Source organism: Micromonospora sp. NPDC049107 (genome assembly GCF_040648595.1).
Taxonomy (GTDB): Bacteria; Actinomycetota; Actinomycetes; order Mycobacteriales; family Micromonosporaceae; genus Micromonospora.
In genome coordinates, this window is sequence record NZ_JBEZEC010000019.1 from 542 (window position 1) to 58,212 (window position 57,671).

Sequence of the window (57,671 nt, forward strand, 5' to 3'; positions counted from 1 at the left end):
CGGGAGGGCCGGGGACCGGGAGGGCCGGGGACCGGGAGGGCCGGGGACCGGGAGGGCCGGGGACCGGGAGGGCCGGGGACCGGGAGGGCCGGGGACCGGGAGGGCCGGGGACGGTTGAGGGGCTGGGAGGATGTGGATACGGGAACGCCCGTCGGCGTGGGCCGACGGGCGTTGGGTGGAGAAGCTCCCCCGATTGGACTCGAACCAATAACCTGCCGGTTAACAGCCGGCTGCTCTGCCAATTGAGCTACAGGGGATCGTGCACCGCTTGGTGACCGGATCTCGCCGGCACCGTGCGACGGGGACAAGAGTACAGGACATCCCCGGGTGGTGGTCCAGTGGGTTCCACCCGCAGCACACCCACAGCACACCCGCAGCCCGCCCGTAACCCACCATGATCCAGATTCGCAGGTCAGGGCTGGGAGGGCGTTCACAATCAGGGCAAATCGCCATCCGGGCACAAGCAGGCTTGAGCGGAGAGCAGGATGGGTAGTTAGCTGCGGACAGAGGACGCAGGCGCGAATTGGTCGCGTCCGGCGGGGCGACCCGACGGGGCGACGGCGCGTCAGGTACGGAAGGAGCCGCCATGCGCGGAAAGATCATGTTTCTTGGCGGGCTGGCTGCGGGATTCGTCCTGGGCGCCCGTGCCGGCCGGGAGAAGTACGAAGAGCTCGTGGTCCGGGGCCGCAAGGTGCTCGACCACCCGACCGTCCAGGAGGCGGCCGGGGTCGCGCAGGCCCAGGCCAACCGGCTCTACAGCGAGGGCAAGGACAAGCTCGGCCAGACCAAGCTGGGCGAGAAGCTGGGCAACGGCAGCACCGGCAAGCAGGAGCTGACCGCCGCCGACGACGCGTTCGCTGGCACGCCCGCCACCGTGGGCGCCAAGGCGGGCAGCAGCCCGGTCGGCACGACCTCCGGGTCGCCGTCGGCCACCACCCCCCGCACCAAGCCGTCCGGCTCGGGCACCAACGCAAGCACGCTCTGACCCACCCGTACGTCGACGGGCCGGCCGCCGCGAGGCGACCGGCCCGTGGTCTGTCCAGACCGTGCTCCGGCCGACCAGCCACCGGGCGACTGAGCCATCCGGCCGCCGGACCACCTAGCCACCCGCTAACCGAGCCACCTAGCTGCCCCGCCACCAGACCACCTAGCCGCCGGCACCGGGGCACCGGGGCACCGGGCCACCAGGCCACCAGGCCACCAGGCCACCAGGCCACCAGGCCACCAGGCCAGACGAACCCGGCCCGGCCCGGCGGTGGTCGTCGGGCCGGGCGGTGGCTCGTCAGTCCTTGCTGCTGAACGCGGCGTCGAAGGCGGCGCTCGGCGCGTCGAAGGCGAGCCGGCGGACGAACTGCAGCGCCTCGGGGGCACCGACCAGGCGGTCCATGCCGGCGTCCTCCCACTCGACCGAGATCGGGCCGTCGTAGCCGATCGCGTTCAACGCCCGGAAGCAGTCCTCCCAGGGCACGTCGCCGTGGCCGGTGGAGACGAAGTCCCAGCCGCGGCGCAGGTCGGCCCAGGGCAGGTGCGAGGCGAGCCGGCCGCGACGGCCGTCGCCGGTACGCACCTTCGCGTCCTTGCAGTCGACGTGGTAGATGCGGTCGGCGAAGTCGAAGATGAAGTTCACCGGGTCCAGCTCCTGCCAGACGAAGTGCGACGGGTCCCAGTTGAGCCCGAACGCGGGCCGGTTGCCGATCGCCTCAAGCGTCCGCTTCGTCGTCCAGTAGTCGTACGCGATCTCGCTGGGGTGCACCTCGTGCGCGAACCGCACGCCCACCTCGTCGAAGACGTCGAGGATCGGGTTCCACCGGTCGGCGAAGTCCTGGTAGCCGCGCTCGATCATCGCCGGCGGCACCGGCGGGAACATCGCGAGGGTGTGCCAGATGGACGAGCCGGTGAAGCCGACGACGGTGTTCACACCGAGCTTCGCCGCCGCCCGCGCGGTGTCCTTGATCTCCTCGGCGGCCCGCTGGCGTACGCCCTCGGGCTCCCCGTCACCCCAGATGCGGCCGGGCAGGATGTCCTGGTGCCGCTCGTCGATCGGGTGGTCGCAGACCGCCTGACCGACCAGGTGGTTGGAGATCGTGAAGACCTGGAGGTTGTGCTTGGCCAGGGTCTCCTTCTTGCGCTCGATGTACGAGTCGTCGGCGAGCGCCTTGTCGACCTCGAAGTGGTCGCCCCAGCAGGCGATCTCCAGACCGTCGTAGCCCCACTCGGAGGCGAGCCGGCAGACCTCTTCGAACGGCAGGTCGGCCCACTGGCCGGTGAAGAGCGTGATGGGTCGCGCCATTGTCCTTCTCCCCTGATGTGATGGGGATTCCGTTGTGCGGACCGGGGCGAGGGTGACCGGTCAGATCGGTACGTGGCATCGGGGCGGAACGCCGGTGGGTGCCGAGCGCACCTGAACCCGGCGGGTTGCGCCTCCCACCGGGCCACCGGCAACCGTCACGGTCGCCGCCCCCACCCTATTTCCGCCGGGCGCATCGCGAAAGCCCCGGATCGTCACCCGGCCATTTCTTCGGGGGCCGGCAGGACCGCCCGGACGGTGAAGCCACCGCCCGGGTTCGGGCCGGCGCTCAGGGTGCCGCCGACCCGCTCGACCCGGCGGCGTACCGCGACCAGGCCGCCACCGACCCGCGCCGGGCTGCGCACCGCTGGCGCGCCGTCGTCGCGTACCTCGATGGTGATGCCCTCGTCGTCGTAGCGCAGGCGGACCGCGACGGCCGCGCCCGGCGCGTGCCGGCACGCGTTGGTCAGGGCCTCTTCGATGACCCGGTACGCCGCCACGTCCACCGGCTCGGGCAGTGGCCGGGGCGCCCCGGCCAGGCTCCAGCGCACGGGCTGGCCTGCGGCGAAGCCCTCCACCAGGGCATCGAGGCGGTTCAGGCTGGGCGCCGGCCCGGTCAGCGGGTCGGGCTCGTCGGCCGGGCGCAGCGCGTTGTGCAGCCGGCGTCCCTGCGCCTGGACCATCCGGCGCCATCGCGCGTAACGCCCCATGCCGGTCAAGGTACGGCAGCCGACTGGCAGTCGATCCGCGGCATCGGTCCGACGCGCGGGACGCCGTCGGCGCGGCGGCGGTGAGGTACCGCCGCGCCGGCGGCGTCATCGGGTGGTACGCCGGGGCCGCCGGTCATGTCCGACGGCCCCAGCGGGCTCGGTGGGTCAGGGCAGGGTCCACTTCTGGTTGGCCGCGCCGTTGCAGGTCCAGAGGTGGACGACGGTGCTGTCGGCGGAGTTGTTGCCGGACACGTCGAGGCACTTGCTCGAGGACGTGTTGCGCAGGCTGCCGTCGGACTGGGCCGCCCAGTTCTGCGCGCCGCTGCCGTTGCAGGTCCAGAGCTGGATCTTGGTGCCGTCGGCGGTGCCACCGCCGGAGACGTCGAGGCACTTGCCGAGCGCCTTGATGGTCGAGTTCGGCGTCACGGTCCAGGTCTGCGCCGTACTGCCGTTGCAGGTGTAGATCTGGATCTGGGTACCGTCGGCGGTGGCGCCGCTGCGGACGTCCAGGCACTTGCCGGCGAGCCCCTTGACCGGCCCGACGCCGGAACCGCCGCCGGTGCCCTTGACGAGGGTGAAGTCGTCCACGTCGAAGAGGCCGGTGCCGCTGCCGTTGAACGTGAGGTACAGGTTCTGGGCGCCGGACGGGACGTTCGACAGCGTCGTGGTGACGTTGGCGTACGTGCTCCAGCTACCGGTGTTCGGCACCGTGACCGTGCCCAGCAGCGGCCCGGTGGCCGAGCCGGTACGGACTCCGATGGTGCCGCCCGTGCCACCCGAGACGACCCGGGAGGTGAACGAGGTGACGCCGGTCAGGTCCACGCCGTTGTACGCGGCCCAGTCGCCCGGTTCGATGTAGCCGAGCGTCTGCCCGCCGTTGGCGCCGGCCTTGGTGAACGCGCTGACGCCGTTGGCCGAGCTGAACGCCTCCGCCTGGACCGTGGTGTTGCCGGTCGGCGGGTTGCTGCCGCCCAGCTCCTTGATCCGGATGTTGCGGAAGTAGGCGTCGTCGCCCGTACCGTGGTTCTGGATGCCGATGTGGCCGGCCAGCGACCGTACCGGATCGGTGTTGGTGAAGTCGTTGATCTTCACTCCGTTGAGGAAGACCTGCAACCGCTCCCCCTCGACCAGCAGCTCGTAGGTGTTCCACTCCCCCGGCGCGTTCAGCGCCGCGTCCCGGGCGGCGATGTCGGCGGCCTTGTACGTGTAGACCGCGCCGGTGGTGCGGTCGACCGCGTCGGTGGCGTCGATCTGGACCTCGTAGCCGTTGTCGATCGCCGACTGCGGGCTACTCGACGGCGGGAAGCCGATGAAGATGCCGGAGTTGTCGTCGCCGGCCAGCTTCCAGTCCAGCTTCAGCGAGTAGTTGGTGAACTGCTTCGCGCTGTACCAGTACAGGCCCATGCCGCCGACCGAGGTGAGGGTGGCGTCGGAGTTGGTGAAGTTGCCCGGCCCGGCCTGCGACCAGCCGGTGGTGGAGCCGTTGTAGAGCGGGGTGTAGCCGGTCTCGGGCCGGCAGTCGGCCTTGCTCCGGCCGGCCGCGTACCGGATGCCGCCGAGCAGGTGGTTGCGGAACGCCGGCTCGGCGTACGACGCCTGGGTGTGCCCGCTTCCGGTGTAGAAGGAGCGGCCCCCGCTGTAGCTCTTGCACCAGGAGTGCGGGTGATCGGCGCCCATCCCGCCGCCGGAGTACGACGACTCGTCCAGCGTGGCGAGCACGTGCGCGGTGGACCGGGCGTTGGTGCGGTAGTTGTACCACTCGTCGGTGCGGGTCCAGGTCTGCGGCAGGTGCCCGGTCGCGGCGTGCCCCCGGTCCTCCACCTTGACGTTGGCCTGTTGGATGGCCGGGTGCGAGGCGAACCACGCGCCGACCAGGTTGCCGTAGAACGGCCAGTCGTACTCGGTGTCGGCGGCGGCGTGCACACCCACGTACCCGCGGCCCGAGCCGATGTACGACTCGAAGGCGGTCTGCTGGGTGGCGTTGAGCACGTCGCCGGTGGTGTTGAGAAAGACGACCGCCTCGTACTGGGCGAGGTTGCTGGTGGTGAACGCGGCGGCGTCCTCGGTGGCGGTGACCGTGAAGTTGTTGGCCGCGCCCAGGTCACGGATGGTCTGGATGCCGACCGGGATCGCGTCGTGCCGGAAGCCGGCGGTCTTGGAGAAGACCAGCACGTCGTACGGGGCGTCGGCGGCGCTGGCCGGGGTGGCCGGGGTGGTGCAGGCGATGACGGCGAGGACGGCGGCGCTCAGGCCGACCGCGGATCGCAGGAGTCTGCGCATGTCGCTCTCCTAAAACCTGTTAGGAGGGGCCCCTTGTACAACACTAGGCGGTAACAAGGGGCCCTTCCTTTCAACTCAGGGCAGGGTCCACTTTTGGTTCGCGGCGGCGGTGCAGGTCCAGAGGTTCACCACGGTGCTGTCCGCGGAGCTGCTTCCGGAGACGTTCAGGCACTTGCCGGACGCCACGTTGCGCAGCGTGCCGTCGGCCTGCGCGGCCCAGTTCTGCGCCCCGGTGCCGTTGCAGGTGTAGAGCTGGATCTTGGTGCCGTCGGCGGTTCCGGCACCGGAGACGTCGAGACACTTGCCCAACGACTTGATGGTGGAGTTCGGCGTGACCGCCCAGGTCTGGGCCGCGCTGCCGTTGCAGGTGTAGATCTGGATCTGCGTGCCGTCGGCGGTGGCGGCGCTGCGTACGTCCAGGCACTTGCCGCCCAGGCCCGTGATCGGGCCGGTCCCACCGGTCGGGGCCGAGCCGGTGACGAAGGTGAACGCGTCCAGGTCGTAGAGCGCGCCGGTGCCCGTACCCGCGAAGGTCAGGTAGAGCGTGGTGGTGCCGGTCGGCGGGTTGGTGATCGCCCCCGTGACGGTGGTGAACGTCTCCCAGCCGCCGGTCACCGGTACGGTCGCGGAGCCGAGGACCGTGCCGGTGGCCGAGCCGGCCCGCACCTGGAGGGTGCCGCCGCTGCCCGCCGAGGAGACCCGGGCGGTGAACGAGGTGACGTTGCCGAGCCGGTACGGCTGGAACGCGATCCAGTCGCCGTTGTTGATGTCACCGACGGTCTTGCCGCCCTCGGCCGGGGTCTTGCTGAACACGTTGATCCCGGAGGAGCTGCCGAAGAACTCGGCCTGGCGGTGCCGCGGCGGCAGGGTGTGCTGGGTGTGCGTGGTCAGGCCACCGGCGTCGGTGTACTCGGCGTCGAAGATGGCGAAGATGTTCGCCGCGTCGTCGTGCTCGCCGTCGACCGGGATGGTGATCGAGCCGGAGCAGCCGTTCTTCGAGGTGATCTGGTGCCCGTGCTGGTCGTGACCGAGCACATAGGTCATCTTGACCTTGGTGCAGTCGATCGTGCCGTCCTCGGGGTCGGTCACCGTGATGCTGTACGGCACGGTGTCACCGAAGCTGAAAAGCTGCCCGTTGCCGGGGTTGTTGATGGTCACCGTGGGCGCGGTGTTGCCGACGTTGATCTGCACGCTGGCGCTGCCGGTGGCGCCCTGCGGGTCCCGTACGGTCAGCGTCGCCGTGTACGTGCCGTTGGTGCTGTAGGTCTTCGTCGGGTTCGCCGCCGTGGAGGTGGTGCCGTCGCCGAAGCTCCACGAGTAGGTGAGCGTCCCGCCCTCGGGGTCGGACGAGCCGGCCGAGGAGAACGTCACGGCCAGCGGGGCAGCGCCGGACGTCTTGTTGGCGCTCGCCGCGGCGCTGGGCGCGCGGTTGCCACCGGCGACGTAGTCGAAGCGGTACAGCGCCGAGTTGGCGTCACCGTTGAAGTAGCCGGTGCCGTAGTCGAGCACGTAGTACGAGCCATCCGGGCCGAAGGCCGAGTCCATCACCTGCTTGCCGACCCACGGGAACGTGTCGATGGTGCCCCGGGAGCCGTCGGAGTTGACGTGGATGGGCTTGATCCAGCCGCGGCCGAACTCGGTGGCGAAGAACTGCCCGTCGAAGGACTGCGGGAACTTCGTGGTGGAGGTCGACGAGGCGTTGTACCGGTAGACCGGGCCGCCCATCGGCGACTCGGAGCCGCCGCCGAACTCGGTCGGGGTGCCGGCGTCACCGGCGTACCGGATCCAGGCCGGCTGGGCCGGCGGCAGGGTGGTCAGGCCGGTGTTGCGGAACGAGTTGTTGGTCGGCCCGCCGGTGCAGTTGTACTTCGCGCCGCTGGCGTTGGTGGCGAAGTCCCACTCGTTGTACGTCTCGGTGCTGGTGTTGGTGCCGGTGCAGTACGGCCAGCCGTAGTTGCCCGGAGCCGCGACCCGGTTGAACTCCACCTGGCCGGACGGGCCACGGGTGGAGCTGGTGGAGCCCGCGTCCGGCCCGTAGTCGCCGACGTAGACGACCCCGGTTCCCTTGTCGACGCTGATCCGGAACGGGTTGCGGAACCCCATCGCGTAGATCTCCGGCCGCGTCTTGGCGGTGCCGGGCGCGAACAGGTTGCCCGACGGGATGGAGTAGGTCCCGTTGGTGTTCACCTTGATCCGCAGGATCTTGCCCCGCAGGTCGTTGGTGTTGCCGGCGCTGCGCTGCGCGTCGTACGCCGGGTTGCGGTTGGTCCGCTCGTCCAGCGGCGAGTAGCCGGCGGACTCGAACGGGTTGGTGTCGTCGCCGGTGGACAGGTAGAGGTTGCCGGCGGCGTCGAAGTCGATGTCACCACCGACGTGGCAGCACAGGCCGCGATCGGCCGGTACGTCGAGGACGTCGACCTTGCTGGCCTGGTTGACGGTGAAGTCGCTGTTGAGGGTGAACCGGGAGAGGCGGTTCACTCCCTGCCAGGCCGAGAAGTCGGTGCCGGTCGCCGGGGCGTCGCCGGCGGGGGTGGACAGCGGCGGCGCGTAGTAGAGGAAGATCTGCCGGTTGCTGGCGAAGTTCGGGTCGACGCCGACGCCCTGTAGGCCCTCCTCGTCGTGGTTGTAGACCGACAGGGTGCCGATCACCGAGGTGGTGCCGTTCGCGTCGGTGCGGCGCAGGGTGCCGTTGCGGGCGGTGTGCAGGACCGAACGGTCCGGCAGGACGGCCAGCGACATCGGCTCGCCCATGTCGGTTACGCCGCGGGCGAGTTCGACCTGCTGGAAGTCGCTGGCGTTGATGGTGTGCGCCTGGGCCGGTGTCGCGCTGGCCGTGAGGGTGACCGTGCCGGCCGCGGCCACGAGGAGCAGGGCCGATCCGGCGGAGAACCATCGTCGGGACCGTTGGTTGGGTCTGTCCTTCATGGACATCTGTGCTGTCCCTTCCTGACGAGAGGCCAGGGCGGGGCGCGCGCCGTCGCGCCGGATGCCGTAGCGGGTGGTGGGGTCGATGGGTTACCGCGCCGCCGGTTCACCTCGACGAAACATTGTCGTGTTGGCCCCGACACTAAGTCGCAAGTGTCGATGTGTCCATACCTTCCGGTGAACCGGCATGAACTTTCGTCGATTTGATCGAAAGTCGGCCGGTCAGGCGCGGCGGTCGATGGCCTGCGCGGCCAACGCGACAAGCGCGGCCCGGGCCTCCTCGTTCACCGCCGCGCTCCGCAACGCGGTCAGCGCGGCCTCGGTGCGGACGCGGATCATCTGCTCGATCCGGTCCCGCGCGCCGGTGGCCTGGATGATCTCGCGCAGCTCCGCCGCGCCGTCGGCGTCCAGCGTGGGGTTGCCGAACAGCTCCTTCAGCCGCGCGGTCTGCGACCGGTCCGCAGAGCTGCGGGCCAGCGCCATCATCACCGTCGGCTTGCCCTCGCGCAGGTCGTCCAGGATCGACTTGCCGGTGACCGCCGGATCACCGAAGACGCCCAACACGTCGTCGCGGAGCTGGAACGCGTCCCCCAACGGGTCGCCGAACTCGCCGAGAGCGGCGATCAGCTCCGGTCCCCCACCGGCGAGCGCCGCGCCGATCTGCAACGGCCGGGTGACCGTGTACCGGGCCGCCTTCATCCGTATCACGGTGAGCGCGCTGGCGACCGAGCCGTCGCCCACGCCGGACACCAGGTCCAGGTACTCCCCCGCGATCACCTCGGTACGCATCAGCGCGAACACCGCGTACCCCCGGTGCACCTGCTCGGTCCCGAGCCCACACTCGTGGAACATCTGATCCGACCAGGCCGCGCAGAGGTCGCCGCAGAGCAGGGCGGTGTTGCGCCCGTACGCCTCCGGGTCGCCGCGCCACGACGACCGGGCGTGCAGGTCGGCGAAGAGCCGGTGCACCGACGGCTCACCCCGGCGGCGGTCGCTGCCGTCCAGGATGTCGTCGTGGATCAGCGCGAACGCGTGGAACAGCTCCAACGCCGCCGCGGCCACCACGATCGGGGTGGCGTCGGCCGCCCCGGCGCCGCGCCAGCCCCAGTAGCAGAACAGGGGGCGCAGCCGCTTCCCCCCGGCCAGCACGAACCGTTGCAGCGCGGTGAACACCCCCCGGGGCGCGCCGTCGGGCCAGTCCGGCCCCTGCCGGTCGAGGAAGGCGGCCAGCTCCGCGTCGAAGCGCGCCCGCAGACCGCTGGTGTCGGTGGGCGCGACGGTGACGGTCACGTCCGATCTCCCGGACCCTGCGCACCAGCGGCGCTTAACCCGGCCAGCTCCAGTAACAAGCCCTTGACCTCGGTGGCGGCGATCCGGTCCCGGGCCGCGGACGCGTCGGAGCAGAGCAGCACCGGGGCGTCCGCCGGGTCGGTGGGAAGCCGCCCGTGCGAGCCGCGGATCGCCCGCGCGCCGGCGTCCAGGCCGACGGCGCTCATCAGGTAGCGCATGCCGAGCTTCTTGCGGGCCAGCGCCACGCCGGCGCGGGCCTTGGCGGCACCGGGATTGGCCGGGTCGAAGAACAGCTCGGCGGGGTCGTACCCGGGCTTGCGGTGGATCTCGACCAGCCGGGCGAAATCGGGCGCGTTGGCGTCGTCGAGCCAGTAGTAGTAGGTGAACCAGGAGTCCGGCTCGGCCACCAGCACCAGTTCCCCGGCGCGCGGGTGGTCCAGCCCGTGCGCGGCCTTGCCGTCGGCGTCGAGCACCTCGGCCACCCCGGGCAGTCCGGCGCAGAGCTTCGCCACCGCCGGCACGTCGGCCGGGTCCTTGACGTAGACGTGCGCGATCTGGTGGTCGGCGACGGCGAACGCCTTCGACGTCCAGGGGTCGAGGTACTCCATACCGGCCTGGGTGTGCACCCGCAGCAAACCCTCACTGCGCAGCAGCCGGTTGACGTCGACCGGCCGGGACACGTCGGTGATGCCGTACTCCGACAGCACCACGACGGTGGCGTCCCGGGCGCGGGCGGCGTCCAGCAGCGGCCCGAGAACGGCGTCCAGCTCGGCCGCCGCCGTGGCGGCCTGCGGCGACGAGGGGCCGTACCGTTGCAGGTCGTAGTCCAGGTGGGGCACGTAGACCAGGGTCAGATCGGGTGACACGTCGGCCAGGATCTGCTCGGCCGCCTGGCAGATCCACTTCGACGACGGCAGCGCGGCCGTCGGCCCCCAGTAGGTGAACAGCGGGAAGGTGCCGAGCCGCCCGGTCAGCGCGTCGTGCAGCTCCGGCGGGTCGGTGTAGCAGTCCGGCTCCTTGCGGCCGTCGGCGTAGTAGACCGGGCGGGGCGTGACGGTCCAGTTCACGTCGGCGCCCATGGCGTACCACCAGCAGACGTTTGCGACGGTGTAGCCCGGCTCGGCCCGGCGGGCCGCGTGCCAGAGCTTGTCCCCACCGACCAGCGCGTTGTGCTGCCGCCACAGCAGCACCTCGCCCAGCTCCCGGAAGTACCACCCGTTGCCGACGATGCCGTGCCCGCTGGGCTGCTCGCCGGTGAGGAACGTGGACTGCACCGAGCAGGTCACCGCCGGCAGTACCGTGCCCAGCTCGGCCCGGAAGCCACCGTCGGCGACGCCGCGCAGTCGGGGCATGTGCTTCAGCAGTCGCGGGGTCAACCCCACCACGTCGAGGACCACCAGTCGCCGGCTCATCGCGTCACCTCCATGCTCACGGTTCGGTCTGCGGTCAGCCCGAGGCCGACCAGTTCGTCGCGGGCGAAGGCCAACTCGGCGGCGATGCCGGCGGCCAGCTCCGCGTCGGTGCCGGGCCGCCGTGCGGCCGGCAGGACACCCCAGGTGTACGTCTCGACGTCGAGGTGGTCGCAGCCGGCGACCGGCCCCTCGAAGAGCGCTCTCAGGGCCGCGCGGAGAACCGGCAGGGTCGAGCCGAGCGGTTCCTCGGGCGGGGCGTGCAGGGGCACGTGGTAGTGCACCCGCCACGGGCCGGGAAGCTCCCGGTCCAGGGCCTCGTCGAGATCGTCTGCGGCGTACGCCTCGTCGGCCGGGTCGGCCACGCCCGCGCAGCCGGCGCTGCGGGTCTGGTGCAGGAAGCGCGGCTCCACCCAGCGGCGCAGCGCGTCGGCCCCACCGGCCGGGTCAGCCGCCTCGACGGCGGCGGAGACCTGCACCTTCACCACGGGCAGTCCGGCCGCCCGCAGCCGGTCCAGCGCCGCCGCCGGCTCCTCCCACGCGCAGGCCAGGTGCGCGAGATCGAGGCAGACCCCCATCCGGTCGGTGTCCATGCCGGACAGCAGCGCGGCGGCCTGCCCGGTGCTCTCCACCACGCAACCGGGCTCCGGCTCGAACGCCACCCGCACCTCACGGCCGGTGTCCCGCTGCACGTCGGCCAGGCCGGCCGCGAGCGCATCGAGCCGCCGCCGGGCGGCGTCGGCCAGGTCGGTGCTCCACGGCCGCCGCCAGGCCAACGGCAGGGTGGAGATCGAGCCCCGGGCCGCGTCGTCGGGCAGCAGGTCGGCGAGCACCCGGGCCAGATCCAGGGTGTACGTCAGTCGTTGCTCGGTGGTCCAGTCCGGGTGGTACACGTCCTGCTTCACGACGGGGGCCTGGAAGGCCGCGTACGGGAAGCCGTTGAGGGTGACCACCTCCAGACCGCGCGCGTCCAGTTCGGCGCGGAGCCGGCGGCGCGGCGCCGGGTCGGCGGCCAGTTCGGCGGCGACCGGGGCGGCCAGCCACAGGCCGAGCCCGAGCAGGTCGCTGCCGAGCGCCTGACGCACCGGCACGGCGTAGGTGTCCAGTTGGGCGAGGATGCCGGCCAGGTCCTCGGCGGGGTGCACGTTGGTGCAGTAGCCGAGGTGGACCGTCTCGCCGCCGGAATGTCGCAGCCGCATCAGCTACCACCGCGCAGGATCGAGTTGCCGGTCTGCGGGTCCACGGCGGCGGGCGCCTCCACGTCGCCGAGGTCGAGCCGACCCGACTGCCCGTAGAACTCCACCGGGTTGCGCCACAGCACCTTGTCGACGTCGTCGTCGCTGAAGCCGGCCGCACGCATCGCCTCGCCGGTGGCCCGGGTCAGCAGCGGATCGGATCGTCCCCAGTCGGCGGCCGAGTTGACCAGCATCCGCTCGGTGCCGTACTCACGCAGCAACTCGACCATCCGCGACGGGGTCATCTTGGTGTCCGGGTAGATGGAGAAGCCCAGCCAGCAGCCGCTGTCCTTGACGAGCTTGACGGTCACCTCGTTGAGGTGGTCGACCACCACGCGACCCGCGTCGATGCCGGACTCGGCGACCACGGCGAGGGTGCGTTCGCAGCCCCGGGCCTTGTCCCGGTGCGGGGTGTGCACCAGCGCCGGCAGGTCGTACGCCACGGCGAGGGCGAGTTGCGCGGCGAACGCCTCGTCCTCCTCGGGGGTCATCGAGTCGTACCCGATCTCGCCGACCGCCACGACCGCGTCCTTGTCCAGGTAGCGGGGCAACAGGTCGAGCACCGGGCGGCAGCGCGGGTCGTTGGCCTCCTTCGGGTTGAGCGCGATGGTGGCGAAGTGGCGCACCCCGAACTGCCCGGCCCGGAACGGCTCCCAGCCGATCAGCGAGTCGAAGTAGTCGACGAACGACGCGGCGCTGGTGCGCGGCTGGCCCAGCCAGAACGCCGGCTCGACCACCGCGAGGACGCCAGCGCCGGCCATCCGTTCGTAGTCGTCGGTGGTGCGCGAGGTCATGTGGATGTGCGGGTCGAAGATGCGCATGTCACGCCTCCCGGGGCAGTGCGGCGGTGAGCCGGTGGAGCAGGTCGGTGGCGTCGGCGGGCAGGTCCCGGCCGGCGGCGTGCCGTTCGGCGGCGAGCGCGGCGAGCATTGCGGCCAGCTCGCCGTCGGCCCGGCCGTCCAGGTCGGCCACCGCGACGAGGGGCACTCCGCTGAACACGCACTTGAGCACCGCCTGCCGCCAGGCGGCCGCGTCGAGGTGCCGGGCGTACGGGCCGAGCGCGGCGGCGACCAGCCGGGTGTCGTTGGTCCGGATCGCGTCGTGCAGCAGCGGCACCGCCTCGGCGCCGATCGGCAGCAGCGGCAGAGCCCGCAGCACGGCCCGCCGTTCGGCGGCGTCGCCGTGCCGGTAGAGGCTCTCGGCGTACGCGGCGTGCTCGCCGGGCAGGCTGGTGAGCAGCAGCACCCGGGCCGCGTCGTCGGCGGTCCAGCCGGGTGCGTCCGGCAGCGCGGCCCGACCGCAGCGCCGGCCGGCGGCCGGAAACAGCCGGGCGATCGCGGTGGGCTCGGCCGCGACCCGGCGCAGCGCCGTGTCCAGCCAGTCGGGATCGGGTACGCCCCGCAGCGCGGCCCGCAGTGAATCCGGTGTCATTCCGTCTCCTCCCCTTGCTGCTACGCCGGCACCCCAGGTGTGCCTGTGGGCACCTCGTCTCCCGTACGGCCGGCCGGTGCGGCGGCGCGTAGGAACTCGATCGACCGGGCGGCCACGGCGGGTGCGGCGTGCGAGTCGCGGGGTAGCTCCACCGCGACCAGGCCGCGGTAGCCGGCAGCGGCCAGGGCGGCCAGCACCGGCGGGAAGTCGATCTCGCCGGCGCCGAACTCCAGGTGCTCGTGCACGCCCCGGCGCATGTCGTCGATCTGCACGTTGACCAGGTGCTCGGCGACCTCGGCGACGCACTGCGGCACCGGCTGAGGCTCCAGGCAGCGGCAGTGGCCGATGTCGAGGGTGATGCCGAGGCGGGCCGGGGCGCCGAGCGCCGCGTGCAGACGACGCCAGTCGGCGATGTCCTGCACCAGCATCCCCGGTTCCGGTTCGAAGCCGAGGGTCACGCCCGCGCTGTCGGCGGCGTCGACCACGGTGGCGCAGCCGGACACGAGCCGGTCCCAGGCGCACTGCGGCGACACCGCCTCCGGCCGTACGCCGGCCCAGAACGAGACGGCCTCCGCGCCCAGGTCGGCGCCGATCCGTACCGCCCGGCGCAGGAACTCGATCCGCCGGGTGGGGTCGTCGTGCAGCAGCGTCGGGGCGTGCTTGTGCCACGGGTCCAACAGGTAGCGGGCCCCGGTCTCGATCACCACTGCGAGACCCAGCTCGGACAGCCGGCGGCCCACCGCGGCGATCCGGCGGGTGAGGCCGGGCGCGAACGGGTCCAGATGATCGTGGTCCAGGGTGAGCGCCACCCCCTCGTAGCCGAGATCGGCGATGACGGCGAGCGCGTCGTCGAGCCGGTGGTTGGCGAAGCCGTTCGTGCCGTACCCGAGGCGCACCGTCGTCGCGTCGGCCCGGACCGCATCGGCCTGCGCGATGTCCGGCTGGGCGGTGTCGAGCCGGGCCCGGCGCGACTGGGGCACGGTCATGTCGGGGAGACCTTCCGGGCCAGCCGGCGGCCCAGTGGCGCGGCCGCCGCGACGGCCAGCCCGAGCAGGCCCGCGCCGCCACGGGCGGTGAGCGCTCCCTGGAGGGCGGGCAGGCCGGTGATCCCGGCGCCCACCGCCGCGCGGACCTTCCCGGCCGACGGATCCCGGACCACCTGCACCTGGGCCGCGCCGTAGCGGGCGGCGTACCACCCGGCCAGCACGGCGGGCAGCGCGGCGGCGATCCCAGCGCGCCGGGGTACGGCGACGGCGGCGCTCGCGGCGACCACGGCGGTGCCGGCCAGGGTACGCATCGGCAGGGCGGCGTCCGCGCCGCTGACCTCGCGACGGGACAGCGCGGTGACCGTCCAGGTGTGCGCCGCCACGGTGGCCGCCGAGGGCAGCGCCCGCGCCAGCCGGCCGCCGGATGCGCCCAGCAGCACGTCCAGCCCTCGGCAGGCGGCCATCACGGCGGGGCCGGCGGCGGTGTTCTTGGCCAGCAGGTCGTACCCCCAGATGCTGGCGGCCAGCGGCACCGCGAGCGCGGCGGCGCGGCGACCGCCCACGGCGGCGGCCAGGCCCACGCCGGCGGCGGTGAGGCCGGCGGCGAGACCCAGCGCGGCGTTCGGGGTGACCCGGCCGCTGGGGATCGGCCGCTCGGGGCGTTCGACGGCGTCGAGCCGCCGGTCGGACCAGTCGTTGGCGGCCATGCCGGCCCAGTAGAGCAGCACCGACGCGCCCGCCAGGGCGGGAGTACGTGGGCTCAGCGCACCGGCCGCCGCCGCGCCGGCCACGACGTCCCCGGGGACCGAGAGCGCGGCCGGCGCGCGGACCAGCTCGGCCAGGTCAGCCAGCGTGGTCATGGCCACCGTCCGGGCCGGCGTGCAGTCGCTGGGCGAAGCCGGTCAGCCGGGCCCACTGCTCGGCCAGCGAGTGGGTCGGCGTGCCGAGCGGGTCCTTGAAGAAGAAGCCGAGGTCGGCCAGCGGCCCGACGTGCCCGGCGGCGTGCGCGGCGGCGGTGAGGCGGGCCAGGTCGAGCACCAGCGGCGCGGCCAGCGCCGAGTCGCAGCCGTGCCAGGTGAACTCCATCCGCATGCCGGTGCCGAGGAAGCCGGCGAACGTGATCAGATCCCAGGCGGTCTTGAAGTCGCCCAGCTCCTCGACGTACTCGATGCGGGTGTTGCCCTGCGGCACGTAGCCGAGCGTCTCGCCGAGCACGCGTTGCTTGCTCTGCACCTTGGCCGCGTTGGCGGCCGGGTCGGCGAGGGTGGCGCCGTCGCCGCCGCCGAGCAGGTTCATCCCCGACCAGGAGCGGACGGCGAGGTTGCGCATCGCGAACATCGGCGCGAGTACCGACTTGACCAGGGTCTCGCCGGTCTTGCCGTCGTGCCCGGCGTACGGCAGCCGGCGCTCCTGCGCCAGCGCGGCCAGCGCCGGCAGCCGCAGGCCGGTGGACGGCGTGAAGTCGACGTAGGGGCAGCCGGCCAGCAGCGCCGCGTACGCGTACAGCGAGCTGGGCGGGAGCACCTCGTCGGGACCGTCGAGGGCGGCGCGCAACGCGGCCGGGTCGGCGTGCCCGGGGTGCGGTCGGGGCACGGCCTCGGTGGCGGAGACGTTGACCACGACCACCCGGTCCAGCTCGTGGCGCTCCCGGAAGCTGGTCAGGTCGCGGACCACGGCCGCGGCCCGGTCGGCCTGGGTGTCGCCGACCGGCGCGGGGCGCAACTCCTGCTCGACCACGCCCAACTCGTCGCGGAGCGCGGCGACCAGCCGCCCGGGAATGACACCGGCGTCGGCGAGCGCTTCGGCGCGCTTGCACAGCGGGGTGGTGGCCACGTCGTGCCCGCCGAAGACCAGGTCCGCGAAGGACGGCAGGGCGGGACCGCGCAGGTCGGGCAGCTCGGTCACACAGCCGGTGGGCCCGGCCAGGCCGGCTCGCAGCGCGAGCCCCCCGACGATGCTGGTGGTCGCGACGGAACCGCGCGCCCCTACCAGCCAGACACCTGTTCGCATGGTGCTCCTTCCCCATTTCCGAGGAACCGTCGGTACCGCTAAATATAGGAATATCAGAATATGTTTCGGAAAGATACGGCCCGGTTTCGGAAAAGTTTCGGGCCGGATGGATGGGCCCCGCCCGCCCGACCCGTACCGGTACGACGCCGGCCCGGCGTCGGCGTCGGCGGCGACGACGACGGACCGGATCTCGGCACGGGTACGGGCAGACGGGGCTGGCAGGCAGGGTCGGTCGGCGTCTCGACCCTGCCTCCCCCGCATCCGCCGGCCGGGGCGTTGGCATGCCCCGACCGGACGTCTCAGGTTGCCGCGCCCACCGGATCCTCGACCGGGGTGCGGTCCGCCGTGCGGTGGCAGGCGGAAGTGGTACGGGTGGGGGCAGCGGCGGGCGATGTCATCGGGTCCTCCGGATCGCCGGGGGTGGTGGTGGCGGTCCTCCGGTGCGGCCGGGGAATCCCGGTCCGGTCGCACCGGACGACCGTCCTATCCGTGCGCCACCGGGCCGTTAGGGCCCGGCTGCACACTCTCCGGAGCCGACCTCGTCCCGGCCGCGGGGCGCAAACCGCGGCCGGTCCCTCGCCGGTCGGCTCCGGAAAGCCGGTCGGGCGACGGCGGCGCGAGCACCGCCGTCGCGGATGGTCAGGGGTCAGACGGCGACCACGGTCAGCGCCGGTTCCACGTCGGTCCACGAGGAACCGGTCTCCGCCGAACGGGTCACCGCGTCCAGCACGAGCTGGACCTGCAACGCGTCGGCGAACGAGGGCGCCGGGTCGGTGCCGGTGGCGATCGCCTCGATGAGATCGCGCATCTGGTGGGTGAAGGAGTGCTCGTAGCCGATGATGTGACCCGGAGGCCACCACGCCGACATGTACGGGTGGTCGCCCTCGGTCACCAGGATCCGGCTGAAGCCCTGCTCCAGCGTCGGCCGGGTGGCGTCGTAGAACTCCAACTCGTTGAGCCGCTCCAGGTCGAAGACCACGCTGCCCAGCGAGCCGTTGATCTCGACACGCAGGGCGTTCTTGCGGCCCGTGGCGAACCGGCTCGCCTCGTACGTGGCCAGGGCGCCGCCGTCGAGCCGGGCCACGAAGACCGCGGCGTCGTCGACGGTGACCGGACCGGTGGCCGGACCGCTGCCGTCGACCGACTCGCCGTCGACGGTGGCCGCCAGCCCGCTCGACTCGGCCGGCAACGGCCGCTCCTTGACGAACGTCTCGGTGATCGCGCTGACGCCGGTGATCTGCTGGCCGACGACGAACTGCGTCAGGTCGATGATGTGCGCACCGATGTCACCGAGCGCGCCGGAGCCCGCCCTGTCCTTCTGCAACCGCCAGACCAGCGGGAACTGCGGATCCACGATCCAGTCCTGCAGGTACGACGCTCGGACGTGACGGATCACCCCGAGTCGTCCCTCGGCGACCATCTGGCGCATCATCGTGACCGCGGGGACCCGGCGGTAGTTGAACCCGCACATCGACCGCACTCCGGCGGCGCGTGCGGTGTCCGCCGCGGCGGTCATCGCCCGTGCCTCGGCCACCGTGTTGGCCAGCGGCTTCTCGCACAGCACGTGCTTGCCGGCGGCCAACGCGGCGAGGGCGATCTCGGCGTGACTGTCGCCCGGGGTGCAGACATCGACAACGTCGATGTCGTCCCGGTTGACGAGGTCACGCCAGTCGGTCGTGTACGCGTCCCAGCCGAGCCGGTCGGCGGCCTCGGACACCGCTGTGGTGTCCCGGCCGCAGACCAGCGCCATCCGGGCCCGCGCCGGCAGGTCGTACACGCGGTTCACGGTGCGCCACGCCTGTGAGTGCGCGGCGCCCATGAACGCGTAACCGACCATGCCGATCCGCAGTTCTCTGTCTGTCGTGGACAAGGTGGGTCTCCCCCCGGTATGTCAGAACCCGAGCTTGTCGTAGCTGCTCGCGTTCTCCTTGGTGATCGTCTCGGAGGCGAGGGTCACTTCCTTGGGCACCTGCAGCTCCGTCAGGTCGCCCAGGCCCCGGCCCTGCGCGATGAGCCGCGCGAGCGAGATCGCCGAGGACGCCATCGACGGGTTGTAGGTGACCGTCGCCTTGAGCACCGAGTTGTCGGCCTTGATCGCGTCGATCGCGAGCTTGGAGCCCGCGCCGCCGACCATGAAGAACTCCGACCGGTTGGCCTGCTTGACGGCCGCGAGCACACCGATGCCCTGGTCGTCGTCGTGGTTCCAGATCGCGTCGATCTTCGGCAGCGCCTGGAGGAGCTGGGCCGCCTCGCGCTGGCCGCTGTCCGAGGTGAACTCGGCCGAACGCCGGTTGCTCACCTTGAACCCGTAGGTCGCCAGGGCGGCCTTGAAGCCCTCGCTGCGCTCGACCGTCAGCGGGATCTCCAGGCCGGCGATCTCACCGATGACCGGGTTGGCGACGCCCTTGTCCTTGAGCATCTTGCCGATGAAGTGGCCGGCGGAGACGCCCATGCCGTAGTTGTCACCCTTGATCACCAGCCGCGAGGCCAGCGCGTCGGGGAACGCCCGGTCGAGGTTGACGATCGGGATGCCGGCCTGCATGGCCTGGAGGGCAACGGCGTTGACCTCCTTGCCGTCGTGCGGCAGCACGACGATGATGTCCGGCTTCTGGGCGATCAGGGTGCCGAGCGTGGAGCGCTGGGCCTCCGAGTTCGACCCGCCGTCGACCTCCTTGAACTCCACGTCCGAGTACGCCGCGGCCTGCGCCTTGGCGTTGGCGTGGATCGCGCCCATCCAGCCGTGGTCGGCGGCCGGGGCCGAGAAGCCGATGACGACCTTCTTGCCCGGAGCGTTGTTGCCCTCGGCGTTGCCGGCGGCCTTGGTCTGCGTGCTGGCGGCCGGGGTCTCGTTACTGGTGCAGGCGGTCAGCAGGGTGGCGGCGCCAACCGCGGCACCACCGAAGAGCAACCGGCGGCGCGACAGGTCGCGACTGTTCTGGGTCATGAACGACCTCCTGGGAGCGGGTTTTCATCTGGGTGAGGGTGTGCGAGGTCCGGCCACCGTCGAAGATCTCGACGTCGCCAGGACAACGGTGCGGTGCGTCAGGTTGTGGTGGTGACCCTGTTCCGCGCGAGGAGCCGGGTGACTGACTTGAACTTGAACTGCTGGATCAGGACGGCGGCGACGATAATGCCGCCCTTGACCATGTTCTGCGCCTCGATGGAGAGGCCGTTGATGGCGAAGAGGTTCGTGATCGTGGCGAAGATGATGACGCCGAGCAGCGAGCCGACGATCGTGCCCCGACCACCGCTGAGCAGCGTCCCGCCGATGATCGCGGCGGCGATCGCGTCCAACTCGTACAGGTTGGCCATCGCCGCCTGCGCCGAGGTGGCCTGCGAGGTGAGCATGATGGCCGCGATGCCGCAGCACAGACCGGAGAGCGCGTAGAGCAGCATCGTGTGCCGGCGGACGTTGATGCCGGCCAGTCGGGCCGCCTCCGGGTTACCGCCGACGGCGATGGTCCGCCGGCCGAAGGTCGTCCGGTTGAGCAGGACCCATCCGGCCAGCACGACCGCGCCGAGGATGTAGACCAGGATCGGGACACCGATGATCTTGCGGGCGGCGATGTCGTTGATGAACGTGCTGCTCGACACCTGCGTCTGCTTGTTGGAGATCGAGGCCGCCAGGCCGCGCGCGGCCACCAGCATCGCGAGGGTCGCGATGAAGGGCACCAACCGGCCGTACGAGATGAGGACGCCGTTGACCAGGCCGACGCAGATGCCCACCACGAGGGCGGTGAAGATCATGCCGCCGGCGCCATAGCTCTGGGTGGCCACCGTGGTGCACCAGACCCCGGCCAGCGCGACGATCGCTCCCACCGACAGGTCGATGCCACCGCCGATGATCACGAAGGTCATGCCGACCGTGACCACGCCGACGACCGAGGCGAGTTGGAGGATCGCCAGGACGTTGTTCCAGACCCAGGTCGGGTCGCCGTACAGGTCCGGCTTGGTGATCGCGCCGACCACGACGAGCGCGGCCAGCACGCCGATCAGGCCGAGGTTGCGCTTCGCACCGTCGCCGCCGTCGCCCCGCCACCAGGAGAGCTTGCCGGTGGAGGCCGTCTTTTCGCTGGCCACCGCCGTCTCCGCCGGGTCCACCGGCGGCGACTGGGCCGGAAGCTGCGGGCGCTCCGGTGTCGCGGTGGGTGTGGGAGTCGCGTCGCTCATGCCGGTGCGCCTTCCATCAAGGACCCCGCCATCACGAGGTCAAGCACAGTGTTCTCGTCAAGTTCGCCGGCCGCGGCCTCGCGGACGACCCGGCCTTCGCGCATCACCAGCACCCGGTCGGCCAGGCCCAGCACCTCGGGTACCTCGCTGGAGACCAGCAGCACGCCGACGCCCTGCGCGGCCAGTGAGCGGATGACCTGGTACAGCTCGGCCCGAGCGCCCACGTCCACACCCCGGGTGGGCTCGTCGAGCAGCAGCAGCTTGGTGCCGCCGAGCAACCACCGGCCGACCACGACCTTCTGCTGGTTGCCGCCGGACAGGGTGCGTACCGGCCGGTCGACGTCCCGGGGACGCAGCTCCAGGGTCTCGGCGATCCGGTCCGCCTCGGCGCGTTCCGCCGCCGCGTTGGTGAAGCCGAGCCGCGCGTACCGGCCGAAGGTGGCCAGCGTGACGTTGCGGTAGATCGGCTCGCCCAACAGCAGCGCCTGACTCTTGCGCTCCTCCGGGGCCATGCCCATGCCGGCCCGTACCGCCGCCCCGACGCCGGGGCGCAGCGCCTTGCCGTCCATCCGCACCGTGCCGGCCTCCGCCAGCCGGGCGCCGTAGATCGTCTCCAGCAGCTCGGAGCGGCCGGAGCCGACCAGACCGGCGATGCCGACGATCTCTCCGGCCCGCACGTTCAGCGACACGTCGGCGAACTCGCCGGTGCGGGTCAACCCCTCGACCTGGAGCAGCTCGTTGCCGGCGGTGTCGTCGGTCGGCCGGTCCGGGAAGACGTACTCGATGGTCCGGCCGGTCATCCGGCTGACCAGGTCGCGGGTCGGGGTGTCGCGCGCCGGCAGGTTCGCCGCCGTGGTCCGGCCGTCCTTGAGTACGGTGACCCGGTCGCCGATCTCGCGGATCTCCTCCATGCGGTGGGAGATATAGATGACGGCGATGCCCTGCGCGGTCAGCTCGCGGATGATCCGGAACAGGTTGCCGACCTCGTCGTGGGCCAGCACCGCGCTCGGCTCGTCCATGATGATCAGTCGCGCCTCGTGCGACAGCGCCCGCGCCATGCTGACGATCTGCTTGCCGGCCGCCGGCAGGGAGCGGACCATCCGACCGGGCGGGATCTCGCCGTGCCCGAGCCGGCTGAGGATCTGCCGGGTGTGCCGGGCCATCCGGCCGCGCCGGACGAAGCCGAAACTGCGGTACTCGTGCCCGAGGAACGCGTTCTCCGCGACCGAGAGGTCTTCGACGAGGTCGAGTTCCTGGTAGATGGTGGCGATGCCGGACTTCATGGCGGCCTGCGGGTTGGCGAAGGTGACCGGTTCGCCGCGCCACTCCACCAGCCCGGAATCCGGCTGGTGCACGCCGGCCAGCACCTTGATGAGCGTGGACTTGCCAGCGCCGTTCTGCCCCAGCAGGCAGTGCACCTCTCCGGCGCGTACCTCGAGCTGGACCCCGTCCAGGGCGCGTACGCCGGGGAAGGTCTTGACCACGTCGGTGAGGCGCAGGACCACCTCGCCCGCGACGGTGTCGGGCGGAGCTTCGACCAGCGGCGCGGCGGCGTCGGCGTCGGCCGACCCGGTGGTGGCGGTCTCGTCGGACAGGGCCACGGTCTCCTCCTCGCTCATGATGCTTCCCCGAAGGCGACGTCGCTGGCGAGCACGGCCGCGCCGGCGACACCGGCCCGGCCACCCAACTCGGACAGCACGACGGGCAGGTTGCCGGTAGCCAGGGGCAGTGACCGGCGGTAGACCACACTGCGGATCTCGGCGAGCAGGATGTGCCCGAGCTGGGCCAACCCGCCGCCGATCACGATCATCGACGGGTTGGTGAAGCTGACCAGGCCGGCGAGCACGCCGCCGACCCGGCGTCCGCCGTCGCGGATCAACTGGATGCAGGTCACGTCGCCCTCGACGGCGCCCTCGGCGACGTCCAGCGCGGTCACCGTGCCCCGCGTGCTCAACCGCTCGGCCAGGGCCGGCGACGCTCCGCTGCGGGCCGCGACGAACGCGTCCTTGGCCAGCGCCGCGCCGCTGAACAGGGCCTCCAGGCAGCCCGCGTTGCCGCAGGAGCACATCGGACCGTGCGCGTCGACCTGGATGTGGCCGATGTCCCCGGCGCAGCCGTCGGTGCCCCGGTAGACCTCGCCGGAGAGGTAGATGCCGCAGCCGACACCGGTGCCGATCTTCACGAAGAGGAAGTCGTCCACCGAGTGGGCGACTCCGCCGTGACGTTCCCCGATGGCCATGATGTTGACGTCGTTGTCGACCACCGCCGGGCAGGCGTGCTCCCGGCTGAGCAGCTCGCGGACGGGGAACCGGTCCCAGCCCGGCATGATCGGCGGCGACACCGGCACGCCGTCGCGGAAGCTGACCGGCCCGGGTACGCCGATGCCCACCGCGTCCAGCCGCTCGTACGCCCCGTCGACCCGGGCCTTGTGCAGCAGCTCGTTGACCCGTTGCAGGGTGACCTTCGGGCCGCTGCGGATGTCGGCCGGCTCGGCGTAGTGGGCCACCGGTTCGAGGCGACCGTTGACCACCTCGACGTCCATCGAGCTGGCGCCCAGGTCGACGGCGGCGAAGCGCAGCTTCGGGTTCAGCTCGACGAGCGTCGAGCGACGCCCGCCCCGGGAGGCGGCGAAACCGGCCTCGGCGACGTACCCGAGCGCGACCAGCCGGTCCAGCTCGGCCAGCAGTCGCGGGCGCGGCATCTGGAGCCGGTCGCCCAGCTCGGCCCGGGACACGGCCCCCTCGTCGCGGAGTAACCGCAACAGCCGGACGTGCAGGGGGTCGACGGTCCGCACGCGCGGTTCACCTCTTCATCGGACTCGTTCACATCGACGCAATGTCGATGTGTTGTGTCCGACACAGTAGGAGCGCTCCGCGCCGCGTGTCCAGAGCTTCAGCCGTTCCGTTCCCAACTTTTGTCCGAAGGAACAAAAGCTAAAAGTGGATCAAGAAAAGGATAACGGCGTGCCCGCAGGCGCTCGCGTGCAGTTTCATCGACCGACACGAACCCGCCCCGCCAGCGGGTCTGTGCTGGCGGGGCGGGTTCGTGTCGGTGCGCGCTCGATCCACTCCAGGTCGGCGATGTGGTGCCATCCGGTGCGGGGGATGCCGCCAGGTCGGCGATGTGGTGCCGATCAGGCGGTGCGGTCCTTCTTGCGGAGCTTGCGGTCGTCGCGCAGCTCGACGTACGGCTCTTCGTCGACGGGATGCCCGGCCGAGATCGCCCGACCGCGCTCCAACTCCGCGTCGAACTCGGCGCCCAGCAGGATCGCGATGTTGCTCAGCCACAGCCAGACCAGGAAGATGATCACGCCGGCCAACGCCCCGTACGTCTTGTTGTACGAGCCGAAGTTGCCCACGTAGAAGGCGAACAGACCCGAGATCACCAGCCAGATCACCACGGCCAGCACGCCACCCGGGCTGATCCAGCGGAACCCGCCGTGGCGGGCGTTCGGCGAGGCCCAGTAGAGGATGGCGAACATCAGGCTGACCAGGAGCAGCAGCACCGGCCACTTGGCCACGTTCCACACCGCGACCGCCTCCGAGCCCACGCCGATGGCGTCGCCGACCACCTCCGCGAGGCGGCCCGTGAAGACCACGATCACCGCACTGACCAGCAGGAGTACGCCGATCACCGCCGTCACGCCGACCCGGATCGGCAGGGTCTTCCAGATCGGCCGGCCCTCCGGCACGTCGTAGATGGTGTTCGAGGCGCGCATGAACGCGGCGATGTAGCCCGACGCCGACCAGAAGGCCGCCAGCAGACCGATGATCGCCGCGACGCTGGCCAGCCCACCGTTGCCCTGCGCCTGCTTGATGGCCTCCTCGATGATCTTCTGGATGCTGTCGTTCGGCACCGCCTGGTTGACCGTGTCCTTGACACCCTCGGTGGCGCTGGCGCCCAGCAGGCCGAGGATCGAGATCAGCACCAGCAGCCCGGGGAAGATCGACAGCACGCCGTAGTAGGTCAGCGCCGCCGCCCAGTCGGTCAGGCTGTCGTCCTGAAATTCGCGGACCGTACGACGCAGCGCCGCCTTCCAGCCGCTGCCGGGCAGGTCGGTGGGGCTGTCCGGGCCCGCGTCCGGCCCGACCGCCCCGACCGGCGCGCTGGCCCGGTCCCGCTCGGTGCGGGCGCGCGTGCGGGGGTCATGCTCGCTCCGGCCGTGCTTGCGATCGCGCGCCGTGCGGCCGCCCGGGGTGCTGTCGTGCGCGGTGCTGTCGTGCACGGGGCTGTCGTGGGCGGTGTCGTCACGGGCGCTGTGCTGGCGCTCACGCTGGGCGGAAGACTCGTCCGAGGCCATCGCCCCTCCTCGTCGTCGGCGGTGTCACCTGCGGACATGCCCCGTCGACGGCCTTGGATAACCCCCTACTTGTAGAGCATCCTGCCCATCCGGCGCGAGGCCACCAGCAGACCGACCGCCATCATTCCCAGCAGGTAGAGCACGTCGAGCAGCCAGAGCCAGCCACCGGTGCCCACCGTGAGCCCGCGGAGCAGGTGCACCGCCCGGTACAGCGGAGTGACCTCGACCAGCCAGCGCAGCAGGGTCGGGTAGGCCTGCGCCGGCACGAACGTGCCCGAGAAGAAGAACAGGGTGAACTGGACCGACCCCACCAGGTCGAAATCCTGCCAACTGCGCATGACGGTGGCGACCGCCATGCCGAGCCCACCGAACGCGAACCCGACCAGCACCGCCGCCGGCAGCGCGGTGACGGCCCGGGTCACGGTGGTCAGGTCGAGCGCGACCATGACCCCGAGGAACGCCGCCGAGTACGCACTGCCGCGCAGCATCGCCCAGCCCAGCTCACCGAGGGCGATCTCGAACGGGCGGATCGGGGTGGCGATCATCCCGTCGTACAGCTTCATGTACTTCATCTTGCCGAAGAGATTGAATGTGGTCTCCGAGATCGCCCCGGTCATCGCGGAGGAGGCCAGCATCGCCGGGGCCACGAACTCGGCGTACGACACCAGCCGTCCGTCGGGCAACGGCAGGTCCCCGACCAGCGTCCCCACCCCCAGGCCGATGGAGAGCAGGTAGAGCAGCGGCTCCACGAAGCCGGAGAGCAACAGCAGCCAGTAGACCGCCTTCAGGGCCGTGACGTTGCGCCCGATCACCGACGCCGACCGGCGGGACGCGCCGGAGACGTCGACCAGCCGGGGCAGGACCAGCGTGACCACGGGTTCCCCCTAGACGACGAGCTTGCGGCGGAAGGCGCGCAGCGCGAGCAGCCACCCGGCGACCGCCCAGGCGGCCAGGTAGAGCAGGTGCCCGACGATCAACCACTGTGGAGCGACACCGAGCGTGGCGGCCCGGCACAGATCGACGGCGTGCCACAGCGGCGTGGCGTACGCCAGCCAGCGCAGCGCCTCGGGCAGCGACTCGACCGGGAAGAACACCCCGGCGAACAGGCTCATCGGGATGACCGCGAACCGAAACAGCATGGCCAACCAGTTGTCGCTGGACACCGCCGCGGCATACGCGAAGGTGGGCGCGGCCACGGCCAGACCGAGCAACGCCACCACCGGCAGGGTGACCACCGCCCACGGCGACCGCAGCGCCCCGAACAACCCGGTGACCAGCAGGAACACCGCGATCGTGGTGACCACCCGGAACAGCACGAAGGCCAGGTGCCCGGCCAGGATGTCGCCCACGCGCAGCGGCGACGCGCTCTGCGCCTGGTAGCTCTTGACCCACTGGAAGTTGCTGAACACCGGCCACGTCGAGTCACCCACGGTCACCTGGAGCGCGGTCGAGGCGATCAGCCCGGGAACCAGCCAGTCCAGGTAGGGCACCCCGCCGACACCCTGGTCGATGTAGCCCCCGACGCCCACGCCGAACCCGAGCACGGTCAGCAGCGGCAGCAGGAACGACGAGAACACCCCGGCCCGCCAGGTGCGCCGCAGCCCGACCAGGTAGTAGCCGAACACCGCGGACGCTGGCGCCCACGGCGGTCCCGGTCTCGCCCGCGTCCGTTCCGCCACGCTCACCGCGCCACCTCCACCCGCGTCGACCACGACCTTGTCTACCCAAGGGGTACGACATACCGCGAGCCGCTTACGCCGTGCCCGTCGCCGCGATTGCGTGATCGACTCGACTTCCTGGAAGTCGCGGTGTCGGCGGCCACGGAAAGCCCCGACATCCGGGAAATCGAGGGGATCACCCCCAGCGGGGGCCGCTCGCGTGATGGATCATGCTCGGCGGGCAGCGGCGGACGCGATGAAGGCGCGCCACCTGTCGGGCTCGAAGACGAGCACCGGGCCGTCCGGGTCCTTCGAGTCACGCACCTGGGCCAGAGCCCGATGGTCGTTGGCTGCTCAGCAGCACGACACGCCGGCAGGTTTGTTGCTGAGCAGCCACCGATCGCCCCCGGGCCCACCCCGCACCGCCACCGATCGGCCGGCGGCGGCAACCGGCACCAGGGTCAGTCGACGAGGGTGCGGCCGGTCAGGTGCAGGAAGACGTCCTCCAGGCTGCTGCGGCGCACCAGCACATTCGCCGGCTGCAAACCCGACGCGGTCACCTCGGCGACCGCCGCGTCGCCGTCGGGCACATAGAGCAGAACGCGGTCGGGCAGCACCTCGACCCGCTCCCCCACCCCGTCCAGCTTGTCGGCGAACGGCGCCTGCGACTCGGCCGCGAAGCGCAGCTCGACCACCTCGCGGGTGGAGTATCGCTCGATCAGCGCCCGGGGCGAACCCTCGGCGACGATCCGACCGCCGTCCATCACCACCAGCCGGTCGCAGAGCTGCTCGGCCTCGTCCATGTAGTGGGTGGTGAGCACCAGCGTGACGCCCTGCTGCTTCAGCCGGAACAGGCGCTCCCACACCAGGTGCCGCGCCTGCGGGTCGAGCCCGGTGGTCGGCTCGTCGAGCAGCACGATGTCCGGGTCGTTGACCAGAGCACGGGCGATGGTCAGGCGTCGTTTCATCCCGCCGGAGAGCGGATCGACCTTGCTGTCGGCCCGCTCGGTGAGCTGGACGAAGTCGAGCAACTCGGCGGCCCGCGCCCGTGCCGCCCGGCGCGAGATGCCGAAGTAGCGGGCGTAGACGGTCAGGTTCTCCCGGACGGTCAACTCCGGATCGAGATTGTCGAGCTGCGGGCACACCCCGAGGCGGGCGCGGATCGCCGGCCCGTCGGCCACCGGATCCAGGCCGAGGATGCGCAGCTCACCGGCGCTCGGCGGCGAGGTGCAACCGACCATGCGCATGGTGGAGGACTTGCCCGCGCCGTTCGGTCCCAGAAAGCCGAACGCCTCACCCGACTGCACCTCGACGTCGATGCCGTCCACGGCGGTGAAGTCACCGAACCGCTTCACCAGCCCACGAGCCTGAATCAGTGGTCGCCCGGTAGTCACCGCCCGACCCTAACCGCCGGGTCCGACATCCCTGCAGGCAAATACCCGCGCGCCCTGACCCGCCGGAAGCGAAACGCCGATCAATGCCCCACGCCGTCGGCCGATCGACAGGTATCGTCCCCCTGTGTCGCCCGCCAGCTCGCCCGATGGTCCGCCGTCACCCGCCCGACCAGCCAACTCGCCCGGCGACGGGCCCGACACGCGCCCCGCCGACCGGCCCGACACGAGCCCCGCCGACGAGCCCGTCACGACTGCGGCCGACAGGCCGCCTCGACCGCGCCCAGCGGCCGAGGCCGCGGAACCAGCCGACACGGCAGAGCCGACCGCCGAGACCCCAGAACCGACCGACACCGCGAAACCGCCCGAGACCGCGAAACCGACCCGGACCGCGAAACTGACCCAGACCGCAGAGCCGACCCGCACCGCAGAGCCAACCGAGACCGCACAACCGACCGGGCCGGGCGGCGCCGCCGAGCGGGCCACAAGGGACGTGGCGGCCCAGTTCGAGGACGAGAGGCCCGGCCGGGTGTTGGCCGGTCCGGCGGCCCTCCTGCTCGGCACGGTCGCGCTGGCGGTCGGCACGCTCGCTCTCTGGCAGGTGTTCCGCCCGCTCGCACAGGGCAGCAAGTACTACCTGATCATCTTCTTGGCCGGTGTGCTCCCGCTGGTCTTCCTCGCCTACCCGGCCGACCTGCCGCGCTGGACCCGCCCGCGCCGGCGGCGACAAGCCACCGCCAGCACCCGGCCCGCAGACAGCACGGCACGCCCCGACCACACCGACAGCACCCGGCCCACCGACGGCACGGCACGCGCCGACCACACCGCCAGCACCCGGCCCACCCTCGTCGACTGGCTGCTGGCCGCGCTGACCGTGGCGGCCTGCCTCTATCCCGTCCTGCCGATCACGATCGGTACGGGTGGCGGCGGCTACAACGCGTTCCTCGACCGGCAGGGCCTGCTCGCGCCGACGGACCTGGTGCTCGGCACCGTGCTGCTGCTCCTGCTGCTGGAGGCGTGCCGGCGTACGACCGGTTGGATCCTGCCGGCGGTCGGCCTGCTGTTCCTCGGGTACGGCTACTACGGCGGGTTGCTGCCGCAGTCGTGGCCGGTCGCGCACGCCGGGCTCGACTTCCGTCAACTCATCGACGCGTTCTACAACTCCGACAGCGGTTTCTACGGCACCCCGTTGGACGTGGCCGCCTCGTACATCGTGTTGTTCACCATCTACGGCGCGGTGCTGGAGCTGTCCGGGGCCGGGCGGTTCTTCGTCGACCTGTCGACCGCCGCGTTCCGCCGCTCCCGGACCGCCGCCGGTCGGACGGCGGTGGCCTCGGGCTTCCTGCTCGGCACCGTCTCCGGCTCGGGTGCGGCGACGACGGTGAGCATCGGCGCGGTCACCTGGCCGCTGCTGCGTCGCGCCGGCTATCCACCGGAGCGGGCCGGCGGCATGCTGGCGGCGGCCGGGGTGGGCGCGATCCTGTCCCCGCCCACCCTCGGGGCGGCGGCGTTCATCATCGCTGAGTACCTGGGCGTTTCGTACCTTCAGGTGCTGGGTTGGGCGACGGTGCCGATGGTGCTCTACTACCTGGGCATCCTGCTCTCCGTGGAGATCGACGCCCGCCGCTCCGGCGTACGTCCGGTCGCGCTCCATGTCGGCTCACCGTGGCGGCTGCTGGGCCGCTTCGGCTACCACTTCGCCTCGCTGATCGCGATCATCGTGTTCCTCGCGGTCGGCGTCTCCGCGACGAGGGCCGTGGTGTTCGCCATCGTCCTCACCGCCGTGCTGTCGTGGCTGGACCGCGCCCACCGGCTCACCCCGGCCCGGCTGGTGACCGCCCTGGTCACCGGCGTACGCGGGGTGCTCGCCGTCACCGCCGTGTGTGCCGCCGCCGGCATCATCACGGCGACCACCACGAAGACCGGGCTCGGGCCGCAGACGGCGGCGCTGCTGATCGGCGGGGCGAAGGCGGTCACCGCCGACCCGACGCTGGTCCTGGTGCTCACGGCGCTGCTCGCGGCCGTCGCGCTCAGCCTGCTGGGCCTGGCCGTGCCGGTCACCGCCTCGTTCGTGATCGGGTGGGTGATCGTCGGCCCGGCCCTGCTCGACCTGGGCGTGGCCGCGCCCGCCGCGGCGATGTTCGTCTTCTACTTCGCCGTGCTGTCCGAGGTGTCCCCGCCGACCGCGCTCGCCGCCGTGGCCGCGGCCGCTGTCACCGGGGGCCGGCTGGTGCCGACCATGTGGCAGACCCTGCGGTACGCGCTGCCGGCGTACCTCACCCCGATCGCTTTCGTCATCACCCCGACCGGGCTGGGCCTGCTCGGCATCGGCGGCGTACCGCGGATCGCCGTCGCGGCCGTGGTGACGGCGCTCAGCGTGTCCGTGCTGGCTGTCGCCGCCGGTGGCTGGCTGCCCGGGGTGGGTCCCGCCGGCGTACCGGAACGGGTGCTCGGCGCCGTCGCCGGAGTCACCCTGCTCTGGCTCGAACCCGTGCCGGTCGCGGTGGGCGTGGCGCTGGCCGCCATCGCGGCAGCGGGAGTGCTCGTCCGACGCGGATCCACGGGCCGACCGCGCACCCCAACAGCGGGCCGACCGCGAACACCAACAGAGGAGAGACTGTGAGACGAACCGACGTACGGCTCGCGGCGGGCGTGGGCGCGCTCGCCCTCGTCCTGGCGGGCGTCACCGGCTGCGGAGGCCAGCAGGGCGGCGCGGCCACGGACGACACGGCCAGTGCGGTCACCTGCGAGGTGACCCGGGAGACCCGCGTGGGCATCGCCACCGGCAACTCGACGGGCGTCTACTACTCGGTCGGCAACGCCCTGGCCGGGCAGTTGTCCGGGGCGACCGGCGGCAAGCTCACCGGCACCGCCGCCGAGACCGGCGCGTCGGTGCAGAACGTGGAGCAGTTGGTCGGCGGCCAGTACGACGTGGCGTTCTCGCTGTTCGACACGGCGGTCAACGCGGTCGAGGGCAAGGGCAGCTTCACCGCCCCACAGCCGGTGCGGGCCTTGGCCCGTCTCTACGACAACTACACGCAGGTGGTGGTCCGCAAGGACGCCGGGATCACCTCGGTCGCCGGCATGCGCGGTAAGCGGATCTCCACGGGCTCCCCGAAGTCCGGCACGGAGGTGATCGCGAACCGGCTGCTGGAGGCCGCCGGACTCGACCCGGCCAAGGACGTCCGGGCGCAGCGACTGGACCTCGCCAAGACGGTCGACGGCGTCAAGGACGGCAGCATCGACGGCTTCTTCTGGTCCGGTGGCCTGCCCACCAGTGGCCTGACGGACCTGTTCACCACCGCCGGTGACACGGTGACGTTCGTCGACATCTCGACGCTGCTGCCGAAGCTGACCGCGCTTGGCCCCGGCTATCAGGCCGGCACGATCGGTCGGGACGTGTACCGGACGGCGAGCGACACCCCGACCATCGTCGTGCCGAACGTGCTGCTGGTTCGCGAGGACCTGGACGCCAACGTCGCCTGCGTGATCACCCGGACGGTGTTCGACAAGCGCGACGCCCTGGCCCAGGCCAACCCGGCGGCCAAGGGGATCACGCTGGAGAGGGCCCGCCGGACCCTGCCGGTGCCGCTGCACCGGGGCGCCGAGAAGGCGCTGAACGACCTGGGAGCGAGGTGACCGTCGGTCAGAGGTCGGTCGGCGCGGTGGCGGCGCGGGCCACGCCGACCAGGCGGTCGGTCTCGGCGAGCAGCGCCTCGTCGTCCGCCGGTGTGCCGGGGTCGAGTCGGACCGTCCAGGTCAGACCGTCGGCCCCGGCCGCGCGACGGGCCGCGACGCGCGCCGCGCCGCCGGGCACCGGGTGGTGTTCGGTGTACGCGACGGAACGGGTCACCCGGGCGCGCACCTGGTGTGGCAGCTCACCGGGGTCGAGCAGCAGGTACGTCTCCGCCGGCCCGTCGGCGACCACGAGGTAGCCGTCACGCTCGACGACGGTCTCGGCCGGCGTGACGGTCAGCTCCCGACCGGACCAGACCGCCTTGATCAGGTCGTGCCAGCCGATGCGGTGCCCCCGACCGGGCAGCCACAGCCCGAGGTTGCTGGCCACGACGACGCCGTCGCCCTCGCCGTTGCCCACCGCCGCCCAGGCGAGTACCCGCTCGTCGGCGGCCAACGGCGGCCGGTCGGCCGGGGGCAGCTTCGGCTTGCGGCTGAACAGTCCCATCTAGAGCCCTCCCGCGGCCTGCTCGCGCAGCGCCCTGGCGTGCTGTTCCAGCGACAGCAGCTCCCCGAAGGCGGCGAAGTACTCGTCCTTGTTGTTGACCGGGTTGATCCGCTGGATCCGCGACTTGAGGTCGCGGATGCGGGCCGTCACCGACCCGAACTGCACCCGGGCCATGGTGATCGACACGTAGCGCGGGTCGGGCTCGCCGTCGATACGGAGCGGCTCCACGGCCAGCTCGCCGACCAGCGCGGCGGCGGCCAGATCCTCGCTGGCGTCGCGGACCTTCTCGATCCAGACCGCGCCGCCGGTCGCCGACGCGGCCCCGCCGGCCGCCGCCACGGCCGCGCGCACGGCCACGTGCAACGGGTGGCGGTACTCGCTGGCCTCGACCGCGTCGAACATGGGCCCGGCCAGCACGGGCTGTTGCAGGGCGAGTTTCAACGCCTCGCGCTCGACCATCGACTGTGGGCTGTCCACCGCCGGCTCGGGGTGGGCCGGGGCGGGCCGTGCAGCGGGCGCGGCGTCCCGGCCGCCGGACGGCGGAGTGTTGGCGGCGGCGAGCACGGCCCGCTGCACCGGCTCGATCTCCATCCCGAGGTCCATGGCGAGCTTGCGGACGTACTCTGGGCGTTTTTCCCGGTCTTTGAGTTGCGCGACCAGCGGCGCGGCCCGGCGCATGGCCTCCACCCGGCCATCGACGGTGTCCAGGTCGAAGCGGCTGATCTCGTGCCGCAGCGCGAAGTCGACGAGCGGTTCACGGCGGGCGACCAGGTCCCGCACGGCCAGGTCACCCTTGGCCAGGCGCAGCTCACACGGGTCCATGTTGTCGGGGCTGACCGCGATGAACGTCCGCCCGACGAAGCGCTGGTCGTCGCCGAACGCGCGCAGCGCCGCCTTCTGACCGGCGGCGTCCCCGTCGAAGGTGAAGATGATCTCGCCGGCCACCGAGTCGGTGTCCAGCAGGAGCCGGCGCAGCACCCCGATGTGGTCCGCGCCGAACGCCGTGCCGCAGGTCGCCACCGCCGTCGGCACGTCGGCCAGGTGACAGGCCATCACGTCGGTGTAGCCCTCGACGACGACCACCCGGCCCTGCTTGGCGATCTCCCGCTTGGCCTGGTCGAGGCCGTAGAGCACGTGCGACTTCTTGTAGATCGGCGTCTCGGGGGTGTTCAGGTACTTCGGGCCGTCGTCGTCGTCGAAGAGCTTGCGCGCCCCGAAGCCGATCACGTCGCCGGCCAGGTCGCGGATCGGCCAGAGCAGCCGACGACGGAACCGGTCGATCAGCGTGCCCGAGCGGGACTCCCGGGACAGCCCGGCGGTGACCAGCTCCTGGTGGGTGAAGCCCTGCTGACGCAGGTGCTTGGTGAGCAGGTCCCAGCCCTCCGGCGCGAACCCGCACCCGTAGCGCTCGGCGGCGGCCCGGTCGAATCCACGTTGGGCCAGGAACTCGCGCGCCGGTCGGGCCCCGGCGGTGCTGAGCTGCGCCCGGTAGAAATCGACGGCGGCGGCGTGCGCGGCGACCAGTCGCTGGCGCTGGCCCTGCTGCGGGCGCGGACGCGGGGCGCCCCGGTCGTCCTCGACGTAGCGGAGCTGGATGCCGGCGCGCCCGGCCAGCCGCTCGATGGACTCGACGAAGCTCAGGTGCTCCGCGTCCATCAGGAACTTGATCGCGTCGCCGCCGGCCCCGCAGCCGAAGCAGTACCAGACGTTGCGGGCCGGCGAGACGTTGAACGACGGGCTCTTCTCGTCGTGGAACGGGCACAGGCCCTTGAGGTTGCCGCCCCCGGCGGACTTCAGGGTGACCGTCTCGGAGATCACATCCCCGATCGAGGTGCGTTCCCGGACCAGCGCGATGTCCTCGTCCCGGATCCGCCCAGCCATGCGCCACCCCCTCGCCGTACATCCTGCCCTGCCGGGCCGACGAGACGCCGTCCGGGGGACGCCGGTGTGGCGGGGGCCGCCATCGGACTCGCCCGTTCCGGCCCGGCCGGCGGGTCCGCGCGGGGACCATGACCAGATGCGCAGGGTACGCGCCAACACGCCCCGGCCGCCGGATTGGGTGGCCGGCCGGCTGCGGATACGGGGGTCCGGCCCGCGCGCGAGTGAGACCGGCGAACGGCACGCCACCTGGCTGGAGCTTTTCCTCGACCTCATCTTCGTGTACGCGCTGGCGGCGGTGACACGCCGGTTGGGCGACGACCCCACACCGTCGCCGAGCGCCGTGCTGGCCGTGCTGGGGCTCTTCGTCGTGGTCCAGTGGGCCTGGTTGGGCCAGGTGTTCTACGACACCCGCTTCGACCCGGACGACGTACCGCACCGGATCCTGGTGCTGGTCGCGCTGGTCGGCGCGGGAACGATCACGCTCGGAGTGGACGAGGTGCCGGAGAGCGTGCTCCTGCCGGTCGGCTACCTGATCGTGCGGGGTGTGCTGCTCCTGCTGTATCTGCGGGCCCGCCCGACCAGCCCGATGGCCCGTACGGTGACCACGATCTACCTGTGCGGCTTCGGGTCGAGCTGGCTGATCTGGCTGGCCTCGCTGGCCGTACCCACCGACACGCGCCCGACGTTGTGGATCGTCGCGATGCTCATCGAGCTGGCCACCCCGTGGGTCGGCAAGCGCTGGCTGAACCGGTTTCCGGTCGACGACCAGCACCTGCCGGAACGGATCGGGCAGTTCACCATCATCGTGCTGGGCAGCGCGCTGGCCAGCCTCCTCTTCGCGGTGCCCGACCATCCGCGGCCACACATGATCGTCACGGCGGGACTGGCCTTCCTGGTGCCGGCGGCCGTCTGGTGGGTCTACACCACCTTCGTCACCACCCGCGAGTCACAGCGCCGGCTGCGCGGCGGCCAGACGTACGCCTACCTGCATATTCCGCTCGGCGGCGCGCTACTGCTGCTCGGCTGGGCACTCGGGCAGACGGTCCGGCTGGCCGACGACGAGGTGGTCCGGCTGCCGATGGAGCTGCGGCTCCTGCTGGCGGCCACGCTCACCGTCTGGGTGCTCTGCGGGCTGGCGTTGCACTGGGTGTGGAACCGGCCGAGCATCGGTCGGCTGGGCATCGCCGGCTACGGCGTGGGCTCGGCCATCCTGATCACCGCGGCGGTGCACGGACCGAAGCTGATGCTGTCCCTGCTCTCGGTGGCGGTCGTCGGGTACGCGGTGCTGCTCACCCGACGACTCACCACGACGGCCGAGGACTGAGCTGGCCGGCGCTCAGGCGGTGGCCGGCTCCTCGGCGGCGACCTGCCGGTTCCACTCCTGCTTCGACGAGCGCCAGCCCTCGTCGTCCATGCCCCGCCGCCAGTAGCCGGAGATGGAGAGCCGGTCCAGCGGCACACCGCGCTCACCGCGCAGCAGCCGGCGCAGCTCCCGGACGAAGGCCGCCTCGCCGTGCACGAAGGCGTGCACCTGGCCGGCCGGGAACTCCAGTGAGCGCACCGCGTCGACCAGCGCCTCGCCCACCGGGCGTTCGCCACGGTGCAGCCAGCTGAGCGTGACCGCTCCGGGGCTGAGCAACTTCTGCTCGTCCGCCGGGTCGGCGATCTCCACGAAGACGTGTGCCGGGGCGCCCACCGGCAGCCGTTCCAGCGCGGCGGCGATCGCCGGCAGGGCGCTCTCGTCGCCGACCAGCAGGTGCCAGTCCGCGTCCGGGTCCGGCGCGTACGCCCCGCCGGGGCCGACGAAGTGCACCGGGTCACCGGGGCGCAGCGCGGCGGCCCACGGCCCGGCCAGGCCCTCGTCGCCGTGGTGCACCACGTCGACGGTCAGCTCGCCGGCGCGCGGGTCCCACCGGCGCACGGTGTACGCGCGCAGCCGGGGCCACTGCTCGCGGGGCATGTCCCGGCGGATCGCGACGAGGTCGAGCGGCTCGGGGTACGCGACACCGGGCTGCGGGAAGACCAGCTTGATGTAGTGGTCGGTGAACTCGCCCACCGGCAGGCCGACCAGTTCGTCCCCACCGAGGACGAGCCGGATCAGGTGCGGGGTGGGTCGTTCGGTGCGCAGCACCCGGACCGAGGTGACGTTCCTGGGGCGTTCCGTCATGCAGTTAGGCTAACCTAAGTAGTCGAGCTGTCCACCAGACGGGTGTGCCAGCTCACCGCCGCCGGATCGGTGAGCGAGGCGACCTGGTCAATCACGACGCGCAGCCGGGCGTCGTCGTCGGGCGCGGCCCGCCACAGCGGGGCGAAGATCGGATCAAGCCCGTCCGGCGCCCGCCGCACCAGCGCGGCCACCAGTTCGGCCAACATCGTCCGCTGGCGCTCGTAGCGACCCCGGAACCCGGTGCGCCGCATCACGTACCGCAGGGCGATGCCCTTGAGCAGCGCACACTGCGCCCGGACCCGCCTCGGCACCACCAGGTCGGCGGCGTACCGGCGGTGTGGGCCGGGGCCGTACCGCTGCTCGGTGGCCTCCACCGCCGCCGACACGAACCGGCCGGTCAGCCCGCTCGTGGTCGCCTTCAGCGCGACCTGGGCACGATGGCTGCCGTCGTACGCGGCGAGGGGGGCGAGCAGCGGGTCGGCCAGCAACGCGACCAGCACCTCGGCCAGATCGGCCGAGGACTCCCCCGAGTACGTGGCGGCCACGTCGGCACAGAGCGCGGCCCGTTCGTCGGCGTCGGCGAGCAGCGGACGCAGCGTGACGTACCCGCCGTGGATGCCGTCCTCGACGTCGTGCACCGAGTACGCGACGTCGTCGGCCCAGTCCATCACCTGCGCCTCCAGGCAGCGCCGGTCTCCCGGCGCACCGGCCCGGAGCCACTCGAACACCGCCGTGTCGTCGGCGTACACCCCGAATTTGCGCTGCCCCGGGCGGCGCGGCCACGGGTACTTGCCGATCGCGTCGAGCGACGCCCGGGTCAGGTTCAGCCCGGCGGACGACCCGTCCGGGGCGAGCACCTTCGCCTCCAACCGGGTCAGCACCCGCAGCGTCTGCGCGTTGCCCTCGAAGCCGCCGCAGGGCGACGCGAGCAGGTCCAGCGCGGCCTCGCCGTTGTGCCCGAACGGCGGGTGCCCCAGGTCGTGGGCGAGCCCGGCGACGTCGACGACGTCCGGGTCACAGCCCAACCGGGCACCCATCTCACGGGCGATCTGGGCCACCTCCAACGAGTGCGTCAGCCGCGTACGCAGGAAGTCGTCGGTGCCGGCGGTGTGCACCTGCGTCTTGGTGGCCAACCGGCGGAACGCGGCCGAGTGCAGCACCCGGGCACGATCACGCTCGTACGGCGACCGGCGGTGGCCGGTGTCCTTGGGCGGCTCCGCCACCAACCGGTCGGCCGGATCAACGCTCACTTTCACTCAGCCGCTGTTGTTCGCGACTGCGGGGCTCGCAAAACCGGCTCACTCCTCGCGCTCAGGCAGCACGCAGAACTCGTTGCCCTCCGGGTCGGCGAGCACCGTCCACTCCACGTCGCCCTGACCGATGTCGACGTGCCGGGCGCCCATGTCGACCAGTCGCTCGACCTCGGCCTCCCGGTCGGCGGGACGCAGGTCGAGGTGGAGCCGGTTCTTTCGTACCTTGCCCTCGGCGACCGGGCCGAAGAAGATCGCGGGGGACCGATCCGGCGACTGGCGGATCTCCACGCCACTCGGCTTGTCGGAAATGATCTGATAGCCGAGCGCCTCGGCCCACCAGCGGGCCAGCCGTGCCGGATCACGGGCATCGACGGTGAGGCTCTCCCAGACGCTTGTCATTCAGTCACCCTTCCCGTTCGACGGCGTAGACAATCGGCCGTTGCGAGCGAGCCAAGGTTACGCCCGTCACGGCTCCTTGACGTGCCCCCGACGCGGCGACGGGTGGTGGGGCGCCGTGGCGGCCCGGTCGCCCGGGTCCGCCACGGCGTCACGCGTCAGCGACTGTCCGAGCCGTCGGTCTGCACTGCCGCGCGGCCAGCCTCCAGGCGTGCGACCGGCACCCGGAACGGCGAGCAGGACACGTAGTCCAGGCCGACCTCGTGGAAGAAGTGCACCGAGTCGGGGTCGCCGCCGTGCTCGCCACAGACGCCGAGCTTCAGCCCGGGGCGGGCGGCCCGCCCCTCCTCGGCGGCGATCCGCACCAGCCGGCCGACGCCGTCACGGTCGATCGACTCGAACGGCGAGATGCCGAAGATGCCCAGCTCCAGGTACCGCCAGAAGAACGCGCCCTCGACGTCGTCCCGGGAGAAGCCCCAGCCCATCTGCGTCAGGTCGTTGGTGCCGAACGAGAAGAACTCGGCGGCCTCGGCGATCTGACCGGCGGTCAGCGCCGCCCGGGGCACCTCGATCATGGTGCCGATCAGCACCTCGACGCCGCTGTCCCCGACCACCTCGGCGATGATCTTCTCGGCCTCGGCGCGTACCGTCTCCAACTCCTGCACGGCCCCGACCAGCGGCACCATGATCTCGGGGCAGGCTTTGCCGCCGGCGCGGACGACCGCGACGGCGGCCTCGGCGATGGCCCGGACCTGCATCGCGAACAGGCCGGGGATGACCAGGCCGAGGCGTACGCCCCGCAGCCCGAGCATCGGGTTCTCCTCGTGCATCCGCCGGACGGCCGCGAGCAGCGCCTCCTCCTTGGCCACGTCCTCGCCGCGCTCCTGGGCGACCGCCACGTTGACCGCGAGCTGTTCCAGCGGCGGTAGGAACTCGTGCAGCGGCGGGTCGATGAGCCGGACGGTGACCGGCAGGCCGTCCATCTCGCGGAAGATCTCCTCGAAGTCGGCCCGCTGCATCGGCAGCAGCGCGGCCAGCGCCTCGCCGCGCTCACCCTCGGCGCGGGCCAGGATCAGCCGCTCCACCAGCTCGCGCCGGTCACCGAGGAACATGTGCTCGGTGCGGCACAGCCCGATGCCCTCGGCGCCGAAGCGCCGGGCGCGGGCCGCGTCCGCGCCGGTGTCGGCGTTCGTGCGGACCGCCAGCCGCCGCTTCCCGTCGGCGTGCGTCATGATCCGGTGTACGGCCCGGACGAGCGGGTTGTCGACGTGTTCGTCGTCGAGGCTGCCCTCGAAGTACTGCACCACCTCCGACGGCATGACCGGCACCTCGCCCAGGTACACCTTGCCGGTGGTGCCGTCGATGGAGACGACGTCGCCCTCGTCGACGGTCTGCCCGGCCACGGTGAACCGCTTCGCGGGCACGTTGACGTCGATCTCGTCCGCGCCGGAGACGCAGGTCTTGCCCATGCCCCGGGCCACCACCGCGGCGTGGCTGGTCTTGCCGCCGCGCGAGGTGAGGATGCCCTTCGCGGCGATCATGCCGTTCAGGTCGTCGGGGTTGGTCTCCCGGCGGACCAGGATCACCGACTCACCCTCGGCGGCCAGCTCGACGGCCCGCGCGGAGGTGAAGACCACCTTGCCGGACGCCGCGCCGGGTGACGCGCCGATGCCCGTGGCGACCGCCTCGAACTCGTGGTCGAGCTGGAAGCGGGGGAACATGAGCTGGGCGAGCTGCGCGCCGTTGACCCGGTGCAGGGCCTCGTCCTCGTCGATCAGGCCCTCGTCGACGAGCTGCCCGGCGATGACGAACGCGGCGGCGGCCGTCCGCTTGCCGACCCTCGTCTGCAACATCCACAGCTTGCCGCGCTCGATGGTGAACTCGATGTCGCACAGGTCCCGGTAGTGCTCCTCCAACCGGGCCATGATCGACAACAGCTCGTCGTAGGAGGACTTGTCCAGTCGCTCCAACTCCTGCAACGGCACCGTGTTGCGGATGCCGGCCACCACGTCCTCGCCCTGGGCGTTGGCCAGGTAGTCGCCGTAGATGCCCTGCGCGCCGCTGCCCGGGTCCCGGGTGAACGCGACCCCGGTGCCCGAGTCCGGGCCGAGGTTGCCGAAGACCATGGTCACCACGTTGACGGCGGTGCCGAGGTCGGCCGGGATGCGCTCCTGGCGGCGGTAGAGCACCGCGCGCTCGGCGTTCCACGACTCGAAGACGGCGCGGATGGCCAGGTCGAGCTGCTCACGCGGCTGCTGTGGGAACTCCCGGCCGGTGTGCTTGGCGAAGATCTTCTTGTACGCGTCGACGAGCCCTCGCAGGTCGTCCGCGTCCAGGTCCAGGTCGTTGTGCGTACCCTTGGCGCTCTTGATCTCGTCGAGGGCGTGCTCGAACTCCTCGCCCGGCACCTCGCAGACGGTCTTGCCGAACATCTGGATGAGTCGGCGGTACGAGTCCCAGGCGAAGCGGTCGTTCTGGCCCGCCTGCGCGGCGAGTCCCACCACGCTCTGGTCGTTGAGGCCGACGTTGAGGACGGTCTCCATCATGCCGGGCATGGAGAACTTCGCGCCGGAACGGACGGACACCAGCAGCGGGTCGCCCGGGTCGCCGAGACGCTTGCCCATCTCGCGCTCCAGCGCCTGCAGGTGCGCCTCGATCTGACCGGCGAGGCCGTCGGGCTCCCGGCCGGTCGCGAGGTACGCCTGGCACGCCTCGGTGGTGATGGTGAAGCCGGGCGGCACGGGCAGGCCGAGGTTGGTCATCTCGGCGAGGTTGGCGCCCTTGCCTCCGAGCAGGTCCTTCAGGTCCTTGTTGCCCTCGGAGAAGTCGTAGACGTACTTGTGTTCGTCGGTCTCTTGCGCTGCCACCAGAGCCTCCCACGCGCGCCGGATTGACACTTAACGAAGGTTCAGGGCGAAGGTTAAGCGAAGATCGGGTGGCCTGGGACCGTTCGGTGACAATAGGCACAGCTATCACGACTATCCGCGTTCGTACCGGTTTTTGGGAACGCTTCCACGCGCACGATCACGCAATATCTCCGGTCCTCGTATTGTTGACGCCACTGGATCTGCCGAAGCTCGCTTTTGCCATATCCGACGCGAAATAACCCCTTCCGGAGCCGTCGTCGTGTCCTCCCTCCCGATCTCCTCCCCCACCCCGGACCCGAGCACCGCCGCTCACCTCGCCGCCGCCGACGGGATCGCGCTGCCCGCGCACCAGCCGGAGGCCGGTGACCTGGCGGCGCTCGCCGCTCGGGCGGCCGGTGACGACCTGCTCGCCCCGCCGGTCGGCCTCGACAACGTCGTGCCGGCACCGGAACTCCTCGACGCGGACCCGGGGGTGACGTTCGTGCTCGACGGGGACACCGCCATCCGGGTCACCGCCCACCCGGGCGCCCGGGAGGTGGCCGACCACCTGGCCCAGCTGCTGCGCCCGGCGACCGGCTTCCCGCTGCCCGTCGCCGACACCCTCGCGACGGAGTCGACCGGCACGGTGACGCTCACCCTGGCCGGCACGACCCCGACGACGCCCCCCACCCCCGGCGAGAGCGCCGACCTCGGGGCGGAGGGCTACCGGCTCGACGTGACCACCACCGGGGTACGCGTCATCGCCGCGACCGCCACCGGTCTCTTCTACGGCGTCCAGACGCTCCGGCAGCTCCTCCCGGCCGCCGTGGAGAGTCCGACGCCGGTGGCTGCCCGCTGGGCGTTGCCCGGCGGCACGATCCTGGACCGTCCCCGCTTCCCGTACCGGGGCGCGATGCTCGACGTGGCCCGACACTTCTTCGCCGTCGAGGACGTCCTGCGGGTGATCGACCACCTGGCCCGCTACAAGCTCAACCACCTGCACCTGCACCTCACCGACGATCAGGGCTGGCGCATCGCCGTCGACTCCTGGCCGAGGCTCGCCACCGTCGGCGGGGCGAGCGAGGTCGGCGGCGGCCCCGGCGGGCACTACACCAAGGCCGACTACCGGCGGATCGTCTCGTACGCGTCCGCCCGGCACGTCACCGTCGTCCCGGAGATCGACCTTCCGGGCCACACCAACGCGGCGCTCGTCGCGTACCCGCGCCTCGCGCCGGACAAGGTCGCGCCCGCGCCGTACACCGGCACCGAGGTCGGTTTCAGCTACGTCGACCCGGCCGACGAGCAGACGTACGACTTCATCGCCGACGTACTCGGTGAGGTCGCCGCCCTCACCCCGGGGCCGTGGCTGCACATCGGCGGCGACGAGGCGTTCAAGGTCAAGGGCGAGGTCTACACCGGTTTCGTGCAGAGGGCGCAGCGACTCGTCGCCGACACCGGCAAGACCGTGGTGGGCTGGCATCAGCTCGCCCCGGCCGCCCACGTCGACGGGCGGGTCCTGCAGTGGTGGGGTACGGACACCGACGACCCCACCACCGCCGACGCCGTCCGCCGGGGCGCCCGACTGATCGTCTCCCCCGGCAACCACGCGTACCTGGACATGAAGTACGCCGACGAGACCCCGATCGGGCACGACTGGGCCGGCCTCATCGACGTACGCCGCGCGTACGACTGGGATCCGGGCACACACGTCGACGGCGTGCCCAGCACGGCCGTCCTCGGCGTGGAGGCCCCGCTGTGGACCGAATCGGTCACCTCGCTGGCCGACATCGAGTTCCTGCTGCTCCCCCGGCTCCCCGCCATCGCCGAGCTGGGCTGGTCGCCCCGGGCGACGCACGATTGGGCCGGCTTCCGGGACCGGCTGGCCGGACACGGCCCGCGCTGGTCCACCGCCGGGATCACCTTCCACCGCAGCCCCGAGATCCCCTGGCCGGCCATTCCGACCATCCCGGGCCAGCGCCCCGCCGCCAAGGCAGACACCGCCGAACGCTGACGACACGGCACCCCCGAGGTTGTCAACCGACCATGATCGACTCGGGTTGACCGATATCGGGGTGTCCCGCGCGCCCGGATACCCCGACATCGCCGACGTCGAGTCGATCACCCCGATTGGCGGGTGAGGTCCGGTCCGGGTGGGTGATTTGGGCGGCCGTGGTGTGATCGTCCCGTGGCGGACGGCACCCGGGCGGCGGAATCGCGGGTCGGGCGGGGTCGTTATACCGACCATGCCGCCGCGACCTACAGGCCGCAGCGCCCGTTCGGCCCCCGGGGAACACCCACCGGGTCGGCGTCGTTACATCCCCCGCACCACCGAGCAGCACCGGCCCAGGCCGGCAGCCGCCGCCGGGAACACCCGCCGGGTCGGCGTCGTTACACCCCCCGCACCACCGAGCACCACCACGCCGGCTCGCGGCAACCGCCGCCGGGAACACCCGCCGGGTCGGCGTCGTTACATCCCCGCACGGCCGAGCACCACCGGCCGTACCCGGTTCCCCGGCGGGAATGATCCGCTGGCCCGGACCGTTGCACCACCCTCCGGGACACCCCCGAGCAGGCCCCGCCGGGTCGCCGGGCCGATCCCCAAGAACTTCCGTCCGGCACACCCCCGTGTGCCGAGTGCGTATCCCCCGATGAAGCAGAGGAGCACGCCATCATGCGTACCGATCTGATTCGTAAGACCGCCCTGACCGCCGCTGGCCTCGCCTTCACCGGTGGAGCGATCGCTGGTCCGGTGACCGCCGCGTACGCCATGTCCGACGCCAAGCCCAGCACCCAGACGGTTTCCGACCGCAAGGGTCACGGTGAGCGGGAGCTCGGCGTGCGGTACGAGGCGCAGCCGAACTTCTACTACTGCGGCCCCGCCGCTACCCGTAACGCGCTGAGCGTGCAGGGTAAGAACATCGACGTGGACGCCATGGCCAAGGAGATGGGCACCACCGAGGCCGGCACCAACAGCATCAACGACATCACCCCGGTGCTGAACAAGGAGACCGGCAAGGCCGACGCCTACCGGTCGGTGGAGATCAGCAGCCCCGACGCTGACGCCAAGCAGACCGACACGCTGCGCGCCGACGTGGTCAAGACCGTGGACGACGGTCGGGCCGTGGTCGCCAACATCGCCGGCACCAGCACCGACACCGACGGCAACACCCACTCCTACGAGGGCGGGCACTACATCAGCGTGACCGGCTACCGCGACAACGGCAACGTCGTCACGATCGCCGACTCCGCCAACCCGGACACCGCCTCGTACCAGATCACCATCGAGCACCTCGCCGACTGGATCGCCACCCGCGGCTACGCCACCAGCTGACCCGCGACCCGCACCACCGACAAGGGCCGGACCCCGCACCCGGGGTCCGGCCCTTGTTCGCATGTCGTCAGGTCTGTCGCGGAGCGCGCCTCCGCCGCCGGCCGTCAGCCGCCGGAGTCGTCCATCTCGGCGCCCTCGGGGACGGTGTCGTCGTCCCGGCTGGCCAGCCAGCCGTCCGGCAGGGCGACCTTGCCCGGCGAGTTGGTACGCCCGCGCGGCTGACCCAGCGCGGTCAGCGGGAAGGGCTCTGCCGGGTCGAGCTTGCCGAGCAGGTCGTCGAGCTGGGCCAGGCTCTCGATCATCGCCAGCGAGCGGCGCAGGTCGCCGCCGACCGGGAAACCCTTCAGGTACCAGGCGACGTGCTTGCGGAAGTCGGTGCAGCCGTCCCGCTCACCCCGGGCCGGGTTGCGAGCGCCCGCCACGAACTGGTCGACCAGCAGCTCGGCGTGCCGGCGCATGGTCACCGCCACCTCGCCGAGGGTGGGCAGCCGCCGCTCCGGCCGACCGGTGAAGGCGGCCTCCAGGTCGGCGAAGAGCCACGGCCGTCCCAGGCAGCCGCGACCCACGACCACGCCGTCGACGCCGGTGTGGGCGACCATCCGCAGCGCGTCGTCGGCCTCCCAGATGTCGCCGTTGCCGAGCACCGGCACGTCCAGGGCCTGCTTCAGGGTGGCAATCGCGTCCCAGTCGGCGGTGCCCGAGTAGCGCTGCGAGGCCGTACGCCCGTGCAGGGCCACCGCGGCGACGCCGGCCTCCTGCGCGGCGAGCCCGGCCTCGACGTACGTCAGGTGGTCGTCGTCGATGCCCTTGCGCATCTTGACCGTGACCGGCACGCCGGAGGGTGCGGCGGCGTCCACCGCGGCCTTCACCAGGCGGGCGAAGAGCCGGCGCCGCCACGGCAGCGCCGCGCCACCGCCCCGCCGGGTGACCTTGGGTACGGGGCAGCCGAAGTTGAGGTCGATGTGGTCGGCCAGGTTCCGCTCGACGACGATCCGCACGGCGGCGGCGGTGATCTCCGGGTCGGTGCCGTAGAGCTGGAGGCTGCGTGGCTGCTCGTCGTCGCCGAAGGCGATCATGCGCAGCGTCTTCGGGTTCCGCTCGACCAGCGCCCGGGTCGTGATCATCTCGCAGACGTAGATGCCGCCGCCCTGCTCACGGCAGAGCCGGCGGAAGCCGATGTTGGTGATCCCGGCCATCGGCGCGAGCACCACCGGCGGTGACACCTGGTACGGCCCGAGGGTCAGCGGGCGCAGCGCGGGCACGGTCACCGCACAAGTGTAAGGAACGGCCCCTCCTTACCGCCTAGCGCATAGGAAGGGCCCCTTCCTCACACGACGCATATCACACCGCCGCATGATCAACGGAGTTATCCACACCCCGCCGGAGTTTCCACAGGCCGTAGGGCGGGGCAGGACACGGCCTGGTTCCCGCAGTCAGGCTGCCCTCATGCGTGAACATCCACCCGAGCTGGCGGCAGTGGTCGAGCGGCAGCAGCAGATCGCCACCCGGGCTCAGTTGCTCGCCGCCGGCTACAACGACATGTACCTCTACCGCCAGGCCCGGCGCGGCCAGTGGCAACGCGTCCTGCCAGCGACGTACGCCCTGTTCACGGGCATGCTGACCGATGAACAACGGCGGATCTCCGCCGCGCTCTACGCCGGGCCGCAGGCGCAGCTGACCAGCTTGGCCGCGCTCACCTGGTACGGGTTCCGGCAGATTCCGCGTAACACCGACGTACACCTGGTCGTGCCGCACTACGCGCGGCGTCGGTCGGCGGGCTACGCCGTTGTTCGGCGAGCCTTGGCACTGGACAGCCGGCCGCGTTCGAGCGCGCCCTACCCCGTCTGTTCGCCAGCGCGGGCGGTGGTGGACGCGGCCCGCGACCTTGGGCAGCTTCGCCCTGTGCGGGCCGTCGTCGCCGAGTCCATCCAGCGCGGGTTCACGGACCTACGCAGGTTGGACGAGGAGATCCGCCGGGCGCGGCGCAGTCGCACCGCGCTGGTCAGGATGGCGTACGCGGAGGTCGTGGCCGGCACCCGGTCAGCTCCGGAGGCGGAGCTGCGTGAGTGCCTGGCAGACAGCCCGATCCTGCCGCGGATTCGCTGGAATCCTCGCCTTCGCACACTCGACGGGGCGGTATTGCCGACGCCGGACGGGTACCTGCCCGATTCGGCGGTGGCGCTGGAGGTCGATTCACAGGAGTACCACTTCAGCCCGAGTGACTGGGCTCGGACGCTGGAGCGGCACAACGAGCTGAGCCGGCACGGTGTCCTAGTTCTGCACGTGACGCCAGCGCAGCTCCGACGTCATCCGGACCGCATTCGACGAACTGTCGAGGACGCGTACGAGTCCCGGCAGGGCGTCGGAGCCACGCTCCGGGTCAGGGTCGATCCGGCCGACCCGGAAAATGCCAGGACCTGATCGAGTACGACGGCCGATACGACTCCGCTCGGCTCAGCTCGCGCAGCAGAGTTAGGAAGGGGCCCCTCCTATACCTGAGGCGTTAAGAAGGGGCCCTTCCTTACACGTCAGCAGCCGGGGAGGCGCTCGATGAGGTACCGCTCGACCTGGTCCAGGGAGACGCGCTCCTGACCCATGGTGTCCCGGTTCCGGACCGTCACGGCGTTGTCGTCCAGGGTGTCGAAGTCGACGGTCACGCAGAACGGGGTGCCGATCTCGTCCTGCCGGCGGTAGCGGCGGCCGATGGCCTGCGAGTCGTCGAACTCCACCACCCAACGCTTGCGCAGCAGCGCGGCGAGGTCCTTCGCCTTGGGCGACAGCGCCTCGTTACGCGACAGCGGCAGCACCGCCACCTTGACCGGGGCCAGGCGCGGGTCGAACCGCATCACCGTGCGCTTGTCCACGCCACCCTTGGTGTTCGGGGCCTCGTCCTCGTCGTACGCCTCGAGCAGGAAGGCGAGCACCGCCCGGGTCAGACCGGCGGCCGGCTCGATGACGTACGGCATCCAGCGCTCGCTCTTGGTCTGGTCGAAGTACGACAGGTCGACGCCGGAGTGCTTGCTGTGCGTGGAGAGGTCGAAGTCGGTGCGGTTGGCGACACCCTCCAGCTCGGCGAACTCGGTCCCGCCGAACTGGAACCGGTACTCGATGTCGACGGTGCGCTTCGAGTAGTGCGACAGCTTCTCGGCGGGGTGCTCGTACAGGCGCAGATTGTCCGCCGACAGGCCGAGGTCGAGGTACCAGTTCCAGCGCTCCTGGAGCCAGTACTCGTGCCACTGCTCGTCGGTGCCCGGCTCGACGAAGAACTCCATCTCCATCTGCTCGAACTCGCGGGTCCGGAAGATGAAGTTGCCCGGGGTGATCTCGTTGCGGAACGACTTGCCGGTCTGCGCGATGCCGAACGGGGGCTTCTTGCGGGCGACCGTCTCGACGTTCTTGTAGTTGACGAAGATGCCCTGCGCGGTCTCCGGGCGCAGGTAGTGCATCCCCTCGTCGCTCTCCACCGGGCCCAGGTACGTCTTCATGAGGCCGTTGAACATCTTCGGCTCGGTGAAGGTGCCCTTGTTGCCGCAGTTGGGGCAGTTGACCTCGGCGAGCGAGGTGGGCGCGTGGCCGTGCTTGGCCTCGTACGCCTCCTCGATGTGGTCCGCCCGGAACCGCTTGTGGCAGAACTGGCACTCGGTGAGCGGGTCGACGAACTCGGCGATGTGGCCGGACGCCTCCCACACCTTGCGGGCCAGGATCACCGCGGAGTCGAGGCCGACGACGTCGTCGCGCTGCTGGACCATGGTCTTCCACCACTGCCGGCGGACGTTCTCCTTCAGCTCCACGCCGAGCGGACCGTAGTCCCACGCCGACCGGGTGCCTCCGTAGATCTCGCTGGAGGGGAAGACGAAGCCTCGGCGCTTGGCGAGGCTGACGACGGCGTCGATACGGTCGGCTGGCATGTTTCCTCCTACGCCGGCTGGCGGTCGGCGGGGGCGAGATGTGGATGGAACGGTCGGTTCGGAACAACGGTACGACCACCGTCGCCCCGAGCCCAGCAGAATACCGGGGGCGGGTCAGCTCACCCCGCAGACCTCCATGCCACCGGTCTGACCGTCCTGACCCAGGCTGACCTGCTGACGCTCCCGGTCGCCGCCGTCCAGGGTCACGTCCACCGGCACGGTGAGGTTGGTGGTGTCCACCTCACCCACCCGGAACGCGGTGACCTGCGGCTCGGCGGCCGCCCGCCGCTCGAACTCGGGGCGGGACTCGCGCCGCTGCGCGTCGTCGCAGAGCTGGTCGTACGCCCGGCCGTAGTTGCGCTCGACGAGCGCCTGGTAGTAGTCGCCGGTCACCGTGCGGCCCTGCTCGCGTACCGCCTGCACGCCGCTCACGGCCAGGCCCACGATGGCCGTGCCACCCCCGCCGCAGCAGAGCAGCACGGCGAGGGCGCCGACGCCGAGTCCGATCCAGAGCCGGGTACGACGCCCCTCGGTGGGAGGCGCGGCGAAGGGCGGAGCCACACCGGGACCGGGCGGCGGGGCGGGTGCGGTCATAGGAGCAGGGTAGTGCCCGAGTCTCAGCGGTAAGGACCTGCGGCCCGATCACTCTCGGCGACCACCACGGCTCCGCCCGGCGCGGCGCTGGCCAGCGCCTCGTACGCGGACGGCTCGTCGACCGACTCGGCGAGCAACGGCACCGCGCTCACCTTGACCTCGAAGCCGCCCAGCGCCCGCCGGTAGGTGCCGACCGTCTCCCACTCGGTAACCAGGGACCAGTACCGGGGGTCGTCCAGGGCCCGGACGAGTTGGCCGCGCAGGTAGCCGGGGCAGGCGGCCAGCGCGGTGAGGGCGGCGTGCGCCCGTTCGGTGAAGCCGTCGGCGACATCGACGTCGACCACGAACCGGTTGGTCACCAGCACCGGGGGTTCCTCCTCGTAGAGTCTGTGGGATGCAGCGTACGCAGCGCCCTCTGCTGGCCCGGTTGGCCGGGGCGAACCCGACGTCGGTGTTCCTGCTCACCCTGGTGGTGGTGCTGGTGGCGTTCTTCACGCCGGGGGTGGTCGGCGGCCTGCTGACGCTGGCCCTCGCCGCCGCCCTGATCGTCCTGTTGGCGACCACGTGGTCGGTTCAGGCGCCGCAGACGAGGGTGGTCCGACTGCTGATGCTGACTCTGCTGGTGACGGTGGGCCTGGCGAAGCTGCTCTGACATGCAAGCATGCGTTTTTGACAATCATTGTCGTTACCACGGACAGTTGGCGGCATGAGCAACCGCACCACGTCCCGTGTCCTGGCCGCCGCCGCGACCGCCCTGATCGCCCTGGGCGCCGCCGCCGGCTGCTCCACCGCCGGCCCGGCCGGCGCCGATCCCCAACGGGTCGATGTGGTGGCCGCGTTCTACCCACTCCAGTTCGTCGCCGAGCGCGTCGGCGGCGACGCCGTCCGCGTCACCAACCTGGCCAAGCCCGGCGCCGAGCCGCACGACCTGGAGCTGAGCCCGCGCCAGGTCGGTGACATCACCGAGGCCGAGCTGATCGTCTACCTCAAGGGCTTCCAGCCCGCGGTGGACGAGGCGATCGCGCAGGACGACGACGCACCCGTGTTCGACGTGGCCAGCGTGCAGCCGCTGATGGACGCGAGCGCCGGCGGCCACAACCACGAGGGCGACGAGGAGGGCGAGGAGGGGCACGGGCACGCCAAGGACCCGCACGTCTGGCTCGACCCGATCCGGCTCGCCACCATCGGCGACAAGCTCGCCCAACAGCTCGGCACGGTCGATGAGAAGCACGCCGCCGACTACACCGCCCGCGCCGCGGCCCTGCGCGCCGACCTGACCACCCTCGACGGCGAGTTCACCAAGGGCCTGGCGACCTGCCAGCGACGCGAGATCGTGACCAGCCACACCGCGTTCGGCTACCTCGCCGACCGCTACCGCCTCGACCAGGTCGGCATCACCGGGCTCAGCCCCGACGTCGAGCCCTCGCCACAGCGGCTCGCCCAGGTCATCGAGGAGGCGAAGGAGCACCACGCCACCACGATCTTCTTCGAGGCGCTGGTCAGCCCGAAGGTCGCCGAGACCATCGCCGGTCAGGTCGGCGCGAAGACCGCGGTGCTCGATCCGATCGAAGGACTCGCAGCGGGCAGCGACGCCGACTACTTTTCGGTGATGCGTACCAACCTGCGGACCCTGCGGACGGCGTTGAGCTGCTCATGAGCACCCCTGTCATCACCGTCGAACACGGCGCGGTCGGCTACGACGGCCGCACCGTGCTCCGGGACGTCTCGTTCACCGTGACCGCCGGGGAGGTGGTCGCGGTGCTCGGCGCCAACGGCTCCGGCAAGTCGACGCTGATCCGCACGATCCTCGGCCTGGTGCCGCTCAGCTCCGGCTCGATCACCCTCTTCGACCGGCCGTTGCGCCAGTTCCGCCAGTGGCAGCGCATCGGGTACGTCCCGCAGCGCCTCGGCGCCGGGTCGGGCGTGCCCGCCACCGTCCGTGAGGTGGTGGCCTCCGGCCGGCTGGCCCGCCGGGGCATCCTGCGCCCGCCCGGCGCCGCCGACCGGGCCGCCGTCGACGCGGCGCTGCGGGCGGTCGGGCTCGCCGACCGGGCCACCGATCCGGTGTCCACCCTCTCCGGCGGTCAGCAGCAGCGCACCCTGATCGCCCGCGCGCTGGCCGGTAAGCCGGAGTTGCTGATCCTCGACGAGCCCACCGCCGGGGTGGACGCGGCCAGCCAGGAGGCGTTCGCGGGCGCGTTGCGCGACTTCGTCTCCGACGGCGGGACGGTGCTGCTGGTGGCCCACGAGCTGGGCCCGCTGCGACCGGTGATCAGCCGGGCGGTCGTCGTCCACCAGGGCGGCATCTGTCACGACGGCCCGGTCCCGGACCCGGCCGGCCACCACGCCGAGCCCGACCACGACCACGTGCACCCGCACGGTCCCGACGAGCCCGCCGGGCTGTGGAGCAACTGACGATGGAACTCTTCCAGTACCCCTACATGCAGCGTGCCCTGATCGGCGCGCTGGTGATCGGCCTGGCCGCTCCGGCGCTCGGCATCTACCTGGTGCAGCGCCGACTGACGCTGATCGGCGACGGCATCGGCCACGTGGCGTTGACGGGTGTCGGCGCAGGCCTGCTCCTGAACCGCTCACCGGTGCTGGTGGCGGTGATCGTCGCCACCGTCGGCGCGATCACCATCGAGCTGGTCCGCGCCCGCGGGCGTACCTCCGGCGATCTGGCCCTGGCCCTGCTCTTCTACGGCGGCATCGCCGGTGGCGTCCTGCTGGTCGGCCTCTCGGACGCGACGAGCGCCAACCTCAACGCCTACCTGTTCGGATCGTTGCTCTCCACCTCGACCAACGACCTGATCACCGTCGGAGTGCTCGGTGCGGCGATCCTGATCACCATGATCGCCCTGCGGCCGGCGCTCTTCGCGATCAGCCACGACGAGGAGTACGCCCGCGTCTCCGGCCTCCCGGTGCGCACGCTCAACCTGCTGATCGCGGTCACCACCGCGGTCACGGTGACCATCGCGATGCGGGCCGTCGGCGTGTTGCTGATCAGCGCGCTGATGGTGGTTCCGGTGGCCGCAGCCCAGCAGGTCACCCGAGGCTTCCGCAGCACGATGACCGCCGCCATGGCGCTCGGGTTCCTCGCCGCCGGCTCGGGTGTCTGGGTGGCCGCCAGCGCCGACACCCCGCCCGGGGCCTCGGTGGTACTGCTGGCGATCGCCTCCTTCCTGGTGATGGCCGTCGCCGGGACGATCTGGCGTAGGCGGCACCGCCGCACCGCGCCGGCGCTCGTACCAGCCCTGGAGCCGCACGAGGTCGTGCTGGACTAGCTGTGCCGGATCGGCGGATGTCGGTGGTATTGGTTACCGTTGCAAGATGACCAGCGCAACGGGCTACGAGGGTTTCGACGGAGCCAGCGAACTGCTCCGAGCCTTGTCCGCGCCCATCCGGCTGGCCATCGTCAGCGAACTCGCCGACGGCGAGCGGTGCGTGCACGAGCTGGTGGAGAAGCTGGGCGCCGCGCAGCCGCTGGTCTCCCAGCACCTGCGGGTGCTGCGCGGGGCGGGCGTGGTGCGGGGCTCGCGTCGCGGTCGGGAGATCGCCTACAGCCTGGTCGACGAGCACGTCGCGCACATCGTGGCGGACGCGGTCAGTCACGCGGGGGAGGGATCATGAGCGAGAGCAACGCCGCCGTACGCAACACCCGGCAGCGCTCGGCGGTGAGCGCGCTGCTGGGCGAGATGGAGGGCTTCCACAGCGCCCAGGATCTGCACGCGATGCTCCGGCAGCGCGGCGAGCGGGTCGGCCTGACCACCGTCTACCGCACCCTCCAGGGGCTGGCCGACGCGGGCGAGATCGACGTGATGCGCCCGCCCGGTGGCGAGCACCTCTACCGCCGGTGCAGCGAGGGCCACCACCACCACCTGGTCTGCCGGGCCTGCGGGCGGACGGTCGAGGTCGCCGGCCCGGCGGTGGAGAGCTGGGCGGACCGAGTCGCCGCCGAGCACGGGTACGCCGACGTCAGCCACACCCTGGAGATCTTCGGCACCTGCCCGACCTGCGTCCGATGACGGGTCTTCGGTTCACGCCGGTGCAGTCCGCGGGCGCTGAGACGGCGCTGCGCGACTGGCAGCACATCCACAACTCGATCATCCCGACGGCGCCCCTGTCGGCCGACGAGATCGCCGCTCGCGCCCAGCGCCACATCCTCGAGGTCGCGTACGCCGACGGGGTCGCCGTGGGCTGCTCGACCGTACGTCCCCCGGCACCCGACGCCGCGACCGTGATCGCCCGGGTGCTACCCGAGAGCCGCCGGCACGGCTACGGGGAGCAGATCTACCAGCGCGGGCTGGCCCGGGCCCGTGAGCTGGGCGCGCAGACCATCGAAACCGTCGTCCTGGCGTCCAACGACGAGGGCCTGCGGTTCGCCCGCCACCACGGCTTCGTCGAGACCGAACGGTACGTCCTACCGGGCGACACCATCGCGTTCGTGGACCTGCGGCTCGCCTGATCGACGGCTGGTTCCCGCCCTCCGGTCCGGCCACCGAATCGACGGGTGCCGGGCCGTCGTCGTTCGTGGCACGCTGTCCGACGTGAAGATCTACGCCGATCGGTTTCCGACCGCCGTCCGTCAGTTGCTCACCGACCTGCTCGTCGTCATCTGGGTGTACGCCGCGATCCGCGCCGCCCTCTGGCTGCACGACCTGGTGCAGAAGCTCGCCGTACCCGGGCAGAAGCTGGAGGGCGCGGGCAGTGGCCTCGCCGACAACCTCGCCGACGCCGGCGGCAAGGTACGCCGGGTACCGCTGGTCGGTGACGAGCTGACCGCGCCCTTCCAGCGCGCCGCCGACGCCGCCCGAGGGCTCGCCGACGCCGGCCGGGAGCAGCAGCACCTCGTCGACCAACTCGCCCTCGCCCTCGCCGTCGCGGTGCTGATCTTCCCGCTCGGTCTGGTGCTCTTCGGTTGGCTGCCGCTGCGGCTGCGCTGGATGCGCCGCGCCGGCTCGGCCGCCAAGCTCGCCGCCGTACCCGCCGGACGGGACCTGCTCGCGCTGCGCGCGCTGGCCACCCAACCGCTGGGCCGCCTCACCCGGATCGCGCCCGACGTCGCCGAGGCGTGGCGACGCGGCGACGACGACACCGTCGACGCCCTGGCCGCCCTGGAACTACGCCACCTAGGCCTCCGCCACAAATCCCGCTAACCCCAGCCCTCACCTCACGCCCGCACGCCCACCTTCGCGCTCGCCACGCGCCCTCGACGCACCCTCGACGCGCCCACCCGGGCCCACCCGGGCCCACGCCCTCGCCCCCGCCACGCGCCCACGCCCCCGCCACGCGCCCACCCGCGCCCACGCTCTCGCCCTCCCCACGCGCCCACGCCCTCGCCCCCGCCACGTGCCCTCACGCCGAGACCGTCACCCTCACCCCCGCCACACGCCCTCACGCCGACCGTCACCCTCACCCAGCCGCGCCCAAGCCCCCGCCCACGGGCGCGCCCTCACCCCCACCCCCACGTCCGCCCCACCCCGCCCGCACCCTCGCCCGTCGATCATGGAGTTCTGGTGGGCGACAAAGCACCCGTCAACCCCCATAACAGGCACCACAACTCCATGATCGACGAGGTCGGGCGGTGACCGCCTCGCGATCTTGCACTTTCTGTGGTGACTAAAGGGGCATACCGTGCCGAGTTGACGACCGAAAGTGCAAGATCGGCGCGGACACCGGACCCGGGCCGCGGGGGCGGGGGGCGCGGGGGCGGGGGGCGCGGGGGCGGGGGTGTGGCGGCGGCTCGGAGGGGCGGGTGCAGGCCGTTAAGGTCGTCGGGTGTTCTACTTCCTGATCGTCATCGCCGTCCTGCTGCTCGGCTACGCCGCCGTGCTGGTCTCCTTCGTCCGCCGGGGCAAGAAGATCCCGCCCGCCGCGTACCTCGCGCTGGCCGTGCTCAACGGTCTGATCCTGGCCGGGGTGTTGGCCTGGGCGGTCGCCCGCTGACGTGCCCCGCCCCGACCCGACCCGACCCGCGCCCCGCGCCGCCCCGACCCGCGCCGCCCCGACCCGCGCCGCGCCGCGCCGACCCGCGCCGCGCCGCCCCGACCCGCGCCCCGAGCCGAGCCGCGCCGCGCCGCGCCGCGCCGCGCCGAGCCGAGCCGAGCCGAGCCGCGCCGAGCCGAGCCGCGCCGAGCCGAGCCGCGATCGTGCTCGAACCAGGAAGTAGTGGCCTCGGGGTCGGAGGGATGCCACTGGATCCAGGATCGAGCACGATCTCCCTGCCAACGCCGCGATCGTCCCCGCCGATGGGGCGGGGGACCTGTCGCGAACGTTACGGTTTCGGGGGGATACGGCGGCGGACGTCCTCGGCGGTGGACGGGCCGGGCTCCCAGCGGGCCACCCAGGGCAGTTCGGCGGACGGGGTGACGACGCCCTCCTCCACGCTCGCGTAGCGGCCTGCGAGGATCCGCTTGGCGGCGGCGGTGTCGACCGAGTCGGTGTTGTCCCAGAGGGCGGCGAACAGCGCGTCCACCCGAACGCGGGCCTGCCGGCAGAACAGGTCGGCCAGCTCGACGTTCTCCGGGTGGGAGTCACGTTCGGCGGACGCGCGGACGCAGACGGCGGACATCGCGAACAGCTCCGCGCCGATGTCCACGATGCGCCCGAGGAACGCCTGCTTGCGCTCCATCTTTCCCTGCCAACGGGACATCGCGTAGAACGTCGAACGGGCCAGCTTGCGCGAGGAGCGTTCCACTTGACGCAGGTGGCCGGCGAGGGGGCCGAACTCGGCGTACGCCGATGGGCTCTGGCCCTTGCCGACCGTGAGGGTCGGCAGCCACCGCGCGTAGAACGCTCCCGCTCGGGCGCCGGCGCGGGCCTTGCGGCCGAGCCCCGCCTCCGGGTCGATGATGTCGCCGGCCACCGACAGGTGGGCGTCGACGGCCTCCCGGGCGATCAGCAGGTGCATGATCTCGGTGGAGCCCTCGAAGATCCGGTTGATGCGCAGGTCGCGGAGCACCTGTTCAACGTTGGCCGGGCGTTCGCCGCGGGCGGCCAGCGAGTCGGCGGTCTCGTAGCCGCGCCCGCCCCGGATCTGGACCAGCTCGTCGGCGATCTTCCAGGCCATCTCACTGGCGTAGAGCTTGACCAGCGCCGCCTCGATCCGGATGTCGTTGCGGTCGTCGTCGGCGAGCAGGCAGCACAGGTCGAGCATGGTCTCCATGCCGTACGTGGTCGCGGCGATGAAGGAGAGCTTCTGGGCGACGGCCTCGTGCTCGCCCACCGGTCGTCCCCACTGGACGCGGTCGGCGGCCCATCCCCGGGCCACGTGCAGCGCCCACTTGCCGGCGCCCACGCACATGGCCGGTAGGGAGAGCCGGCCGGTGTTCAGCGTGGTCAGGGCGATCTTGAGGCCCTTGCCCTCGCCGCCGATGACGTTCTCGGCGGGCACGAAGACGTCGTGGAAACGGGTCAGGCTGTTTTCCAGGCCGCGCAGGCCGACGAACTCGTTGCGCCGTTCCACGGTGATGCCGGCGCTGTCGCCGTCCACCACGAACGCGGTGATGCCGCCGCGTCGACCTTCGGTGGCGGGCACCCGGGCCATCACCACCAGCAGGGTGGCCACGGTGCCGTTGGTGGCCCAGAGTTTCACGCCGTTGAGCCGGTAACCGGTGCCGTCGTCGGTCGGTTCGGCGGTGGTGGCGAGGCGCGCCGGGTCGGAGCCGACGTCCGGCTCGGTGAGCAGGAACGCGGAGACCTCCCCTGCGGCGAGTCGGGGCAGGAAACGCTGCTTCTGCTCGGCGGTGCCGAACATCTTCAGCGGTTGCGGCACGCCGATCGACTGGTGGGCCGAGAGCAGCGCGCCGATCGCCGGGCTGGCCGAGCCGGCCAGCATCAGGGCCCGGCAGTAGTGCAGGTTGCTGAGCCCAAGGCCGCCGTACTTCCGGTCGATCTTCATGCCGAACGCGCCGAGGTCGGCGAGGCCGTGGAAGACGGAGTCGGGGATGGAGGCGTCCCGCTCGATGGCCGCGCCGTCCACCTCGGAGGTGACGAAGGAGCGCAGCTGGCCGAGGAACTCCTCAGCGCGGGCCACGTCGTCCGGGTCGGAGCGCGGCCACGGGTCGATGAGGTCGAGCCGGAACCGGCCGAGGAACAGTTCCTTGCCGAAGCTGGGACGGTCCCAGGTGGACTCGCGGGCGGCCTCGGCGACTCGGCGGGCCTCCTTCTCCGAGACCTGGCCCGCCTCGGCGGGCAGCGGCGCGGCGGTGCCGGCCGAGGCACCGGGTTCGGGGGCAGGACCGGATTCGGGGCCGTCCGGTGCCGGTCGGCCGTCCTGTGTCGTGGTCACGGCTGCCCCCTCGAAGCTCGGTGCGGCTGCTCGACGTGTGCGACTAACGCCACGCTACCCCCGGTTGTTACCCAGGGGTAGCGTGGCGGGAACATCGACGAAGATCAGCCCACGCTGAGCGTGTCCGGGTCGTCGTCCTCGTCGTCGATGTCGTCGTCACCCCAGTTGCGGCGGGCGAACGGCAGGATCACCCAGAAGACGAGGAACCAGAGCCCGGCCAGCGCGCTCAACACGAAGGCGATCGGCCGGTCCAGCACGAAGTCGGTGATCAGCAGCACCGCGCTGACCATGGCGATCAGCATGAAGGCGAGGCCGCCGGTCGCCATGAGGTGCGCGAACCGCACCAGTTCCGGCTTGCGCCCCTGGCGGAACAGCGCCCGGTGGAACGCCACCGGCGAAATGATCATCGCGGTGGCGGCGGCCGCGGCGAGCAGGGCGACGATGTAGACGTCGCGCTGGAACTCGCTGGTCCGGGTGAACCCGTTGCTGAACGGCAGGGTGAGCAGGAAGGCGAAGAGGATCTGCACGCCGGTCTGGGCGACCCGCAACTCCTGGAGCAGGTCGGCGAAGTTGCGCTGCCAGCGTTGCTTCTCGGTCTCCTTGGACACGCGCTACCTCCGGTGAGACGGTACTGCCGGCGGTCCCGGCCGCCGGCAGCAACGCCAATGCCCCACACGACCGAGCGTGAAACAGGCTCACGACACCTGCCGTTCATCGTGCGGCAATGTCAGGACCCGCGA

General features: G+C 71.7%; 50 protein-coding genes, 1 tRNA gene and 1 pseudogene (1 of these 52 cut by a window edge). 16 read left to right on the forward strand and 36 right to left on the reverse strand.

The window, feature by feature from the left end; translation table 11 throughout:
• Positions 1-184: 184 nt before the first annotated feature.
• Positions 185-257 (reverse strand) — tRNA-Asn (locus AB0B55_RS31710).
• 329 nt (positions 258-586) lie between these two features.
• Between AB0B55_RS31710 and AB0B55_RS31715 the strand changes: the two genes are divergently transcribed.
• A complete protein-coding gene (locus tag AB0B55_RS31715) occupies positions 587-985 on the forward strand; it encodes a hypothetical protein (RefSeq protein WP_355051320.1) in 399 nt (132 codons plus the stop codon).
• Positions 986-1,282: 297 nt separating this feature from the next.
• On the opposite strand, the gene AB0B55_RS31720 is transcribed toward AB0B55_RS31715, so the two are convergent.
• The 22 genes from AB0B55_RS31720 to AB0B55_RS31825 form a co-directional block, all read right to left on the reverse strand.
• On the reverse strand, positions 1,283-2,290 hold the full coding sequence (locus AB0B55_RS31720; RefSeq protein WP_355051319.1) for a sugar phosphate isomerase/epimerase family protein: 1,008 nt from the start codon (positions 2,288-2,290) through the stop codon (positions 1,283-1,285).
• A gap of 212 nt (positions 2,291-2,502) precedes the next feature.
• Positions 2,503-2,997: an ATP-binding protein gene (locus tag AB0B55_RS31725; protein WP_357133363.1), complete on the reverse strand. Its 495-nt coding sequence runs from the start codon at positions 2,995-2,997 to the stop codon at positions 2,503-2,505.
• Between the two features lie 165 nt (positions 2,998-3,162).
• Complete coding sequence (locus AB0B55_RS31730) at positions 3,163-5,277, reverse strand: ThuA domain-containing protein (RefSeq protein WP_357175781.1); 2,115 nt, start codon at positions 5,275-5,277, stop codon at positions 3,163-3,165.
• 75 nt (positions 5,278-5,352) lie between these two features.
• Positions 5,353-8,208: a PQQ-dependent sugar dehydrogenase gene (locus tag AB0B55_RS31735; protein WP_357175784.1), complete on the reverse strand. Its 2,856-nt coding sequence runs from the start codon at positions 8,206-8,208 to the stop codon at positions 5,353-5,355.
• Between the two features lie 216 nt (positions 8,209-8,424).
• Complete coding sequence (locus AB0B55_RS31740) at positions 8,425-9,492, reverse strand: polyprenyl synthetase family protein (RefSeq protein ID WP_357133357.1); 1,068 nt, start codon at positions 9,490-9,492, stop codon at positions 8,425-8,427.
• The gene (locus AB0B55_RS31745; RefSeq protein WP_357133355.1) at positions 9,489-10,904 is read right to left on the reverse strand and encodes a nucleotide pyrophosphatase/phosphodiesterase family protein; all 1,416 of its coding nucleotides are present in this window, start codon (positions 10,902-10,904) and stop codon (positions 9,489-9,491) included. Before AB0B55_RS31745 ends, AB0B55_RS31740 begins: the two co-directional genes overlap by 4 nt.
• A complete protein-coding gene (gene eboE, locus AB0B55_RS31750) occupies positions 10,901-12,100 on the reverse strand; it encodes a metabolite traffic protein EboE (protein ID WP_357175787.1) in 1,200 nt (399 codons plus the stop codon). The genes AB0B55_RS31745 and eboE overlap by 4 nt, the downstream gene beginning before the upstream one ends.
• Positions 12,100-12,957, reverse strand: coding sequence for a TatD family hydrolase (locus AB0B55_RS31755; RefSeq protein ID WP_357133351.1), 858 nt, complete (start codon positions 12,955-12,957; stop codon positions 12,100-12,102). Before AB0B55_RS31755 ends, eboE begins: the two co-directional genes overlap by 1 nt.
• Before the next feature lies 1 nt (position 12,958).
• Positions 12,959-13,567, reverse strand: coding sequence for an EboA domain-containing protein (locus AB0B55_RS31760; RefSeq protein ID WP_357133349.1), 609 nt, complete (start codon positions 13,565-13,567; stop codon positions 12,959-12,961).
• Between the two features lie 20 nt (positions 13,568-13,587).
• The gene (locus AB0B55_RS31765) at positions 13,588-14,553 is read right to left on the reverse strand and encodes a sugar phosphate isomerase/epimerase family protein (RefSeq protein WP_357175789.1); all 966 of its coding nucleotides are present in this window, start codon (positions 14,551-14,553) and stop codon (positions 13,588-13,590) included.
• Positions 14,550-15,413: an SCO3242 family prenyltransferase gene (locus AB0B55_RS31770; protein WP_357175791.1), complete on the reverse strand. Its 864-nt coding sequence runs from the start codon at positions 15,411-15,413 to the stop codon at positions 14,550-14,552. The genes AB0B55_RS31765 and AB0B55_RS31770 overlap by 4 nt, the downstream gene beginning before the upstream one ends.
• Positions 15,397-16,563, reverse strand: coding sequence for an inositol-3-phosphate synthase (locus AB0B55_RS31775; protein ID WP_357133343.1), 1,167 nt, complete (start codon positions 16,561-16,563; stop codon positions 15,397-15,399). The genes AB0B55_RS31770 and AB0B55_RS31775 overlap by 17 nt, the downstream gene beginning before the upstream one ends.
• Positions 16,564-17,209: 646 nt before the next feature.
• Positions 17,210-18,400, reverse strand: a complete 1,191-nt coding sequence (locus AB0B55_RS31780; RefSeq protein WP_357175794.1) for a Gfo/Idh/MocA family oxidoreductase — start codon at positions 18,398-18,400, stop codon at positions 17,210-17,212.
• 54 nt (positions 18,401-18,454) lie between these two features.
• Positions 18,455-19,507: a substrate-binding domain-containing protein gene (locus tag AB0B55_RS31785; RefSeq protein WP_357175797.1), complete on the reverse strand. Its 1,053-nt coding sequence runs from the start codon at positions 19,505-19,507 to the stop codon at positions 18,455-18,457.
• Positions 19,508-19,605: 98 nt separating this feature from the next.
• Positions 19,606-20,733, reverse strand: a complete 1,128-nt coding sequence (locus AB0B55_RS31790; RefSeq protein ID WP_357175800.1) for an ABC transporter permease — start codon at positions 20,731-20,733, stop codon at positions 19,606-19,608.
• Positions 20,730-22,352: a sugar ABC transporter ATP-binding protein gene (locus AB0B55_RS31795; RefSeq protein ID WP_357133335.1), complete on the reverse strand. Its 1,623-nt coding sequence runs from the start codon at positions 22,350-22,352 to the stop codon at positions 20,730-20,732. Before AB0B55_RS31795 ends, AB0B55_RS31790 begins: the two co-directional genes overlap by 4 nt.
• A complete protein-coding gene (locus AB0B55_RS31800; protein WP_355051303.1) occupies positions 22,349-23,527 on the reverse strand; it encodes an ROK family protein in 1,179 nt (392 codons plus the stop codon). Before AB0B55_RS31800 ends, AB0B55_RS31795 begins: the two co-directional genes overlap by 4 nt.
• A gap of 339 nt (positions 23,528-23,866) precedes the next feature.
• Positions 23,867-25,033, reverse strand: coding sequence for a YihY/virulence factor BrkB family protein (locus AB0B55_RS31805; RefSeq protein WP_357175802.1), 1,167 nt, complete (start codon positions 25,031-25,033; stop codon positions 23,867-23,869).
• A gap of 65 nt (positions 25,034-25,098) precedes the next feature.
• On the reverse strand, positions 25,099-25,908 hold the full coding sequence (locus tag AB0B55_RS31810) for an ABC transporter permease (protein WP_357133330.1): 810 nt from the start codon (positions 25,906-25,908) through the stop codon (positions 25,099-25,101).
• 9 nt (positions 25,909-25,917) lie between these two features.
• Complete coding sequence (locus AB0B55_RS31815; protein ID WP_357175805.1) at positions 25,918-26,718, reverse strand: ABC transporter permease; 801 nt, start codon at positions 26,716-26,718, stop codon at positions 25,918-25,920.
• Between the two features lie 201 nt (positions 26,719-26,919).
• Positions 26,920-27,024 (reverse strand): DUF397 domain-containing protein, encoded by a 105-nt coding sequence (locus AB0B55_RS31820; RefSeq protein WP_357133381.1) that lies wholly within the window; start codon positions 27,022-27,024, stop codon positions 26,920-26,922.
• A gap of 128 nt (positions 27,025-27,152) precedes the next feature.
• Complete coding sequence (locus AB0B55_RS31825) at positions 27,153-28,085, reverse strand: ABC transporter ATP-binding protein (RefSeq protein WP_357175809.1); 933 nt, start codon at positions 28,083-28,085, stop codon at positions 27,153-27,155.
• A 490-nt stretch (positions 28,086-28,575) separates the two neighbouring features.
• On the opposite strand from AB0B55_RS31825, the gene AB0B55_RS31830 reads away from it, so the two are divergent.
• Both AB0B55_RS31830 and AB0B55_RS31835 read left to right on the forward strand, forming a co-directional pair.
• A complete protein-coding gene (locus AB0B55_RS31830) occupies positions 28,576-30,705 on the forward strand; it encodes a TRAP transporter fused permease subunit (RefSeq protein ID WP_357175812.1) in 2,130 nt (709 codons plus the stop codon).
• Entirely contained in the window at positions 30,702-31,721 is a 1,020-nt protein-coding gene (locus tag AB0B55_RS31835) for a TAXI family TRAP transporter solute-binding subunit (protein WP_357175815.1), read from the forward strand. Before AB0B55_RS31830 ends, AB0B55_RS31835 begins: the two co-directional genes overlap by 4 nt.
• Before the next feature lie 7 nt (positions 31,722-31,728).
• Here AB0B55_RS31835 and AB0B55_RS31840 read toward each other — a convergent pair whose 3' ends face one another.
• Both AB0B55_RS31840 and dnaG read right to left on the reverse strand, forming a co-directional pair.
• Complete coding sequence (locus tag AB0B55_RS31840; RefSeq protein ID WP_357133319.1) at positions 31,729-32,265, reverse strand: hypothetical protein; 537 nt, start codon at positions 32,263-32,265, stop codon at positions 31,729-31,731.
• Positions 32,266-34,168 (reverse strand): annotated as a pseudogene (gene dnaG, locus AB0B55_RS31845) (DNA primase). It lies immediately after the preceding gene.
• A 114-nt stretch (positions 34,169-34,282) separates the two neighbouring features.
• Here dnaG and AB0B55_RS31850 point away from each other — a divergent pair.
• The gene (locus AB0B55_RS31850; RefSeq protein ID WP_357133317.1) at positions 34,283-35,470 is read left to right on the forward strand and encodes a low temperature requirement protein A; all 1,188 of its coding nucleotides are present in this window, start codon (positions 34,283-34,285) and stop codon (positions 35,468-35,470) included.
• Between the two features lie 12 nt (positions 35,471-35,482).
• Here the strand turns inward: AB0B55_RS31850 and AB0B55_RS31855 are convergent, their stop codons facing one another.
• From AB0B55_RS31855 to ppdK, 4 genes are all read right to left on the reverse strand, one after another.
• Positions 35,483-36,313, reverse strand: coding sequence for a siderophore-interacting protein (locus AB0B55_RS31855; protein ID WP_357133315.1), 831 nt, complete (start codon positions 36,311-36,313; stop codon positions 35,483-35,485).
• A gap of 14 nt (positions 36,314-36,327) precedes the next feature.
• Positions 36,328-37,563 (reverse strand): deoxyguanosinetriphosphate triphosphohydrolase, encoded by a 1,236-nt coding sequence (locus tag AB0B55_RS31860; RefSeq protein ID WP_357175818.1) that lies wholly within the window; start codon positions 37,561-37,563, stop codon positions 36,328-36,330.
• Between the two features lie 48 nt (positions 37,564-37,611).
• On the reverse strand, positions 37,612-37,965 hold the full coding sequence (locus AB0B55_RS31865) for a VOC family protein (protein WP_357133311.1): 354 nt from the start codon (positions 37,963-37,965) through the stop codon (positions 37,612-37,614).
• Positions 37,966-38,120: 155 nt separating this feature from the next.
• Positions 38,121-40,829 carry a pyruvate, phosphate dikinase gene (gene ppdK / locus AB0B55_RS31870; RefSeq protein WP_357133309.1) on the reverse strand — a complete coding sequence of 903 codons (2,709 nt, stop codon included), beginning with the start codon at positions 40,827-40,829 and terminating at the stop codon, positions 38,121-38,123.
• 274 nt (positions 40,830-41,103) lie between these two features.
• Between ppdK and AB0B55_RS31875 the strand changes: the two genes are divergently transcribed.
• Both AB0B55_RS31875 and AB0B55_RS31880 read left to right on the forward strand, forming a co-directional pair.
• Positions 41,104-42,819, forward strand: a complete 1,716-nt coding sequence (locus AB0B55_RS31875; protein WP_357175830.1) for a beta-N-acetylhexosaminidase — start codon at positions 41,104-41,106, stop codon at positions 42,817-42,819.
• A 660-nt stretch (positions 42,820-43,479) separates the two neighbouring features.
• Positions 43,480-44,139, forward strand: a complete 660-nt coding sequence (locus tag AB0B55_RS31880) for a C39 family peptidase (protein WP_357133307.1) — start codon at positions 43,480-43,482, stop codon at positions 44,137-44,139.
• Positions 44,140-44,243: 104 nt separating this feature from the next.
• Here AB0B55_RS31880 and dusB read toward each other — a convergent pair whose 3' ends face one another.
• Positions 44,244-45,407 carry a tRNA dihydrouridine synthase DusB gene (gene dusB, locus AB0B55_RS31885; RefSeq protein WP_357133305.1) on the reverse strand — a complete coding sequence of 388 codons (1,164 nt, stop codon included), beginning with the start codon at positions 45,405-45,407 and terminating at the stop codon, positions 44,244-44,246.
• Between the two features lie 178 nt (positions 45,408-45,585).
• Here dusB and AB0B55_RS31890 point away from each other — a divergent pair, with 178 nt between their 5' ends.
• Positions 45,586-46,560 carry a type IV toxin-antitoxin system AbiEi family antitoxin domain-containing protein gene (locus tag AB0B55_RS31890; protein ID WP_357133303.1) on the forward strand — a complete coding sequence of 325 codons (975 nt, stop codon included), beginning with the start codon at positions 45,586-45,588 and terminating at the stop codon, positions 46,558-46,560.
• Between the two features lie 107 nt (positions 46,561-46,667).
• On the opposite strand, the gene AB0B55_RS31895 is transcribed toward AB0B55_RS31890, so the two are convergent.
• The 3 genes from AB0B55_RS31895 to AB0B55_RS31905 all read right to left on the reverse strand — a co-directional run bounded on the left by AB0B55_RS31895 (position 46,668) and on the right by AB0B55_RS31905 (position 49,006).
• The gene (locus tag AB0B55_RS31895) at positions 46,668-48,047 is read right to left on the reverse strand and encodes a glycine--tRNA ligase (protein WP_357133301.1); all 1,380 of its coding nucleotides are present in this window, start codon (positions 48,045-48,047) and stop codon (positions 46,668-46,670) included.
• 114 nt (positions 48,048-48,161) lie between these two features.
• Positions 48,162-48,641: a hypothetical protein gene (locus AB0B55_RS31900; protein ID WP_357133299.1), complete on the reverse strand. Its 480-nt coding sequence runs from the start codon at positions 48,639-48,641 to the stop codon at positions 48,162-48,164.
• Between the two features lie 23 nt (positions 48,642-48,664).
• Positions 48,665-49,006, reverse strand: a complete 342-nt coding sequence (locus AB0B55_RS31905) for an antibiotic biosynthesis monooxygenase (RefSeq protein ID WP_357133297.1) — start codon at positions 49,004-49,006, stop codon at positions 48,665-48,667.
• Between the two features lie 29 nt (positions 49,007-49,035).
• On the opposite strand from AB0B55_RS31905, the gene AB0B55_RS31910 reads away from it, so the two are divergent.
• From AB0B55_RS31910 to AB0B55_RS31950, 9 genes are all read left to right on the forward strand, one after another.
• Positions 49,036-49,293 (forward strand): hypothetical protein, encoded by a 258-nt coding sequence (locus AB0B55_RS31910; protein ID WP_357133295.1) that lies wholly within the window; start codon positions 49,036-49,038, stop codon positions 49,291-49,293.
• Between the two features lie 54 nt (positions 49,294-49,347).
• Complete coding sequence (locus AB0B55_RS31915; RefSeq protein WP_357133293.1) at positions 49,348-50,298, forward strand: metal ABC transporter substrate-binding protein; 951 nt, start codon at positions 49,348-49,350, stop codon at positions 50,296-50,298.
• Positions 50,295-51,056: a metal ABC transporter ATP-binding protein gene (locus tag AB0B55_RS31920; RefSeq protein ID WP_357133291.1), complete on the forward strand. Its 762-nt coding sequence runs from the start codon at positions 50,295-50,297 to the stop codon at positions 51,054-51,056. Before AB0B55_RS31915 ends, AB0B55_RS31920 begins: the two co-directional genes overlap by 4 nt.
• 2 nt (positions 51,057-51,058) lie before the next feature.
• Entirely contained in the window at positions 51,059-51,925 is an 867-nt protein-coding gene (locus AB0B55_RS31925) for a metal ABC transporter permease (protein WP_357133289.1), read from the forward strand.
• Positions 51,926-51,971: 46 nt separating this feature from the next.
• Positions 51,972-52,271, forward strand: a complete 300-nt coding sequence (locus tag AB0B55_RS31930; RefSeq protein WP_282257156.1) for a metalloregulator ArsR/SmtB family transcription factor — start codon at positions 51,972-51,974, stop codon at positions 52,269-52,271.
• Positions 52,268-52,666, forward strand: a complete 399-nt coding sequence (locus AB0B55_RS31935) for a Fur family transcriptional regulator (protein ID WP_357133286.1) — start codon at positions 52,268-52,270, stop codon at positions 52,664-52,666. Before AB0B55_RS31930 ends, AB0B55_RS31935 begins: the two co-directional genes overlap by 4 nt.
• Positions 52,663-53,106, forward strand: coding sequence for a GNAT family N-acetyltransferase (locus AB0B55_RS31940; protein WP_357133284.1), 444 nt, complete (start codon positions 52,663-52,665; stop codon positions 53,104-53,106). The genes AB0B55_RS31935 and AB0B55_RS31940 overlap by 4 nt, the downstream gene beginning before the upstream one ends.
• A gap of 82 nt (positions 53,107-53,188) precedes the next feature.
• A complete protein-coding gene (locus AB0B55_RS31945; RefSeq protein ID WP_357133282.1) occupies positions 53,189-53,797 on the forward strand; it encodes a hypothetical protein in 609 nt (202 codons plus the stop codon).
• A gap of 622 nt (positions 53,798-54,419) precedes the next feature.
• The gene (locus tag AB0B55_RS31950; RefSeq protein ID WP_357133280.1) at positions 54,420-54,587 is read left to right on the forward strand and encodes a hypothetical protein; all 168 of its coding nucleotides are present in this window, start codon (positions 54,420-54,422) and stop codon (positions 54,585-54,587) included.
• A gap of 328 nt (positions 54,588-54,915) precedes the next feature.
• Here AB0B55_RS31950 and AB0B55_RS31955 read toward each other — a convergent pair whose 3' ends face one another.
• From AB0B55_RS31955 to AB0B55_RS31965, 3 genes are all read right to left on the reverse strand, one after another.
• The gene (locus AB0B55_RS31955) at positions 54,916-56,838 is read right to left on the reverse strand and encodes an acyl-CoA dehydrogenase family protein (protein WP_357133377.1); all 1,923 of its coding nucleotides are present in this window, start codon (positions 56,836-56,838) and stop codon (positions 54,916-54,918) included.
• Between the two features lie 197 nt (positions 56,839-57,035).
• Positions 57,036-57,539: a DUF6328 family protein gene (locus AB0B55_RS31960; protein WP_357133278.1), complete on the reverse strand. Its 504-nt coding sequence runs from the start codon at positions 57,537-57,539 to the stop codon at positions 57,036-57,038.
• A 119-nt stretch (positions 57,540-57,658) separates the two neighbouring features.
• Positions 57,659-57,671: the final stretch of an SIS domain-containing protein gene (locus tag AB0B55_RS31965; protein ID WP_357133276.1), read on the reverse strand. Its footprint extends 737 nt past the window's final position; the window shows 13 of its 750 coding nt (coding positions 738-750); the start codon falls outside the window, past its right edge; it ends in the stop codon at positions 57,659-57,661.

Coding starts and splice junctions, on each gene's coding strand:
- AB0B55_RS31715 (WP_355051320.1), top strand. CDS start 587: ATGCGCGGAAAGATCATGTTTCTTGGCGGGCTGGCTGCGGGATTCGTC.
- AB0B55_RS31720 (WP_355051319.1), bottom strand. CDS start 2,290: ATGGCGCGACCCATCACGCTCTTCACCGGCCAGTGGGCCGACCTGCCG.
- AB0B55_RS31725 (WP_357133363.1), bottom strand. CDS start 2,997: ATGGGGCGTTACGCGCGATGGCGCCGGATGGTCCAGGCGCAGGGACGC.
- AB0B55_RS31730 (WP_357175781.1), bottom strand. CDS start 5,277: ATGCGCAGACTCCTGCGATCCGCGGTCGGCCTGAGCGCCGCCGTCCTC.
- AB0B55_RS31735 (WP_357175784.1), bottom strand. CDS start 8,208: ATGTCCATGAAGGACAGACCCAACCAACGGTCCCGACGATGGTTCTCC.
- AB0B55_RS31745 (WP_357133355.1), bottom strand. CDS start 10,904: ATGAGCCGGCGACTGGTGGTCCTCGACGTGGTGGGGTTGACCCCGCGA.
- eboE (WP_357175787.1), bottom strand. CDS start 12,100: ATGCGGCTGCGACATTCCGGCGGCGAGACGGTCCACCTCGGCTACTGC.
- AB0B55_RS31755 (WP_357133351.1), bottom strand. CDS start 12,957: ATGCGCATCTTCGACCCGCACATCCACATGACCTCGCGCACCACCGAC.
- AB0B55_RS31760 (WP_357133349.1), bottom strand. CDS start 13,567: ATGACACCGGATTCACTGCGGGCCGCGCTGCGGGGCGTACCCGATCCC.
- AB0B55_RS31765 (WP_357175789.1), bottom strand. CDS start 14,553: ATGACCGTGCCCCAGTCGCGCCGGGCCCGGCTCGACACCGCCCAGCCG.
- AB0B55_RS31770 (WP_357175791.1), bottom strand. CDS start 15,413: ATGACCACGCTGGCTGACCTGGCCGAGCTGGTCCGCGCGCCGGCCGCG.
- AB0B55_RS31775 (WP_357133343.1), bottom strand. CDS start 16,563: ATGCGAACAGGTGTCTGGCTGGTAGGGGCGCGCGGTTCCGTCGCGACC.
- AB0B55_RS31780 (WP_357175794.1), bottom strand. CDS start 18,400: ATGGTCGGTTACGCGTTCATGGGCGCCGCGCACTCACAGGCGTGGCGC.
- AB0B55_RS31785 (WP_357175797.1), bottom strand. CDS start 19,507: ATGACCCAGAACAGTCGCGACCTGTCGCGCCGCCGGTTGCTCTTCGGT.
- AB0B55_RS31790 (WP_357175800.1), bottom strand. CDS start 20,733: ATGAGCGACGCGACTCCCACACCCACCGCGACACCGGAGCGCCCGCAG.
- AB0B55_RS31795 (WP_357133335.1), bottom strand. CDS start 22,352: ATGAGCGAGGAGGAGACCGTGGCCCTGTCCGACGAGACCGCCACCACC.
- AB0B55_RS31805 (WP_357175802.1), bottom strand. CDS start 25,033: ATGGCCTCGGACGAGTCTTCCGCCCAGCGTGAGCGCCAGCACAGCGCC.
- AB0B55_RS31840 (WP_357133319.1), bottom strand. CDS start 32,265: ATGGGACTGTTCAGCCGCAAGCCGAAGCTGCCCCCGGCCGACCGGCCG.
- AB0B55_RS31850 (WP_357133317.1), top strand. CDS start 34,283: ATGCGCAGGGTACGCGCCAACACGCCCCGGCCGCCGGATTGGGTGGCC.
- AB0B55_RS31855 (WP_357133315.1), bottom strand. CDS start 36,313: ATGACGGAACGCCCCAGGAACGTCACCTCGGTCCGGGTGCTGCGCACC.
- AB0B55_RS31865 (WP_357133311.1), bottom strand. CDS start 37,965: ATGACAAGCGTCTGGGAGAGCCTCACCGTCGATGCCCGTGATCCGGCA.
- AB0B55_RS31880 (WP_357133307.1), top strand. CDS start 43,480: ATGCGTACCGATCTGATTCGTAAGACCGCCCTGACCGCCGCTGGCCTC.
- AB0B55_RS31890 (WP_357133303.1), top strand. CDS start 45,586: ATGCGTGAACATCCACCCGAGCTGGCGGCAGTGGTCGAGCGGCAGCAG.
- AB0B55_RS31895 (WP_357133301.1), bottom strand. CDS start 48,047: ATGCCAGCCGACCGTATCGACGCCGTCGTCAGCCTCGCCAAGCGCCGA.
- AB0B55_RS31900 (WP_357133299.1), bottom strand. CDS start 48,641: ATGACCGCACCCGCCCCGCCGCCCGGTCCCGGTGTGGCTCCGCCCTTC.
- AB0B55_RS31910 (WP_357133295.1), top strand. CDS start 49,036: ATGCAGCGTACGCAGCGCCCTCTGCTGGCCCGGTTGGCCGGGGCGAAC.
- AB0B55_RS31915 (WP_357133293.1), top strand. CDS start 49,348: ATGAGCAACCGCACCACGTCCCGTGTCCTGGCCGCCGCCGCGACCGCC.
- AB0B55_RS31920 (WP_357133291.1), top strand. CDS start 50,295: ATGAGCACCCCTGTCATCACCGTCGAACACGGCGCGGTCGGCTACGAC.
- AB0B55_RS31925 (WP_357133289.1), top strand. CDS start 51,059: ATGGAACTCTTCCAGTACCCCTACATGCAGCGTGCCCTGATCGGCGCG.
- AB0B55_RS31930 (WP_282257156.1), top strand. CDS start 51,972: ATGACCAGCGCAACGGGCTACGAGGGTTTCGACGGAGCCAGCGAACTG.
- AB0B55_RS31935 (WP_357133286.1), top strand. CDS start 52,268: ATGAGCGAGAGCAACGCCGCCGTACGCAACACCCGGCAGCGCTCGGCG.
- AB0B55_RS31940 (WP_357133284.1), top strand. CDS start 52,663: ATGACGGGTCTTCGGTTCACGCCGGTGCAGTCCGCGGGCGCTGAGACG.